Here is a 54,434-nt window from a genome sequence, read left to right as displayed (position 1 = left end):
CCGAACTCGGCCTTGATGTCCTCGGCGACGATCGTCGGCAGGGCACGGTCGTAGAAGTTCAACACATTGGCCACCGCGAGCAGGCCAACCAGACGCCAGGCATAGGGCGGGATGACGGGCGGCGCGTTCCCGTCGGCATTCGAGCTGCCGGTCGAGTCGTGCGGGGGAAACGTCCTGCTGATCGGCATGGCGTCCTTCGAGCTGCGTGACTGGCGTCACTTTAACTTTACAGCGCGTAACTATAAGTAGACACGATGTAACCGTCAAGGGTGCCATTCGGCGAATATGCGAGGAGAGTGATGGGACAAAGGTGCCGTTGCGGTGCTACGGTGATGGGACCAAAGTCCCATCACTATCGAAGGTAGCGATATGCGCGTCTTCATTACCGGTGGCACCGGCCTGATCGGCTCGACCGTCATCGCCGAACTACTCGACAATGGCCATTCCGTCCTCGCGCTCGCGCGCTCGGATTCCTCGGCCGCGGCGCTTATCGCCGCAGGTGCGGAACCGATTCGGGGCGATCTCGCCGACCTGTCCACGCTCCGCGCCGGTGCCGCCCGCGCCGACGGCGTGATTCACCTGGCTTTCGACCATGCCGCTTTCGGCAGCGCCGAGGCGGTCGGGGTGGCGGTCGCGCAGGAAGGCGCTGCGATGGCCGCGCTGGGGGAGGAGTTGATCGGCAGCGATCGCCCGCTGGTCACAGTGGCGGGTACACCGGCGGTCCCGGGACGGGCGTCCACCGAGGCCGATCCGTCCCCGATCGAAGGGCTGGTCGGTGGGCGCGGTCATTCGGTGAACGCGATTCTGGAGCTGTCCGCGCGTGGTGTGCGCAGTGCGGCGGTGCGGTTGCCGCGCACCGTGCACAACGAGGGCAAGGGTGGATTCGCGGGCATGCTCACCGATATCGCCCGGCGCACAGGGGTTTCCGGCTACCCGGGTGATGGCGCGCAGCGCTGGCCCGCGGTGCACGCGCTCGATGCGGCCGTGCTGTTCCGGCTGGTTCTGGAGGGCGCGCAGGCCGGAACCGTGTGGCATGCGGTCGCCGATGAGGGTGACGCCGTGCGCGATATCGCTGCGGTCATCGGCCGCAGGCTCGGGCTCGAGGCAAAGTCCTTGCCGGAGGAGACATTCGGACCGCTCGGGACGATCTTCGCCACCGATCAGCCGTCATCGAGCGCCCATACCCGGCAGGTGCTGGGGTGGGAGCCCAAACATCCCAGCCTGCTCGAGGACCTGGAGAACATTGAGCCGTGATCGGCTGAGGACGGAAACCTGGACTCGCCGCATTGCAGTCGACTCTGAAGAGTGAGACTGGTTGCAGCGCAACCATTCTCCTATTCGTTTGACGTGGCGGGCAGTAGCAGGCCATCGGTGACTGTCCAGGTCGATCCGTCGGGGTCAACGCCGGTCAGCCCTTCCAGGTATGCGGTCCCGACCAGTGCCAGTGCGGCGGGATCGGCGATGGTGGTGACGATCGTGTCGCGGGCGGACCAGGCGGTCGACCACAGGAGCCGCCGGGTCATCTGCGCCCACCCCAGGCGCGGTCCTGTCATGACCCACAAATCCGTTGGGGCGGTGGTGAATCGGCAAGCCTGGCGCAGCCATGACGCCGCGGTCTCGGGCCAGGTGATGTGGTCGGCGATCCGCCCGCCGCCACGTTCCCACTGGTCCGCGACCGCGGCCATCGTCGCTAGAGCGGCGGGTGTGCGTCCCGATCCCAAGGTCAAGGTTCGCGCACCCCGCGCGCGAGCCGCCGCGATGATGGCGGCGATCTCGCCATCGGTAGCGGTGTGGACGTCTTCACCCGCGTGGGATGGGTTGTGCAGCAATGGTGTTGAGGTCGCGGCAGTCATCGGTTGCCTTCCTTCCAGATGAGATAGCGGTCAGGGCAACAGATCGCGCACGGCCGATAGCCCGCCGCGACCGCCGTAGCCTCGTCCGCGAAGAACACCCGGTACTTCACGTAGTGTCCGGCCGCGATCGCCCGCACCGCCGAGCGGCAATCCAGCCGCCCGTAGATCCTGCTGCGCCGATGCCCACCCCACAGTCCCGGTGTCTCGGAGCGATAGGCATTCCCCATGGCATCGAGCAGCAGGTAGGTGCGGGACGGTTCAGGCGGCATCGCGGACTACCGGTTCGGTGGCGCTCATGCGGCGGTCTCCAGATCCAGCAGCAGATGCTTGGCCTCGGCCCCGCCGACATATCCGCCCAAGCTGCCATCGGCGCGCAGCACCCGATGACACGGCACCACCACAGGCAGCGGATTGGTCGCACATGCCGTGCCGACCGCCCGCACCGCCTTGGGGTTGCCGACCAATTGGGCGACCTCGCCGTAGCTGCGGGTCTGCCCGTACCCGATCTCGGGCAGATGCTGCTGCACAATCTGCCGGAATCCATGCGAGAGCGAAAGATCCAGTGGCAGATCGAAAGTCGTGCGCTGCCGGGCGAAGTACTCGTCGATCTCACGTACGGCCTCGTCGAGGCGTCCCGGTGCCCGCAAGATCCGCGGGCTCACCTTGTGGGCGAGGGTCTCGAGGACGCCGTCGTGGCCCTCCCTGGCATAGGCCACCCGAATCAGGCCCCGCGGAGTGGCGGCCAAGAGCAACTGCCCGACCGGGGTGTCCATGGTCGTGTAGGCGACGTCGATCAGCTCGGCCTGTTCGGCCTTGTGCTCGAGCAGTCGGTGCAGCCGACCCATCGTGTCCTCGTCCACGGTGGCGGACAGAGCGGCGAGCACGTCATCGTCGTGGTGCAGCTCGTTCATCGTGTCGCTCCTTTCAATGTCGCGTCCGGATAGGTTTTGCGCAGGTTCTTCACACCGTCGGCCGCGGCGCGGCGCGCGGCATCGGTGCTGCCGCCGAGGATCTGCGCGATCTCGGTGTAGGGCAGTCCGGCCACATAGTGGTAGGCGATGGCTTGGCGTTGTTTGTCCGGCAGTGCGGCCACGGCCGCCCAGACTCCGGCATCGTCGGCCCCGACGACGCCGTCGCCGATCGGTTCCTCAGGCATCTGCTCGACCGGCAGTGGGTTGCGTGTGGCAGCCCGGACCGCGTCGATCGCCTTGCGATGTGCGATGGTCACCAGCCACGCCTCGATATTCGCGGTCTCCGGAAGATCCGGGTACGCGCGCATCGCGGCCAGAAATGTTTCCGACCAGGCGTCCTCGGCATCGTGCGCACCGAGGACGACCCGGCAGACCCGCAGCACGGTGGGCCCGTATTCGGTCACTACCGCCTCGAACGGTGGCTTCACGCTCAGAACAGCCTTCCCGCGCTGACCGTCGCCGGCTCCTCGAGCTCGAGCAGCGCGCGCTTGCGCTTGAGCCCGCCCGCGTATCCGGTCAGCGATCCGTTCGCCCCGATCACCCGATGGCACGGGATGAAGATACACAGCGGATTGGCTCCCACGGCCTGTCCGACCAGGTACGCCGCGGATCGGTCACCGAGCTGTTCGGCGATCTGCCCGTAGGTGATGGTCGCACCGAACGGAATCGCGGCGACCTGCTCCCACACCTTCCGCTGGAAGTCGTTGCCGGAGGGGCTCATCGGCAGATCGAAGTCGCGCCGCTGCCCGAGCAGATACTCGAACAGCTGCCCGGCGGCTTCACCCAGGACAGGATCATCGGCGAAGGACACCTCCGGCCCGAACAGCTCCTGGGCCGGTCGCAGGATGTGATGCCGGAAATACACGCCGCTGACAGCCTCATCGGTCGCCACGATCGTGACGGGGCCGAGCATGGCGGTGTCGATCACCACGTGCCGAGTAGTCATCTGCATCCCCTTCTCTCGTTCTCACCCTGTAGACGTTGGGCGGGCACAGAACGTGAGATCAGAGTTTTCGACGGCCGACCGATGATGGTTGAGCGGCGATTCATTCCATGGCTGCGGCCAACTGTCTGCGCGAGGTCACATCGAGTTTGCGGAACACTTTTCGCAGGTGGTAGTCGACCGTGCTGGCGCTGAGGAACAGTTGGTCGGCGATTTCCTGATTGGTGGCACCGCGCCCGGCGAGATTGGCAATGGTTTCCTCCTGGGCGGTGAGGGCGGTCCGCTGGGTGCGGGGCGGAGCGGAAGCTATTCCCAGGGGCGCCAATTCGCGGGCTGTGCGCGCGGACCAGGATGTGGCGCCCTGGGCGGTGAAGATGGCAGCTGCCTGTTCGAGGTGGGTGGCGGCGTCGGTGCGGCGGCGCTGTCGGCGCAGCCATTCGCCCAGCCGCAGGTGCGCGCGGGCGGCATACATCGGTGTGTCCGCATGCGCTAGCCTCTCGATTGCCGTGCGGTACAGCGCTTCCGGCTCATTCGCCGCCGCTGCCCGGGCCAGGGCGCGCAGTCCGGCCCCGAGTGGAGTGTCCAGCACGCGGGAGCGGTGCTCGAGTCGGTCGCCGAGTTCGGTGGCGATCGCGAATTCCTCGGCGTGCACGGCGGCTTCGATCAGATCGATCGCCAGCCACGCATTGGGCTCGCCGATTACGGTCAGCAGGGCGCGGGCGGTATCCCACGCATCGGCCGGGCTGCCCGCCGCCAACTGCTCGAGAAGTTCCGCGCGCTGCCAGAGTTCGACTCCCGCGCCGAACGCGGTATCGCGGCATTCCTCGATCTCGGCGGCGGTCTGTTTCGAGTCGAGTGCCGGTGCCGCGGTCCAGCCCCGTATGCCTGCACGCAGCGCGCGCAGGGTGAGATGATCCTCGGGGTAGCCCGAAGCCCCCAGCAGCACAACGGTTTCCGCGACACGTGCCCGTGCCTGCGCTACCCTCCCGGCCTGTATGTCGAAATGGGCCCGGAACGAGACGATATTGGCGAGCAGGAAACCACTGCTGTCTCGCCGCGCGCACTGTTCGATCCCGGCGAGAATGCCGTCGCGGGACGCGTCATCGATCAGTGTGCCGGCGACGTCGACCACCCCGCTGTAGGAGTAGAGGTACGGCAGTGCGGCGGATGGATGCTCCAGAAAGTACTGCGCCGCAGCACGATAGGTGTCGGCCGCGCCGGGCCGGTTCAGGATGAACTCGCCGTATGCGCGCATCGAGAGCGCCGGGGCGTTCACCGCGTCGGCGTCGACCAGCCGCAGTGCGACCTCCGCGAGATCGCTCGTGGTGGTGCCGACGGTGAGATGCGCGGACAGCCAGGTCCCGCGAATGCCCATACCGACCGCGCCGACGGCGTCCGCGTGTCGCCCGGCGGTATCGAGCGCCTCGGCGAGTCGCACCAGCGCGGTGGCGCGAGCGCCGAACGCGCCGGGTTCGAGTGCGGGCAGTCGGCCCTCGGCCCGCAGGACGGTGAGTTCGGCGCGCCGATCCTCACCGAGGAAGCGCTCGTCGATCTCGTCCATGACGGCGCGTGCCTGCTGGATGGCGCCGGAGAACATCGCGGACTGCACCGCGGCGAGCAGTCGCCGCGCCCGTCGCTCGCCCGTGCACGCTTGGGCCGCGCGCAGCAGCAACCGGGTCCTGGTCGCGAAGTCACCGCGCTGACCCGATGCGGCAGCGGCGTTTTCGAGCAGATCGGCGAGTTCGTCGTCGATTCCGTCGGCGACCGCCGCACGGTGCAGCAGGGCACGCTGTTCCAGGTCCAGTTCCGTGGACGCGCGACTGAGGCGAAGATGGGTGTCGCGGCGCTGTTCGGCGGTGCCGCCCGCGTAGATCGCGGATCGAATCAGCGGGTGCCGGAACACGATTCGATCCGCGACGGTGACCAGTTCGGCGAGTTCGGCTGGGGTGGAGGCATCGCGCGGCAATCCCGCCAGTTCGGCTGCCGCGCTGACCGTGCGCAGATTGCCGTCGGCCTCCGCGGCGGCCAGCAGCAGCCAGCGTTGGCAGTGCTCCGGCAAACGCCGCACCAGACGCAGATAGTTCGCCTGCAGATGGGTTCCCAGCGGGACCGGTTCAGGCAGCAGCGCGACCCCTTCGAGTTGCCGCTGGGTGAGCTCATCGCCGAGATCCCTTAGGGCAAGCGGATTTCCACCGGTCGCGACCGCGATCTGCGCGGCTATCGCGCGCTCGATGCCGTGCTCGCCGCGCATCGAGCGCAGCAGCGTGATCGATGTCGCGACGTCCAATCCGGCCAGGGTGCGGGTCGGCAGTCCGGCCAGGTGATCACGCCCGGCGCCATCGGGCCGCCGGCAATAGATCATGACCACCGGGTCCGCGAGCAGGCGACGGCCGACGAACGCGAACACCCCGAGCGACTCCTCGTCGACCCATTGTGAGTCGTCGACCCAAAGGAACACCGGCCGCGCGGCCGAGAGCGTGGTCACCAGCGCCAGCAGCGCGACCCCGATCGCGAGGCGGTCCGCGATGACACCATCGGCCAGGCCGGAGGCGACAAGCAGTGCGGTGCGGTGTGTTTCGGAGAGCCGATCGAGCATGTCGCGATAGGCGAGCACCAGTCGTTGCAGGGCGGCGAACGGCAGTTCGAACTCGGCCTCCACCCCGGTGATCGCGATCGCCTCGAAGTTGTCGTGCTCGGCCAGCGCCGCCGCGATCAGCGCGGTTTTGCCCATGCCCGCGTCACCCTCGAGGACAGCGACCGCACTGCGTCCCGATGTGGCCGACGCGCACAGCGCGCCGGTCCAGGCGAGGTCCTCTGCTCGGCCGAGCAGTTGAGTGCGCGTCATGGGAAGCTCACTGCCCGAACGTTATCGATGGCTATTCGAGTTTCCTCGACTGGCATCAGGTGTGGCACGTGGTCCCCCTCGTGGTGTGAGCGCGTCCGGATCTCGAGGATGACCTCTCAGGTCCAGGCTGCGGACCACGCGTAGTGCGTAGTCCTCACTGCCGGTCGGCGGGCGGCATATGTTCGCGCAGCTGTCTGCGCGAGGAAATGCCGAGTTTGCGGAACACTTTTCGCAGGTGATAGTCGACCGTGCTCGGGCTAAGGAACAGTGTCGCCGCGATCTCGGCATTGGTAGCGCCCCCTGCGGCCAGGGTGGCGACCTGTGATTCCTGGACCGTAAGTCCGTCGTGAGCTGTTGGTTGCCGGGGTGATTCGGGCTGCTCGCCGAGGGCGGCGAGTTCGCGGCGAGCGCGTTCGGCGAATGCGATCACCCCGGCACGCTCGAATCCGTCACGGGCACGGCGTAATTGGATGCTCGCGGCCTTGCGGCGGCGGCGTCGGCGCAGCCATTCGCCGTAGAGCAGGTGGGCGCGGTCCAGGTCCCCGGGCGTATCGGTGGTCGCCAGAATCGCCAGGGCGGCATTGAAATGGTGCTCGGCAGAGGGGGTTTCGTCGATCAGGGCCAGGCAGCGCGCACCGATTCCGCGCGCCCAGGCTGTCCGGTTGGCCGCGGCCATCGCGACCAGCTGCCCGGTGACCTCCACGGCCTCGTCGAGATGTCCGCTGCGCACCGCCGCCTCGACGAATTCCGGTAGATAACGCAGGCCCGCTTGCAGAAACGCGTGCTGCCGCAGTGACGCCAGCTTGTCGTAGGCCACGTCGTACCGGCCGTCGGCGAGATCTCGCACCGCGAGGGCGTGCATGGTGGCGGAATACACCCCGCCGACCCCGGCCGCCAGGGTGGCCTCGGCCAGCTGTTCGATCAGCTCGTACGGCGCTCCCGTCCATGCCAGATAGGAGCTGTTGATGACGTTCTCGGCGGAAAAGCCCATGGCGCGGCGTGTTTCACGCACCCGCTCGATGGTCCGCCCGGCGGTGCTCATATCGCCGCGATCGACGTCCGAGAGCGACCGCATCCACAGATAGATGTCCAGGGCGCGCAACGCACCGTGTGCCACCGCGATGCGCTCGCCCTGTTCCAGATGCCGGTCTCGGGCGCGTTCATCCCACAGTGCGGTGGTCAGCGCCACGCCTGCGGTGCCGAATACCAGGATTCGCTCATCGTCGAGTTCGGCCATGGCCGCGACGGCGGCGCGGATCGGTTCGACCGCAGTGGCATAGGGATCCAGGATCAGTGCGGCCACACCCGCCAGGACGGTCGCGGTGACCCCCTCGCGGACCGCGGCGGCGCTGCGCATTCGTTCGCCGAGTTCGGCCAATGTTGATCCGCGCCTGAGCCTTTCGACCGGCAGGACGGCATCGAAGGCGCGCAGCAGTGCGAGCTGCTCACGCTGCGCGTCGCGCCCGTGAAACAGATCCGCCGCGGTCGCCAGCTGGGAGTGCGCCTCCGGCATTCGCTGTGGGTCGATGAGGAATATCGCGGCCGACGCGCGCAGCATGAGCTCTCGTCCGGTCGCCACCGGATCGGAGTCGGCGGTGTCCTCGATCCGGTCCAGCAGATCCAGGGCCCGTTGCGCGGCACCGGCTTCGGCCGCCGCCTCGGCCGCGTCGAGCAGATGCTCGCGGCGCAGGGCCGGGTCGGTGGTGAGTTCGGCCGCGCGGCGCAACAGGCTTGCGCGCGAGAGCAGGCCACCGCGCTGCCCCGCGCGTGCCGCCGCGGCCAGCAGCAGCGCGGCGACCCGGTCATCGGGGCGCGGCGCGGCTTCGGCGGCGTGCCAGGCGTGCACATCGGTACTCGCCGAATCGGCGGCGGCGCGCGCCAGCGCGGCATGCACCCGCCGCCGGTCCGCCCCGGGCGCCGCACCGTAGACCGCGGCCCGGATCAGCGGATGGCGGAATCGTACGCTGCGGTCGATGATCACCAATCCGGCCGAATCGGCTGCCTCCCCGGCATTTTCGTCGATGCCGAGATCTGCGGCGGCAGCGTCGAGGAGCCTCAGGTCGCCGGTGGATTCGGCGGCGGCGACCAGCAGCCACTGCTGGGTGGCGGGCGGCAGGTCGCGTACCTGTCGTTGATAGAGCCGCTCCAGCCGCTGCCCGGCACCCGGCGGATGGGGCGCGAATGTGGAGTCGGCAAGTTGCCGAGGATCGGTATCGTTGGCGAGATCCGTCAGCGCCAGCGGGTTTCCGCCGACCGCGTCCACAATGCCCGCCGCCACGCGCGGATCGAATCGCACGCCCAGCAGTGTGGTGAGCAATTCGATGGCGCCGGCTCGTTCGAGCTCGGGCACCGGCTGCGCGGTGATACCGCCCAGGTGTACGTCCACATCGGCGTCGGGGCGGGCGGCGAAGAGTACGAGCACCGCGTCCGCGTGCAGTCGCCGAGCGGCGAAACCCAAGGCGTCCAGCGATTCCCGGTCCATCCACTGGGCGTCGTCAATCGCGCACACCACCGGGCGACGGCGTGCGGTGAGAGCCAGCAGTCCCAGCAGCGCACGCCCGACCAGGAAGCGATCGGGGACGGGACCGGCATGGTGACCGGCCGCCACGGCGAGCGCCTCACGTTCGTGTTCGGGCAGTTCGTCCGGTTCGGCGTCGAACTGCGCGAGCAGACGCTGCACGCCCGCGTACGGCAGCGACTGCTCGATTTCGTAGCCGTTCAGGCGCAGCACCAGAAATCCGGTGGCGCGCGCGATCGCGGCGTCGAGCAACGCGGTCTTACCGATGCCGGGGTCTCCCATCAGGCACAGCGCCTGCCCGAGCCCATTCCGGGTGGAGGCGATCAACCCGGCGATTTCGTCGAGTTCGGCGCTGCGGCCGACCAACTGTCCCGTGTCGTCGCTCATGATCGGTGCATCGATCGCTCGTTATCGACCTCGAGGCCGGTGCAGCGGGGAACGCTCACCAGGCACCCCCTCCCTGTGGATCAACCCGGAGCGCGCAGCGTAGAACTCGGATCGACCGGTGAGTGCTCCCGGTGTGCACGGGTTTTCGACTGCGCGTGCACAGTTGGTCGACGGCGGGCTATTCCGTGGCGGCCGGGGTATCGAGAATGGGCCTCGATTCGCTCGCGATGCGCCGCCACTCACGCGGCGCGATGCCGTACGCGTGCCGGAACCGGCGGGTGAAGTGGGATTGGTTGCGAAAGCCCCACTGCGCCGCGATGGCGGCGATCGACCGGTGCTGCGCTTCGGGCCGCGCCAGCTCCGCTCGGATCCGTGCCAGCCGTTCGCCGATGATCCACTGGGCCAGGCTGTAATCAGCTGCGGCACAGACCTTGTACAGGTAGCGCACGGAGATATTGTGCGCATGCGCGATGCGCGCGGCGTCGAGATCAGGATCCCCGAGATGCCGGTCCACATAGGCGCGAATTCTGCTCAGCAGTACCTCGCCGGGAGCGATGGCGGCGTCGCAGTCGGGGCGGCTCGCCGAGATCAGCAGTCCGCGAACCAGTTCCACGCTGGCCGATCCGGTCGCGGTCGCGGCGGGACCGAGGCAGAGCGCGTCCGCACCGCTCGTCATGGCGACGATGTGATCGGCCACGAGCCGGTACAGCGCACTATCCCGGACCTGCCGCGCGGCCGCGCGAATCTGTGGTGCGGGCAGTTCGAGCCGATCCAATGGGACGTACAGGCAGGTCGAGGCCCCCGAACCGCTCCATCGGAAATCGTAGGGGGCGTTCAGATCCATCACATGCAGTTCGCCCACCGGCACCGTGCGCTGGTCATCGAGCTGTTCGTAGTGGCCGAGACCGGTCTGCTGTACGGCGATCGCGAGCATCGGCGCTTCGAACGCGCGCACCTGGCGCGGCGTGCGGCGCAGCCGGATTCCGGACATCTGCGCGCGGAAGATGCTGGCGGGACCGAATTCCCACATCTCGAAGATGCCGTGCACCGGGCCGCCGGGGTCCTCGTGCACGACGTGCGAGGGCACCGAGGCGGTCTGCATCGCATCGCGGATGGCCTCGGCGCGCTCATCGGCAGGGAACGCGCGGGTGTCGAAAACTACGGTCACGGGCGGACCGGCAGGTGGTGTCGTGCGGTCATGGTCGGCATAGTCTGACCGCCGGCCGGGTATCGGGTCGAGAGGGGCATACCCAGAATAAATCAGACATTTCAGGCGGTGCGGAGAACCGGGTCCGCCGATGACCCGGTCCGATTCGCGCCGCCGCGTGGTCAGCCGAGCCGCTCGATGATCATGGCATTGGCCAATCCGCCTGCCTCGCAAATGGTTTGCAATCCGAAGCGCCCGTCGATCTGATCGAGCACCGACAGCAGTGTGGCGGTGATCCGGGCTCCGCTCGCGCCGAGCGGGTGACCAAGGGCGGTGGCGCCGCCATTGATATTGACCTTCGCGGGATCGGCTCCGGTCTCGGCCTGCCAGGCCAGCACGACGCTGGTGAACGCCTCGTTGACCTCGAAGGCGTCGATATCGTCCAGCGTCAGCCCGGCACGCTCGAGTACGCGCGCGGTGGCGGGAATGATTCCGGTCAGCATGTAGAGCGGGTCATCGCCGACGACCGCGAGCGCGCGAATGCGGGCACGGGGTCGCAGTCCCAGGCGGGCGGCGGTATCGGCGCTGGTGATCAGCGCCGCGGCCGCGCCGTCGTTGATCGGTGAGGAATTGCCCGCGGTCACCTGCCAGCCGATCTGCGGGAACCGGGCGGCGTAGGCGTCGCTGTAGAAGGCGGGTTTCAATCCCGCCAGGACCTCGACGGTGGTTGCGGGACGGATGGTCTCATCGATGGTCAACTCGGTGCCGCTGCCGTCGGCCCGGGTGAACGCGGTGGGTGTGAGTTCGGCGTCGAAACGGCCCTCCTTCCAGGCCGTCGCCGCGCGCCGATGACTTTCGGCGGCGAAGGCGTCGAGCTGACCGCGGGGCAGACCCCAGCGCGCGGCGATGAGTTCGGCGCTGATGCCCTGGGGGACCAGCCCTTCCGGGTAGCGGCGGCCCACGCGCGGGCCGAGCGCGTCGCGGCCCAGGGTCTGACTGCCGATCGGGACGGTGCTCATGGACTCCGCGCCCGAGGCGATCACCAGATCGTAGTCACCGGCTCGCACGCCCTGGGCCGCGAAATGAATTGCCTGTTGGCCACTTCCGCATTGGCGATCGACGGTTACCGCGGGCACGGTCTCGGGCAGTCCCGCCGCCAGCGCCGCCCAGCGGGTGGTATTGATGCTCTGCTCGCCGATCTGGCCGACCACGCCGCCGATGACATCGCCGATCAGCGCCGGATCGACGCCGGTGCGGTCGAGCAGGCTGCGCAGGGCGTGCGCGTGCAGATCGACCGGGTGCACCCCGGCCAGCGCTCCGCTCGCTTTGCCCTTGCCGATCGGTGTGCGGACCGCGTCGATGATGACTGCGTCCATGGTTCCTCCTGAATGCTTGTGTCCCGCAAGGGGAGGGGCCGCCGCGGCAGGTCCGGACGGCCCCTCGGTATGTGATCGCGTACCGGTTCAGCGGGTGCCGTCGACCGCCGCCTGGATGGTGTCGGCCACGATCACCGGCTGCGAGACGAGCGAGGCGTGCGAGGCGGTGATCTCGGCGGTGTGTGACGGTGCGGCCCGCGAGGCCATGAACCGCTGGGAGGCGGGCGGAATCACGTTGTCCTGCTGAGAAATCAGGTACCAGCTGGGGGTGGTCGCCCAGGAGGGCGCGCCACTGGGTTCGAGATTGGCCCACAGCGCCGCCGAATGCTGGTGATCGAACATCGTCGCGGCGGTGGCGGCGCTGACATCCTGAGCGAAGATGTCGTGGAAGTAGGGCTCGGCGATATAGCCGTCCAGGCCCGCACCTACGGGGCGCACTTCCAGTGCGGGAGGCAGGATTCGGCTGCCCGGGAACTGGATCGGACTGAGCAGTCCCTGCACGAATTCGCCTTCGGCGGGTGCGAAGGCGGCGATGTAGACGTTGGCCTTCACCTTCGCGTTGTGTGTATTGGTGATGACCGCGCCGCCGTACGAATGTCCGACGAGCACGACCGGGCCCTGGATGCCGTCCAGCACCTGCTGTACGGCCTGTGCGTCACTGTGCGGTCCGCGCAGCGGATTGTCCACGGTGACAACGCGATAGCCGCGTCCGCGCAATTCGGCCGCGACGCCGTCCCAGCTGGTGGCGTCGGCGAACGCGCCGTGCACCAGCACGATGGTCGGATCGCCGGGGCTCGCGTTCGCGGCGGCGGGCAGGATCGGGCTCAAGGCCAGTACCGCGGCCGCGGCCAGGGTCAGCAGCGGGCCGCCGCGCCGCTTGCCGGAGATACGGCCAGGGGTTGTCGGTGACGACATATCGATCACCCTTTCGTTCGAGAATCAGTGCGTAAGTGGATTGGTGTGTTGCGGAAAAGCGACGGGCTCACCGCGCGGGAGCCATCGCACGCGATCCCGCACCGCCTCGGACTCCCGCAGGAACCGAGCTCGCGCGTGCTCGCCGTCTTCGCTGAAATGACTCCAGCCTTCGTAGTGCACCGGCAGCGCCACCCGTGGCCGGAGCCGCTCGATGAACTTCGCGGCCTGCCGAGCGTCCATGGTGTATTTCACCGGCCCGGTGAGTCCGAATCGGACGGCTCCGAGATGCAGTAGGGCGATATCCACCTCGAGCCGGCGCGCGACCTGCTCGAGTCCTCGGAAGTAGACCGAGTCGCCCGACATCCATACCGCGGCAACGGTTTCGGTCGTACGGCCGATCGCGAATCCGAGCGTGTCGCCGACCAGTAGGCGACTGAGCGGCGGACCGTGACGGCTGGGGGTGGCGGTCACCCGCAGTGGTTCGCTGCCCGGCTTGCGCAGCACGGTCTGCTCCCATGGGGCAAGGCCCCGTGCGGTTTTCAGTCCGAGACGGCGGCTGCCGCTGTTGGTGGTGACGATGGTCGGAGCCGACCGCAGCAGTTCACGCCCGGCGTCGTCGAGATTGTCCGCATGGTGATCGTGCGAGAGCAGAACGACATCCACCGGCGGCAGGTCGCGCGGGCGCAGCGCCGGTCCGGCCGTCTTCACCGAGCTGGTGCCGAGCCCGAAGTCGTAGCGCCGCCCCGGATCGTCGAACGTCGGATCGGTCAGGATGGTCCAGCCATCGAGTTCGATCAGCACGGTCGGGCCGCCGATATGGGTGATGGTGACGGGAGTCATCGCCCGGCGTGTTTCAGTGCCCAGTCGAGCGCGTAGTCCGCGATTTCCTCCCAGCCGTTCTGGCTGACCAATCGGTGTGTGCGGCCGGGGAATTCGATCTGCTCGACCAGTGCCGTGCCGCGCGCGTACTTGCCGAGTGTGGCTCGCTGAATGGCGGGCGGTGCCACATGGTCGATTTCACCGGAGATCAGCAGCAGCGGTGCCCGGTCGGGCTTGGTGAAGTCGACCGCGGTGATTCCGCTCTTCTGTTTGGGCAGTGACAGCACGCCCTCGAAGAACACCCGGTTCGAGGAGTTCACCGCGCTTGCCTCCCATTCGCGGTCGGAATCGGCTCGGCTGAGGTCGTTTCCGAACGTGTAATGGAAGTGGCCCTTGGAGATCGGGCTGGCGCCATTGCGCCCGAACGGATTCGACAGCACCGGCAGTCCGGTGCGCAGCGTCGAGAACGGCAGGGCGAGCACCCCCGCGGGCTGTCCCGGTGCGACGCCGACACCGGCGATGCCGAGACCGCGATCGAGCAGCATTTGAGCGAAGATGCCGCCGAACGAATGCCCCATGATGATGGGTTGTTCCGGCAGCGCTTCGATGAGATCGGTGTAGTGGTCCACGATTTGGTTGATGCCGACGCCTTTGAGCGGGCTCGGGTCCGCGCGGACCTCAGCTGGAGACCGATCGTCGATCCCGGGCCAGCCGGGCACGATGACCTGATGTCCGCGTTCGCGGTAGCGACCGGCCCAGGTGTCCCAGCTCGACGGGGTCATCCAGAGGCCGTGGATGAGAACGATGGGCGGATTGCCCTGGTGTGCAGGCTGATTCATGATGGTGTCCTCGTTCCGGCGTTCAGGAGCGGATGAAGTCGAGCAGATCCTGGGACAGGCGTTGCTTGGCGGTATCGGGAAGCCCGTGCGCCGCACCGGCATACACCTTCAGCTCGGCCCCGGGAATGAGCTTCGCCGAGCGCTGCCCGCCGACCTCGAAGGGCACGATCTGGTCCTCGTCGCCGTGAATGATCAACGCGGGCACATCGATCGCGGCGAGATCGTCGCGGAAGTCCGTGGCCGAGAACGCGGCAATGCATTCGTAGGCATTGCGGTGGCCCGAGGCCAGACCCTGCAGCCAGAAGGCGTCGCGCACACCCTGTGGGACATCGCCGGTGCGGTTGTGCCCGAAGAACGGCCCATCGGCCAGATCGCGATACAACTGCGACCGGGACTCGCGCTCACCGGTGCGAATGGCGTCGAATACCTCGATCGGCAGGCCCTCGGGATTGTCGTCGGTGCGCAGCATGAACGGCGGCACAGCCGAGACGAGCACCAGCTTCGCCACTCGCGCCGAACCGTGCCGGCCCACGTAGCGGGTGATCTCGCCACCGCCGGTGGAATGCCCGACCAGGGTCACCCCGGTCAGGTCGAGCACATTCAGCAGCGTCGCGAGATCGTCGGCGTAGGTGTCCATCTCATTGCCGGTCCAGGTCTGCGTAGAGCGCCCGTGCCCGCGCCGATCGTGGGCGATGACGCGGCAGCCGTGCTCGGCCAGGTACAGCGCCTGGCCCTCCCAGCCATCCGAATTCAGCGGCCAGCCGTGGCTCAGCAGCACCGGTATCCCATCCGCGGGCCCCCAGTCCTTGTAGAAGATCCGGGTCCCGTCCTCGGTGGTCACGTAACTCATGGGATTTGTCCTTCCGTCGATACCCGTCCAGGTACCTCTTGAAGGTCTCGCACACGCGCTGCCTACCGAATCCCGTGCCACGCGTAGTCCACGTGGCCTCCCACGCCGGCCGGACTACGAGAACGCGCGTCATCCCGCAGGCATGCGTAGTCACCTCCGTGGTCGCGGGAATACCTGATGGCGGGCAGGGGAACCGCGGGTGACGCGCAGGCGAAGAATCCCGCAAACGGTCAGCGATCACTCCCGTTTGCCTGTTGTTTTCTGGGCGCGGGTTATAGCTTCGAGGTCGTAGCGGGTCGGGGATCCGTCACATGGAGGATCGGCCATGGAACACTGTCCGGCACCCGTATCGAGGACCAATCGGCCTCGACTGGCACTCGGTGAACATGCGGGTACGCCCGCAAAAGTTCTTGTCGTCGAATGCAATCCGGCCGCGGCCGAGGTCGCGGTACTCATACTGGCCACGGCGGGCTACCACTCGGTGCAGGCGATGAGCGGTCAGCGCGCCCTGGGCGCCACGATGTTGTGGTCGCCCGATTTGGTGCTGGTGGATCCGTTGTTGCCGGATATGCCGGGCACTCGCCTGTGCCGCCAACTGCGACGCCGGACCACCGCGCCGATCCTCATGCTGAGCGACCGAAATGACTCCACAAGCCTGGCGCATGCCGCCGCGGCGGGAGTGTCCGAATGCGTGCCGATTCCGGTCGAGACGGGCTATCTCCTGGGCCGAATCCACGCTCATCTGCATCGATCCGGCGACCGAGGCGAAACGGATCGACGTCGCTGAGCCGGGGGATTCACTCAGCGACGCCGACCACATGGCGCTGCCGGGTGCGAAGGACTTCCCGGCGCAGCCGGAGCCACTGCCAATAGCGGCCCGCGATGAGTATCTCGCCGTCGGTGCGCGCCGGGAATCCGGTCATGAACTTCTCTCCAGAGGTTTTCCGGCCGGACATCTCGCAGTTACCTGACATCGGCGTGTCCGGGCCGGTTTCACGTGCTTAGCGCGTGACCGAAATGGGAACACTTCCCAGTGAGTCCCGACCCGGTGCTCGGTGTCATCGAATCCTGACTTGCGGAGGTTGCCGTGGTGTTTGCGGCATTGCCGTCAGCGTGCGGAGCGAATATGGCCGGATCGTTGAAGCGGCCGAAATCAGCGGAAGTCGCCACGGATCGCCGCCCGGTGCGGTTGCCGCGGTGGTGGTCTCGGGTGCGATTGGGGCAGTAGGCCTTTTCGTTCGCCGCCTCAGACAACACTCACACCGGATCTCCACATCCGGGCACTACATTGGCGGCTGTGAATCGAACGGGGCTGGTGTCGGCTGCCGAGGTGGCGCACTCGGTGATCCGAGTTGGGCTGTCGCTGGCCATGATTGGCTTCGGGATGGTGAAAGTCATTCCGACGCAGTTCATTGTCTTCACGCTGCCCGGGGAAATGCTGGTGTCACTGGGTGAATCCTCGCCCTCGGGGATGCTGTGGAAGTTCATGGCGACATCGACGCCCTATACGGTGATCGCGGGCACGGTGGAGGTGATCGGCGGGCTGCTGTTGATCTTCCGCCGCACCGTATTGCTCGGGGCGCTGGTGTGCATGGTTGCGCTGATCCAGGTGAGTACGTTCAATATCGCCTATCACGTACCCGTGCTCGCCCCGCCACTGATCATGCTGGGCATGGCGTTGGTGGTGTCGATGCCGTGGTGGTCACGGCTGATCGATGTGCTGTTCCGGAACCGGGACTCTGCGGCGCTACCGCGGCCCCGGGGCGATCGGCGAATTCGGCTGGCGGGCAACATCGCTCACACAGTGGCCGCGGTGCTCGTCATTGTGTTCATGGGGGCCAATGGCATTCGGACCTATCACAACTACACCGAACGCCTCTCGTCCCTCGATGGCGTCTGGGCGGTGGACGAGTTTCGTGGCGACGGCCTCCGCTGGGTACGGGTGGCGATCGATGACCGCCCTGCCTCGCGCCGCCTGGTCCTCATCCGCGAGAACGGTGAGCTGACCGCGCAGGATCTGACCGTCGCGGAAGCGGTGCTGCACGTTGGCGAATCGACGCTGCGCTACACGCAGCAGTCCGACGCACGGCTGCATCTCACCGGCGATTTCGACGGAACCTCGATGGATACGACCCTGCGCCGTATCCCGCTGCACACCGAATCGCGCGATTTCCGCTGAGTCGCAACGGACCGACGGCGCGGGCACAGCGCGTCTGTCGCCGAAGACAATGCCGAGCCCGGGATTTCTCCGTTCGGTACAGTGACTCAGACACCGGCGCTCATCGATACTGATGGCTCGGTCGAAGGGTTTCCGGTTTTCCGGCGTTGTAAGGGGATATCAAGGTGCGCAACATGTTTCGTGATCCGGGCATTGCCGATGGTGAACTGTCCCGATACGTGGTGACGGTGGGTGATGATCCGGCCGAGTATCAGGTGACCGCGCTGGTCGAGCATCAGGGCGAGACGGGTTACCGCACGGATCTGACCGTGGAGATGCCGGACGATTTCAGCATGCGGGTCGCGCAGGTCTTCGATCGCACCGGCGGCCGGTTGTCGACGGTCAGCTACTCCGCCGAAAGCAAGCTGGGGGAGACCGTGGTCAGCCGCGAGGAGGGCAATTTCGTCGGCACCTCGCATCTCCAGTTCGGCGGCAAGGTCGAGCCCTTCCCGAGCCCCCTCACCTCCCTGCTCGGCGGTGCGACAACCTTCCGAGGACTCGATTTCACCAAGGGCGCCAAAGCAACCATCAGCCTCTGGCTCGCCTACTCGATCCACTGGCCGGTCGAGATCAAGGTCGAAAAACGCACCACCATCGATATCGCCGCGGGAAGATTCGACGCCTGGCAGGTGAAAGCCAAACCCAGCTTCGCCCACATCAACGGCTTGCTGGACAAGGTGATTCACGGCATCCTCCCCGCCTTCACCCTCCACTTCGAAGCCGCCGCCCCCCATCGCATGCTCCGCTTCAGCTTCCCCACCGGCCCACTGCCCTGGGACCCCAAGGGCCTGGTCCAGCTCGCCGAGGCGTAGTCGATCCCGGATGTCGGTGACCCGCCGCTCAAGTCATTCACCGCGCTCCTGATCACCGATGCCGAGTTCGCGCGGCAGGGTCACCGTGAATTCGGTGCTGCCCGGAATGCTGTGCAGGGCAATGATTCCGCCGTGCGCCTTGACTATCGCTTCGGCGATTCCGAGGCCCAATCCGGTGCTACCGGCGCGCCTCGAGCGTGATGAGTCGCCGCGGCTGAAGCGTTGAAATACCTCGGGCTGCAACGTCACCGGAATGCCCGGACCGTTGTCGGCGACGCGCCAGATCGCGTTGCCGACCGGGTCGGTGGTCAATGACACCGCGACCGAAGTTCCCGGGGCGGTGTGGGTTCGGGCGTTGGCGAGCAAATTCGCCAGCACCTGGTGCAGTCGAATCGCGTCTCCGGTGACGATGACGGGCTCATCCGGCAGATCGAGATTCCAGTAATGCTCGGGACCGGTGACATGCGCGTCGCTGACCGCCTCCACCGTCATCGCGGACACATCGACCCGCTCTCGCTCGAGCGGTCGTCCCGAGTCCAGGCGCGCCAGCAGCAGCATGTCCTCGACCAGTCGTGACATCCGCTCGGCTTCGGAGGCGACGCGGCTCATCGCATGGGCGACATCGGCCGGCACGGCGGATCGATTGCGCTGTGCGAGTTCGGCATAGCCGCGGATTACCGTGAGCGGAGTGCGCAACTCGTGACTGGCGTCGGCCAGGAACCGGCGAGCACGGAGTTCGGAGTCGTGCCGGGCGGACAACGCGCCCGCGATATGGCTGAGCATTCGGTTCACCGCTGCGCCGAGTGCGCCGATTTCGGTGCGCGGATCGGTATCGGCCGGCGGAACCCGCACGGGCAGTGCGACTTCGCCTCGATCCAGGCGCAGGTCCGCGACCCCGGTGGCGATGGCCGCGACCCGGTCCAGCGGCGCCAGTGCCCTGCGGACGAGGTGAACTCCCGCGGTCGTGGCCGCGGCCAGCGCGACCGCGGCGAAGAGCGCGAACACCGTCAGCACGCGCAGCACCGTGGCGTGCGCCTCGGCGACCGGCATGCCGATCACGACGGTCTGCCCGTGCGCGGTGGCGCGGGCGATGACGCGATACCGTCCGAGCCCTCGAATGGTCTGGGTGGTGTGCACGCCGTCCACCGCCAGCCGGGTCATTTCCGCATCGGCCGTGGCGGGCAACGCTATTCGTGCATCGCTCGAGGTCACCATGCCGCCGCTGATGACCTGCCCGTCCTCGACGATCGCGCCGAAGGTGCCCAGCGGCTGTCCGGGAGCGCCGATGAAACCCGGTCCGGGCCCCGAAACCCCGGTCGCCCCAGGTATTTTCGCCGAATCGGCAGGATGGCCATCCGCGTCCGCCGGATCACCGCCGACGATCTGGACCGCGCGCTGTGCGGTGTAGGTGAGTTGGCTGTCGAGCCTGCCCATCAGGAATTGATGCAGTGCGAACCCGTTGGCTGCCCCGACCCCGAGGCATACCGCGGACACCACCAGCACCTGTCCGGCCAGCAGCCGCGATCGCAATGACCGGGGCCGTCGTCCCCGGCCTGGCGGGGTGTCAGCGCGCCGGTTTGAGGACATAGCCGACGCCCCGCATGGTGTGGATCATGGGTTCGCGTCCGCTGTCGACCTTCTTGCGCAGGTAGGAGATGTAGAGCTCCACCACCGAGGCGCGTCCGCCGAAGTCGTAGTGCCAGACACGGTCCAGGATCTGGGCCTTGCTCAGTACCCGCTGGGCGTTCTGCATCAGGAAGCGCAGGAGCTCGAATTCGGTGGCGGTCAACGTGATCGGCTCGCCGCCGCGCCAGACCTCATGCCTGTCCTCGTCCAGAATCAGATCACCCACCACGAGGTGTTCGCCTCGTAGATCCGCCGCGATGCCGGATCGGCGCAGCAGTGCGCGCACCCGCAGGATCACTTCCTCGAAGCTGAACGGTTTGGTGACGTAATCGTCTCCGCCCGCGGTGAATCCGGCGATCCGATCCTCGAGCGAGTCCTTGGCTGTCAGCAGCAGCACCGGCAGATGTGGATTCCGCTTGCGCAACTCGGTGAGTACGTCGAGGCCGGTCATATCCGGAAGCATGATGTCCAGCAGGACGATATCGGGTCGTGCGTGGTCGGCCTGTTGGATGGCGCTTCTGCCATCGGCGGCGGTGAGGGTCTGCCAGCCCTCGTAGCGCAGGGCCGTCGACATCATTTCGGCCAGCATCGGTTCGTCGTCCACCACCAGTGCGGTGATCGCCGTGCTGTTTCGACCGGTGTTCACAAGCTCTCCTCTCGATCGAGGCTGTTTGTGTACGAGACCGTATCGTATCAATCCGCGCCGGATTCCGCTGATGGCAAATTCACAGCATCGTGCTGAGTGGCTGATAGCTCGTGCGGGTTGTATGGGGTCCATCGGCGCAACACGGCGTCGGAATCGAATGAAAACCGTTGACATGACTCGCAATTGGTGGCCGTGCCGGGTTTGGCGGTCGCCGCGGGACGTGATCGCGGACAAGGAGGTTCAAACATGATCGAGACGAGAATGAATCGCAGATCACGCCGGTTGATCGCGCGACTGGCGGTGTCGGGGGCCGTGGTCGCCCTCCCGCTCGCCGTCGTGGTGAGTCAGGCATCGGCCGAGACGCCGGCCGTCGTGCAGGCGAGCGACCAATCAGGCATCACGCTCGACAACGTCGCAGGTCCGGGACCCGGTGGCCGAGGCGGTCCGGGACCGGGTGGTCAGAGCGGCCCGGGGCAGGGTGGTCCCGGTCCCGGTGGTCAAGGCCCGAGCCACCCGGGCGGCGGATCCCCGCAGGGCGGGAATCATTCCACCGGCTCGTTCGGCAGCAGCTAGAGCGCAGTGAGCTGAGGCGTTCATCAGCCGGACCGGTCCTCCGAAATCGAATCCGAGTATTCGAACGACCCATCCCGTCAACAGATCAATGGAGGTGTCACAGCAATGCGAACCGATGGAGATACGTGGGACATTGCCAGCGGAGTGGGTGCGACCGCCCTGGGTATGGCGGCGTTCCGAGCACTGATTTCGGAGGGACCGGATCCCGGGATCCGGGACGATTACGCGCGCCTGTTCGTGGAGGCATCGGATGACCCGATCTTCACCGGGATGCTCACGCGGGATACCGGGCGGAACTCACCGTTCGCCGGACTGCTGGGTGCCCGGACCAGGTTCTTCGACGACTTCTTCACCGAGGCCGCGAAATCCGGCGTGCGGCAGGCGGTGATTCTGGCGGCCGGGTTGGATGCCCGGGCGTACCGCCTGGACTGGCTCGGCGGCACAACGGTTTTCGAGATCGATCAACCGCAGGTGCTCGAGTTCAAGGACCGCGTGCTGGCCGCGCATCGTGCGGAACCCATGTGCGATCGCAGGTCTGTCGGGGTCGATCTGCGCGACGATTGGCATATCGCGCTCACGGCGGCCGGATTCGACCCGGCATTGCCGACGGCATGGGCGGCGGAGGGTTTGGTGGAGTATCTGCCCGCCGCCACGCAAGATCTGCTGTTTCACCGGATCGATGAACTGTCGGCTCCCGGTAGCTATTTCGCGGTGAACGGGTTCCCGGTCGATGCCGATAGCAGTCGGTTGGTCGGTGCCGAGTCCACGTTCTATGACGAATCCGGTGGCGACAATCCATTCGGCGGACTCGATATGTCCGAACTCTTCTACCGTGAGGTGCGCACCGAACCGGGGCAGTGGTTGACGAACCGGGGCTGGTCGGTACGCAGTACGGACTCCCTCGAACTCACGATCGCCTACGGCGGTGAGCTTCCGCAGCTGCCCGACGAGGTCGCCGAGGTGCTGAGGAAGTCCTTCTACCTCACCGCGTCGAAGTAGTCGGCGTCGAGACGGCACGTACGTGGGCAGTATTCTCGAGCGCCTGCTGCGACTGCGGCGCAGGGCCCGTGGCAACCGGGTAACGCTGGTGCTCTTCCGGATCGGGATCGTCCTCATCGGTCTCCCGATCTTCGTGTTCGGCGCCATCGTCTTCCGTCCACTGGCCCTGCTCGGCCTGATCATTCTCGGATCCGAATTCGAATGGGCCCGGCGCATGTCGGAAGTCGCCCTGGTCCGCATGCGCGCCGCCCGAGCGCGCATGCGGACCCTTCCCACCTGGGCAACCATCCTGATCCGAGCCTCCGCCGTCGCGGTGATGATCGTTCCCGTTGTCGTGGGTCTGATTCTGTTTCGGGCGGGGTAATAGCAAATTCGCATGTGGCACTCCACGTTTCAGTGCTTCAGGACCCTCCCCCAGTGGGGAATCCCACACTCGCGAGGGGATGGAAAGTGTGTCACCGTGAGTTCGACAGATGAGAGCGGCAGAGCTGCCGGGAGATCGACTCCGGAGGGAGTGCTCATGTCGATGGTAATGATGGTGACGCTCGGGATCCTGCTGCCGGTGATGGGTGTGGGTTCGGCGTATTTGACCGTGGCGGCCACCTACTGGTGGGAGACGCGTCGTGTCCGCACCACACCCGCGCGAGAGCGTGCACGCGCTGTACGTCTTGCGCCGTCGTGGCGAATTCGGTTGACGTAGCACGTATTTTCACGTGGTCGGCGCCGTACCGTTCACTGAGTACCACGCACGAGCCAGGTATCGGGCGTTGAATGAGCTGTATGGCAGCACGAGTGAATCGGCAGACCGTGGATTTGTCCGGCTATCCCGATCTGATCGTCATCTATCTGGGGATGCGGGTCAATCGGTTGTACGGGGTGCGGACGTTGCTGGGTTTCGGGCCCAAGATCGCGACGTCGGTGCAGGATCAGCCCGAGGGGCTGCTACTGCACGAAACCGTTGTCTACTCGATGTTTCCGGCGAATATCGGGATGCGCCAGTATTGGCGGGATATGGATTCGCTGCTGGCGTTCGCGCGATCGGAGCCGCATCGGGTGTGGTGGCGAGACTTCCTGCGCGACAGTGGGGGAACCGGGTTCTGGCACGAAACCTATTCCATGACAGGGGGTATGGAGGCGGTGTACGTCGATGTGCCCGAGGCGATCGGGTTCCTGCGCTTCGCGCCGAATGTGCCTGCGCGGGGGTCGATGTTCGGGTCCGCGGCGCGGATGGGACGTGCCGATGCCGCCGAGAGCGCCGTCTCGGAAACCGAACTGTATGGGTCGCCCACCGACGAATGAGAAAGACGCGCGTGAGACCGCTACGCGTTCGCTCCCAGCACGGTGGCGGCGAGATCGGCGATCACCGGGACCGCGTCGAACAGATCGTCGTCCGATCCGATCATGGTGTCGAATGTTTCGAAGCTGGTGAGGGCCAGCAGGATTCGAACCTGATGGTCGGTGGCTCCCGCGGTTTCGTCGGTGAAGCGTTTGGCCAGCACCGTCAAACCTTCGCGGCGGCGCTCGTCGCGGGCGCTGATGACCGCGTGGACATCGGCGTCGAGCGCGGCCAGGGCGCGTAGCCGGCGCATGGCGGGGCGATCGGCCTGCCAGAAGCGTGCGAAGCAGGCGATGAACTCGGTGAGCGCCGCGGGCGGTTCTGGATTGGTGAAGGCTTTGACCAGTTCGGACAGGCCCCCCTCGGCCGCGAGGTCGTCGCAGACCGCTTCCAGCAGACCGGTCTTGGATTTGAACTGGTAGTAGACGGTTGCGCGGGCCACATCCGCGCGCTTGGCAATCGCGTCCAGGGTGAATCCGGTGTAGTTATCGGCCCCGCCCAGCACTTCCCGAGCGGCGTCGAGAACCTGTCGGCGGCTCTGCTCGATCTGCGCGGTGCGCTTCCCCAGATTGTATTGACGCGGGCTCATGGCCTTGACAGTACCTGGTGAACCTGATTAATTCATACAGACCGTCTAATTAATTAAATGAGGGCGAAAGGACAGTGGCGTGACTACTTCAGGGGTTGTGGTGCTGGGCAACCACCCGGATCTGGCGGGCAAGACCGCCGTGGTGACCGGCGGCTCGCGGGGCATCGGCGCTGCTACCGCAATCGCGTTGGCCCGCAACGGAGTTGACGTTGCGGTGGTGGGCCGCGATCAAGCCGCGCTGGACGGCGTCGCGGCCGCGATCACCGACACGGGCGGCCGGGCGCTGGCGGCGGTGGCCGATTGCACCTCCGCAACGGACCTGGACCGGCTACATGCCCAGGTCCTGGCTCGATTCGGCAAGGTCGACATCGTGATCGCCTTCGCCGGTGGTTACGGCCAGCCGGTGCCCTCGGTCGAGGAGACGCCCGACCATTGGCGGCACGTGGTGGATTCCGATCTCACCGCGACCTTCCTGACCATCTCGGCCTTCCTGCCGGAGTTGACCGCGCACGGCGGCGCGATCGTCACGATGGCCTCCTCTGCGGGCCGGCAGGCCAGTCGCGCCGCGGCCGCCTACTCCGCGGCGAAGGCGGGAGTGGTGGGAATGACTCGCCATCTGGCCAATGAGCTTGCGCCGCAGGGGGTTCGAGTCAACTGCGTGGCGCCCGCCGCGGTCGAGAACGATCGCATGCGGAGCTTCATGTCCGAGGAACAGCGAGAGCAATTGGGGCGCGGCTACCCGTTGGGACGGCTCGGCACACCCGACGATATCGCCGCCGCGACGTTATTCCTGGTCTCGGCCGCATCGTCCTGGATCACCGGCATCACGCTCGATATCGCCGGTGGTTCGGTCATGCCGTGACCGCGTGCCCGAGCCCCTGAACACCCAAAAGAGTTGAACGAGAACGGTTGACGAGAATGCTGAACGACCACAGGCCGACAACGACCATCGATTTCTTCGGAATGTATCTGGCTCACGACGCGTGCATGCGCGATCTGATCCGCCTATCGGCCGCCGTCGCCGAGGACCGCCTCGGGCAGCGATCGGTGCGCGTCGGATGGGAGACCTTCCTGCGCCAGCTCGACCGGCATCACAGCACCGAGGATGCGGCGCTGTGGCCACTGGTGCGCGCCGCGGCCGATGATCCGGCGGATCTGGCGATCCTGGACGAGATGGAAGCCGAGCACGAGGGCATCGTGGACCTGCTGTCCAAGGTGGAATACGGTGTCGCCAATTCCGTTGGCGCCCAGCGCTTGCGAGCCGATGTGGACGCACTGGCCGCGGCGCTCGATACCCATTTCACGCATGAGGAACAGGTGGCCTTGCCGCTGATCGACCGCACCGTCGGCGGCCGCGGATGGGCCGCGTTCGGTGAGGAGATGCGCAAGCGCAACGGCACCCGCGCCATCACCGAATATCTGCCGTGGGCGCTGGACGACGCGCCCGCCGAATCCAGGGCCAAAATGCTCGGTTTCATGCCCGCCGCCGTGCGCGGGCTGTACCGCTATGTGCTCGAGCCGCGCTATGTCAGTCGGCGTCGCGGTTGGGTGTAACCGATTGGTGCGCGGTCATTCTCGCGCGGATGCGGTCACGGGGTGCGGGAGAACACCGCCACCAGGAAGTCCGAATCGTCGGTGAATGGACGCAGATCCCAGGTACCGAGCTGCAAATCCAGTGTGAGACCGGCCTTTTCGGCGTCGGCGCGGAATTCGGGGAAGTCGTAGCCGCGATCGGCGCCGAAACCGGTGACCACCCGGCCGGTCGGGGCGAGATGTCCAGCGAATCCGGAGAGCACCGCACCCCGCGTGGACGGCGCGAGGAAGGTCATCACGTTGCCCGCGCACACGATGACATCGAAGTCGGCGGCTACGTCGCGTCCCGGCAGGTCCAGTTCGGCGAGGTCGCCGACCAGCCAGGTCGGGCCGGGGTAGTCCTGTTCGGCGGCGGCGATGAGCACCGGGTCGATATCGACGCCGACCACGGTGTGCCCGGCGCCGTGCAGATATCCGCCCACGCGGCCTGGACCGCACCCTGCGTCCAGGACCCGGCTGCCTCGGTCGAGCATGGCATCGACCATGCGCGCTTCCCCGGCGATATCGGTGCCCTCGGCCGCCAATGTCCGGAACCGCTCCACGTACCAGGTCGAATGCGCGGGATCGGCAGCGATGAGCTCCTCCCAATGGCTGGGGGTACGACCGCTCATCGGCTGCTCCTCGTGGTTCGGACGGTGTCGGGTCCACTGTGCCACCACCGGCTTGCAGGGTTCGCGCCCGGTGGGAGGTGGGCAGGGTTCGGCATCAGGACACAGCCTGTTCGAAAGCCGGATCCAGCCCGGCGGCCGATCCGGTGGAGCGGAACCGCTGCTGATACTTGCGTGGCGAAATACCCAGGCGCGCAATGAAAGCCCGGCGCAATGCCTCGCTGGTGCCGAATCCGGCCGCCATGGCGGCCTCGGTCACGCTCTGCCCGGCGTGCAACATGTCCCGCGCCAGGCAGAAGCGGATATAGGCAACGTATTCGGCGGGGGAGCGCTCCACCTCGGTGCGGAACAGGCGGGTGAGATGGCGGACGCTGACCTGACCGTGCGCGGCCAGGGTCTGCACGGTGTGCGGATACGCCGGATCCGCACAGATCAGGTCGATCACCTTGCGCACCAGCGGACTTCGGGCGGCAGGCCCGCTCAGTGATGCCGAGAATTGCGATTGCCCGCCCGCGCGCTGCATGTAGACCACCAGTGATTGCGCCACGCGCCGCGCGACGTCGGCACCGTGATCCTCCTCCACCAGCGCCAGCGCCAGATCGACCCCGGCCACCACTCCCGCTGAGCTGTACAGGTTTCCGTCGCGCACGAAGATCGCGTCGGGATCCACCGCGATCTTGGGAAAGCGAGCCGCGAGATCCCTGGTGAACTTCCAATGCGTGGTGGCATTGCGGCCATCGAGCATGCCGAGATCGGCGAGTACGAAAGTGCCGCTGCACACCGAGGCCAGTCGGCGGGTATTCCAGGACAGATACCTGGTCGCGGCCAGCACTTCGGGTGTCACGAATTTGGATGGATGCTGTTCACTGCCCGGAATCACCACCGTGTCGAACGATCCGGAGTCCGCCGCCGCGCCGCTGACCTGGATTCGCGCCCCGATCGAAGTCTGCACATCGGACCCGTCGGGCGAGACCAGCACCACCTCGTACCCGTCGACCGATTGGTTGGCCTCGACGAATACCTCCGCAGGACCGGCGAAGTCGAGCATTTTGACACCGTCGAAAACCAGGATGCCGATCCTGCGGCGTAGCGAAGCGGCGTGATTGGAGGACATGACAACCATTATTCTGGAGTCATGCCTCCAGAACAAGGCGCGAGCGCGGCCCGGACGAACCGATTGGTACGGTGAGGCATGGCACGGCCGCGGCAATTCAATGAATCGGACCTGCTCGACGCCGCGACGGAGCTGTTCTGGGCCAAGGGCTTCGATGCCACGTCTGTGGAAGATGTCTCACTCGCGACCGGTGTCGGCAACGGCAGCATCTACTCCGCCTACGGCAGCAAACGCGGGCTGTTCCTGGCGGCCTTCGAACGCTACTGCGCTCGCCGCGCCCGGTTCATTCGCGATGTCATCGTTACCGCGCCCGGCACGCCCCGCGCGGCGGTACGCGCGCTGCTGGAGGCTGTGGTGAATGATTGCGCCGCGCACCCGGATCGCCGCGGCTGCCTGATGATCAATTCCATCGCCTTGTTCGGTGATCGTTTTCCGGAGGTCGCCGCCATCGGCACCCGCACGACCACAGCGATGGAACACGGTGTCGCCGAACGTCTTCGCCCCGCCATCGCAACGGCAGGCGAGGTCGACGAAGCGACCCTGTCCGCGCTCAGCGCGCATATCGTCATGGTCGCGCAGGGCCTGATTCAGTTGAGCCGCTTGGGAACTCCCACACCTCGGCTACGCGAGATAGCCGAGGTCTCGTGTGCCGCGCTGCCGCGCGACTGGGCCGATCGACTCGTGCCCGCGGCCCCAGATCACTGATTGTCCTGACGACCGCCTCAGCGGACGTATTGGAAAACCTGCGGATTCGGCATGGGGGAGGGCTGGCCCGGCGAGGGGGGCTCCGGGAATGGTGCGGGCTCGCCGGGGGCCGGCGGTTCCGGGAAGGGGCGCGACGGTTCGGGCACGGGCGGAACCGGGGCCGGTGACGGCGGTGTGGGCACGGGCGACGGTGGTGCGGGCACCGGCTCGACGGGCGGCTCCGCCGGGATGGGCTCGGGGGGATCCACGGGCGGGTTCGGGAGCGTGTCCGCGTGCCAATTCAGGTCTTTCATGACCGCGTTGAGGCGCAGCAGCGCGGAGTGTGCGCTCGGGGTCTCATCGGTGAACTGCGTGCTCGGTGTCTCACCGTAGGATTCGTCAAAATGCATCACAGGCTCCTCGAAGAATTGCAGGACATCGCGGGATAGCCACCGGGTGCGCGGTTATCGAATATCGCGATGCCGGGTAGGTGGGGTGCGCTACTTACCGAGCGCCGTGGCGAGCTGGGCCTTCGTCATGGCGGAGCGGCCCTTGATATTTCGCTGGCGAGCCTCGTTGTAGAGCTGGTCACGGGTCAGACCTTTGGGGCCCTTGCGTCCCGACCGCTGCCCACCGCGCTGCTGCGGTGATTTGCCCTCCAATGAGGTTCGGCTGGCGGTTTTCGTCTGCCCGGCCCGGGCACGGTTCTTGTTGACCGTGCGCGCAGCGATTTCCTCGGCGCGTTTCTCACTCTGACCGCGATCCTCGGCCGAATCCCGGATGTGTTCGTATTGCCGTTCCTGCTTGTCGGTCCATTCCTTCGGCATGGCGTCCTCCTGATCGGTGACACCATCGCCGTTCCCGGAACGCCCGCGCCCAAACGTGCGGGACGGAATTGCCCTATCGCGAATCGTGCTTTCAGCTGTCGTGCTCAGGTGCGCGCTGCGCGGTGTGACTCGGTACGCGCGTGTGCATCGTCAGCAGAATGTGGTCGAACGCGGCGATTGTGGCGGGTGGCGCCTGCGGTACCTGCGGCAGTTCGAACAGGAGCTGCGCGGCCAGCACTCGCAGTTTGGTGTTGGTCTCCTGCGAACGCCAGGTCAAGACCTTGAATGCCTGTTCGGCGTTAATGCGGTACATGCGCATGAGCACACCCTTGGCCTGTTCGATCTCCGCGCGGGCTTCGATCACTTCGGGCAGGGTGGCGTGCAGTGTTTCGTGTTCGATCTCCGCCAGCATCTCGCCGAGGTCGATATAGAAGCCCGCGGTGCCGACCGGTGTTCCCTCGTCGTCGACGATGCGGTCGGCGACCACCATCACGGTGTGCTCGGCCCCGGTGACATCGATGAAGCGGTGGCGACTCGAGAACGGCGTGCCCTGATCGATCGACCGCGCGATGGCTTCGGCGACATGTTCGCGATCCTCGGGATGCTTGTGCGCCAACAGCAGATCGGTGGTCGGTTCGATCTCGCCCGGGGTATAGCCGTGCATCCGATACACCTCGGGGGACCACTCCCACCGCTGCGTCGCGAACCAGAACCGGAAACTGCCCGCACCGGGACGGCTCACGCGCGCGTCACCACCCGCGAGGGCTGCGGCAACGGTCTGGTCCAGTGGTTCGTTCACCGTCCAATTATCGCCCCCACCAGCCCTTTCATCCGGTAAGTCGGCTGTCCGGTCTTGATTGAGATCGCATCGTCACAGTCATGGCCGGTCGGGCGCGCCCGGGCATGTGTCCTCCTGCGAAATCCGCAGTCCGCCTTCGACGATCGCGTGGGCTACCGCGCGCAGGTGCAACTGATTCGTGCGGGCGTACCGGCGGATGAGCTGGAACGCCTCGTCCAAGGGGATGTCATTGCGGGTGGCGATCATGCCCTTGGCCTGTTCGATGACCACCCGGGAATCGAGCGCGTGTTGCAGCTGGGCGCTGAGCTGATGGAGCTGAGTGAGCTTGTCGGCGTTGACCAGGTACCCGGTCGCCATATCCGCCAGCACGCAGGCGGCCTCGAGTTCGGTTCGATGCCAGGCGCGGACCTTGCTGTCATAGAGGTTGACCGCGCCGATGCTGTTCTCGCCCAATCGCATCGGGATACCTGCGGCCGCGCGAAGTCCGTGCCGGGCGGCGACGGCGGTGTACTCGGGCCACTGTGGCACCCGCTCGGCCAGATCGGTGATCGGCGCCGGCCTGCCGCTGCGGAACGCGGCCACGCACGGCCCCTGCTGGGTCGTTTCCTGACACTGTTCGATCGCGGCGATCGCGGGGTTCGGCGCTGTCACGAACCGCAATGATCCCGCTGATTCGAGGGATACCCCGGCCCCCGCGAGCTCGAGCACATTCATCACCGCGTCGACGAGTTCATCGAGCGCCGTGGCCATGTCGTAGTCGGTCGGCAGCAGACGTACGAAGCGGGACAGCGCCCGCAGGAACGCTTCACTGTCGTAGGGCATACGCACCTCCGTTCGTTATTCGCAATAACGGGTACCCCGGTCCGCCCGATCGACACTCATTTCAGGTTCACCCTGTTGGACAGCAAAACCGCTGCCTCGGTGCTTATTCCGGCGTTATCATCGGAACAGCCGAACTGAAATTCCCACCCCAGCCCCCGGTGGAATCGATCGATTCATTCAGTCCTGACCAACTCAGAGATCGCGTTTCGGGCCCGACCAATGTCACAACCTCCCGGCCCCGGCAGCCGCCGCGAACCAATCCCCCTGTCAACCATCGAAGTTCGGTGGTCCGACAGCGCCTCCGCGTTCATCGCCCACTCTTACCGATATCCCAGCGTAACCCATGCCGATCCGGGGTCGGCCTTGGCCGCGATGGACGGACTCATCGACCGGTGCTGGCGGATCACGTGAGTTCTCGGACGCATGTGTGAAGCATCGGAGTGGGGTGCGTCGGTCCTCGCGAAAGCGTTTGCGGAACAGTTTGTTTCATGCTGTGAGGGTTCGTCGAGTTCCGGTCCAGACCTTCTGCGATGGGGACTTGGTGACTAATATTGGCAAGGCGGGACTTCACGTCGAATGTGACGGTCTCGCAGCGGTGGTGGCGTCGCCTCTGGCCCCCGGTCGACCTGCTGCCTTCCTCGAGTTTCGACCGTGCGCGCGCTCGGTGATGGACCGATGTAGCGAATTCCGATGTTGGAGGCGGTCTCGTTCGGTGGGAACCGGGCTACGCGCGACGGCTGCACAGTGGACGGTGCGTGACGATGATGTGGACTGGTTTCGGGTGGGCAGAATTGAGCGGGGCGTTGACACAACGCTTTCGCGTCAGGTCGGCGACGGCGATCGATGCCGACGATCTCGCCGCGGCGATGTGGCGGAAACGGTGAGTGGGGCGGAGGTGATCGGCGCCCAGTTCATGAAGGCCGTTCGGCGGGCCGAGGATGATCCCGCCGGGCCGCGCGGTGCGAGCCTGTTGTGCACGGTGTGCACGGAACTGCTGCCGGTGGACAGAGCGGCGATCATCGTGTGTGCAGCGGACCAGAACTGGGAGATGCTCGGCGCCTCGGACGCGATCGCGACCGGCTTCGCGCAGGCGCAGCTCGCCGCGGGCGAAGGTCCGGGGCTACACGCATATCAGTCCGACGCACCGGCGCTGATATCCGATTTCGGCGCCGCGCTCGCGGGCGGCCGATGGCCGCTGCTCGCCGCGTCCGGGGGTGGCGCGCGCGATGGCGGAGTGTTTTCGTTCCCGCTGCACCGGGGCGCGATCAGGGTTGGCAGTCTGGACCTTTACACCGATGTGCCCACCATGCTGGACGTTCCCGGTTTCGCCGCGGCGGTGCGCATCGCCGATCTGGTCACCGTGGTGCTGCTCGCGGCAGTGCGCGCGTCCGCCCCGGGCTGGCTGGGTACGAATGGATCGCCATATGGCCGAGACAGATTGGGGCCGTGGTGGGAGGTCTCGGCTTCCACCCGGGAGATTCATCAGGCCACCGGAATGATCGCGGCGCAGTTGGGCGTCGATATCGCCACGGCATACGCCCGGCTGGTCGCGACCGCGTTGACCACAGATCGCCCGATCGCGCGGTTCGCCGCCGATATCGTCGCGCGCCGGATCCGATTCGACCCCGACGACCCCGGTGAACCCGGCCGACCGCGGCCCTGAAATCACGACGCCAGGAGGGCGATCGAACCATGGCAACGCGCGAACGCGTATTGATCGCGGCACTTGTGCGAATGGCCGACTCGATGGTGGCGGACTACGACCCGATCGAGCTGGCCCAGGAGTTGGTGGAGGTCGTCGTGGAGCTGCTGCCGGTGGATGCCGCCGGTGTGATGCTCGCCGACCATCTGGACCAGCTGCAAGTACTCGCGTCCAGCAGCGAGGCGGTGCGCCTGCTGGAGTTGCTACAGGTCGAATCCGGAGCGGGACCATGCCTGGGCGCCTTCGAGAGTGGGCAGCCGATTCTGGTGCCCGAGTTGGCCATTGATCATGAACGCTGGCCCGTGTTCGACGATCGTGCCCGTGCCGACGGCTGGGCGTCGGTGTACGCGCTGCCGCTGCGGCTGCGCAGCGACCGCATCGGCGCGCTCAATATGTTCGCCCGCGCCCGCCCGGAACCGTTGGGCGAGGACGATATCGCCGTCGCGCAGGCACTGGCGGATGTGACGACCATCGGCATCCTGCACGCACGGGTGCTGGCCGATTCGGTATTGGTCTCGGCGCAGCTGCAAGCCGCGCTCAATAGCCGAGTGGTCATCGAACAGGCCAAGGGCATGCTCGCCGAACAGGGCGGTTTCGGTATGGACGGCGCATTCGCCGCGTTGCGCGCGTACTCCCGCGCGAGCAATACCCGCATGCTCGACCTCGCCCGTGCGGTCATCGACCGCACCGCTGACACCGCGGCTATCCTTGCCGGCCATTCGGTCGAATAGGTGGGTCGACAGGTGCTTTCAGCGCGGACCTGCCTGGCTCCGATCGTGCGGGGCGATGCCGAGTTCGGTGAGCAGATCGCGGATGTGGGTGGCGATGTGGTCGCGGATGGCGCGGACCTGGTCGATGCCCTGACCGGCGGGATCGTCGAGTTTCCAGTCGCGGTAGGAGACGCCGGGGAAGTAGGGGCAGGTGTCGCCGCAGCCCATGGTGATCACGATCGTGGAGGTTTCGACGGTGTCGGGGGTGAGGATTCGCGGGGTTTGATCGGTGATGTCTATGCCCAGTTCGGCCATGGCCGCGACGGCTACGGGGTTGAGGGTGTCGGCGGGTGCTGTTCCGGCGGAACGGACTTCGATGCTCTCGCCCGCGAGGTGGGTGAGCAGGCCCTGGGCCATTTGTGAGCGGCCGGCGTTGTGGACGCATACGAACAGCACACTTGGTTTGGTGGATGTCATTGCGAGATAGTGCCTTTCACTTCACGGTGCCGGAAGGGACGACGACATCGTCGGCAGCCGTGGATGGTGCGGGGTAGAAGTAGGCGATCGCACCGAGTCCCACCAGCGCGCCCAGCAATTGGGCGGTGATGAACGCCGGGGCTGAGGTGGGGGCGATTCCGGCGAAAGTGTCGGTGAAGATCCGGCCGATGGTGACCGCGGGGTTGGCGAAGCTGGTGGAGCTGGTGAACCAGTAGGCCGCCCCGATCCAGGCGGCGACTGCCGCCGGGGCCAGCGCGGAGCGGCCGGTACGGGCGAGGGCGAAGATGAGCGCGATAAGTCCCGCGGTGGCGACGATTTCGCCGATGAAGTGGCCGGTGTCGGCGCGAGAGTGTGTCGAGATCTGGGCGGCGGACTGGTTGAACATAACGTTCGCCAGCACCGCGCCGGTGATCGCGCCGCCGGTTTGCGCGAGGCAATACGCGCCCGCCTGCGCTGCTGTCAGACCGCTGCCGGTGCGGCGGCCCGCGAGCCAATCAGCCAGGGAGACGGCGGGATTGAAGTGCGCTCCCGAGACCGGACCGAAGAGCAGGATCAACACCGCGAGACCGAAGACCGTCGCGGTGGAGTTCTCCAGCAACTGCAATCCGACCTGATTCGGTGAAAGTTGCTGTGCGGCAATGCCGGAGCCGACGACGACGGCGACCAAGGCGGCGGTGCCGATGGCCTCGGCAGCCAGCCGTCGCGCCAACGGCGTGGCGCCGGAGTCGCTCATGCGGGCGAGAGGGTGGAAGCGGCGGGCGCGAGGATGTCGGAAAGACGTTGCAGCGCTTGCGGAACAACCCGGTAGTACACCCAGGTGCCGCGCCGCTGCGAGGTCAGCAGGCCCGCCTCGCGCAGCACCTTGAGGTGATGGGAGATGGTGGGCTGGGACAGCTCGAACGCGGGAGTCAGCTCGCACACGCAGACTTCCTCGCCGCCCGCGGCGGCGATCAGCGACAGCAGGCGCAGCCGGATCGGATCGCCGAGCGCCTTGAATGCGCCCGCCAGGTCCACCGCGGTCTCGGGTTCCAGCGGCGAAGACAGCGTGGTGGTGCAGCAGTCCGCCGAGGCGATCAACGGAAGTTCTTGTTTCGACACTCGTCAATATTGACAGATATCGATACAGCGCGCCACACTTGCATCGACAGATATCAATACAACCCGGTGGACGCGGTGATTGACCTGTTTCCGGGTGCGTCGAAAGGACGTGAGTCCCATGTCGGAACACACCGATCAGCTGCGTGAGACCGTGCGCGAGCGCTATGCGGCAGCCGCCCTCGCGGTCGGTCACGGCGAGACTGCCCAGGACTGTTGCGGTAGCGAATGTTGTGCGACCGGGGCGATCGACCTCGATGAGAACTTCGGTGCCAGTCTGTACGCGGCGGGCGACCGCGATCAGCTGCCGATCGCCGCCGTGGCCGCCTCGCTCGGATGCGGGAATCCGACCGCTGTCGCCGAACTGCGTGCGGGGGAGACGGTGCTGGACCTCGGGTCCGGCGGCGGGATCGACGTGCTGCTCTCCGCGCGTCGAGTCGGGCCGACGGGTAAGGCATATGGCCTGGATATGACCACCGAGATGCTGGCCCTGGCACGGGACAACGCGGCCAAGGCCGGAGCGAGCAACGTCGAGTTCCTCTACGGCACGATGGAGTCGATCCCCTTGCCGGACAACGCCATCGACGTGGTGATCTCCAACTGCGTGATCAACCTCTCGACCGACAAACCGGCGGTATTCGCCGAAATGGCGCGAGTCCTGGTCCCGGGCGGCCGGATCGGGATCAGTGACGTCGTAGCCGAAGACACGCTGAGCCCCGCTCACCGCGCCGAGCGCGGAGACTACGTCGGCTGCATCGCGGGCGCGCTGTCGTTCACCGAATACCGAGATAACCTCGCCGCGGCCGGATTCGGCGAAATCGAAATCACCCCAACCCATTCCGTGGCGGACGGCATGGTCTCGGCGATCGTCAAAGCCGTGAAGCCCGCGCCCGAAACCCCTTGCTGCGGGCCGAGTTGCTGCGAGTGATACCCACTATTGGTGGGTGGGGTCCGGCCAGGATCCGATCGAGCGGGAGCGGACCGGTTCGATGAAACGTGGTGCGAGGGTTTGCTCATAGCCAGGGCCCCAGTTCGTGGGTGTACCGGACATGGTGACGGTGGCATCGTCGGTGTACCAGTCGACCAGGTCCGAGTCGGAGCGGACCAGCCACGTGCAGCCCTGGACGGCATCGGCGGTGAAATCGCCGTGCCGAATGAGCGCGGGACGCCAGAAGTACGTGCCGGGCCACATCTTGCCGAAGTTGTAGTCGAACCCGCCGTCGAGGCAGTACGCCTCCTCCGAACAGGGGTGGTGCGCCAGGGGCGCTTCACGCCAACCCGGTTTGGCTTTGATGAGACGGCTGTAGAAGCCGGTCTGTTCGTCGCGGTGCAACATTTTGATGTACAGGCCGGGGACTGGAGTGCCACCCAGGTCGAAACGCATTGGGCTGCCGTCTTTTACGTCGATCCACGGCATGTCGGCGGAGTTCAACACGACGAGTTTCTGGTCGGGGCGGACGAATTCGCGATCGCCGTCGGCGAGATCGAAGTGCCAGTCACCGTATTCGCGGAACAGCAGGATCTCGGTGCCCGCGGTCACCGAGATCGGCGGGGTGAGTACGCCGGTGGGGGCCATCCAGAACCCTTCGGGGCCGAGCACGGTATCGCCGATGGTGACCTGACCGGACAGGACGTACCACTCGGTCTCCGCGTGGTGCACGCCCGCCGGGCGTGACCAGTCGGTGTCGAAACGCACCTTGAGAGAAGCAGATCCGTCTTCCTCGTCATAGCTGAGGTGGCGTTGGGTGGCGCTGCCGGTGGCGTGTTCGAACTCGGCGAAGTGGTCGATGAGGTCGCGGTCGTCGATGAGCTCTACGTGTGGACGCATCGGTCCTCCTGGGTGGAGCGGTATTTACGATACAAAATGTAGTTGTTATCAATAACCAAAACAAGATGTATCGTAAATTTCATGACCGGACCCGGACGCCCCTCGGGACCAGCCGCCGATACCGAGGCCCTGGTGCTGACCGCCGCGCTGGAACTGCTGCTGAGTGAGGGCGCGACAGCGCTGACTCCGCAACGGCTGCACACGATTACGGGTGTGGCCCGCACAACGATCTACCGGCACTGGCCGACCCCGCTCGAGGTGCTGGCGGCATTGATCGCGGTGGCTCCGCATCAGCCGTCCGCGCCCAGCGGGGATCTGGCGGCGGATCTGCACGCCGAGGTCGACCTGCTGTGTGATCGCCTGCGGGACAAGCCCGTGGCCGCGTTCCTGCGCGCGCTGATGACGGCCTCGTCCGCAGACTCCGGCTACGGCGAATTGCGGCGGCGCTATGTCATGGATCTGCTCGAACCGTTTCGGGCGGCCGTGCGCGCGCTGGACGCGGGTGATGAGACCTACGCCGAGGATGCCGCCGCGTCGATCGCCTCCCCGCTGCTGGTGGATGTGCTGCTGCTCGATCGCCCCGTGGCGCGCGAGCGCGCGCACCGCGCGGTGGACGATCTGCTGGCCAAGACCACCGCGCCCTGACCCTTCGCCGAAACCACAGCGCCGCAAGGACTTCACCATGACCAATGCCGTCGGGCACCGTGCCGTATTCGGTGTCATCGTTCCCAGTACGAACACCGTTGTGGAGCACGATTATTGGCGTGCCGCCATACCGGGTATCGCCTATCGCGCGGGGTCGATGTACATCCCGAACCCGGTCATGGGCGACGACAAGGATTTTCAGGGACTGCTCGGGCAGATCCGCGCATCCATCGATACGGCCGTGCGAGACGCGCTGACCGCCGAACCCGATCGCATGGTGATGGGGATGTCCGCCGAAACCTTCTGGGGCGGAGTGCAAGGCAACGCCGCCTTCGAACAACGATTGCACGATCGCACCGGACTGCCCGTCACCACCGGTGCGAGCTCCTGCCGTGCCGCCCTGCGGGAACTCGGCTGCCGGCGCATCGCGGTCTTCTCGCCCTATCAGCCGATCGCGGACAGGGAGGTCGGCCGCTACTTCACCGAGGCCGGTTTCGAGGTCACCGCCATTACCGGCCTGCGCTGTCCGACCGCGATGGATATCGCTCGGGTACCCGATGATCGGCTGCGCGCGATGGTCGCCGAAATCGACAGCGCCGACGCGGAAGCCATCGTCCAGGTCGGCACCAATCTGTCCTTCGTGGCGCTCGCGGATCGGCTCGAGGCCGAACTCGGCAAACCCGTCATCGCGATCAACAGCGCCACCCTGTGGCATGCGTTGCGCGAGCACGGAATCCACGATCGGATCGAGGGAGCCGGGCAGCTCCTCCGCGAGCACTGACCATCGCCGACGGCCCTACGACCCGGGCAGCAGATCGGCGGCGAGCCCGTTTGAAACCAGGTCGCGGGCCTGGAGTTCGGCGGAACCCGCTGTCCCGGTGACGAAGTCATCCGACCAGCCGAGTGCCAGCGTGCGCAGCGCGGCGGAATTGACCGGTGCCGGTGTACCGCAGAACAGGGTGCCGAGCAGATCGCTGCTGTCACCTTCGGCATCGGTGTGCGCACCGCCGTGCAGTCGGACGCCGACGAATGGCCGGTGCAGCTGGGATTGGACGGCGGCGGTCCCCAAACCGAAGCTGTTGCACAGCGCGGGCGGCGCGGAGATCGTGAGGATCGGCAGGCCGGTGGGATCGAGCCCGGACAGTGCGCGGGCAATATTGTCACCGACGAAGGATTTGACCGGATCGAGTAGAATTACCCCGCGCAGACCGCTCCAGGCGTCCGGATAGGTGCTGCGGATGCGATCGGCCACGAAGGTGACGGCTTCACCGCCTGCGGAATGCCCGAGGAAGATCAGATCGCGGGGCAATGCCGGGGCTGGCAGCCCCGCCCGGCTCGCCGCGGTCGCCAAACTGGCCGCCAGTGCGCCACCGGGATCGTGTGCGGTGCCGAACAATTCGGCGACATGGTTCAGGAATCCGGAGTTGTCGCCGAGGTTCTGTAGCGTGCATCCGGAGATCTGGACGAACGGCAGGCTGGGCGTGAAGACCAGATAGCCCGCATCCGCGAAACTCCGGGCCAGTGCGCCGACCTGGGCGTCACTGCGGGCAAAACCGTGCTGAACCCATACCAGCGCACGCGGCGTTCCGGTGGGCAGATACCAGTCGGCGGTCTGGTGCAGTGTGTCTGCGGCACAGCCGATATCGACGCTGCCGGGCAGCTGGGTCGCGGCGGTGGCGGGTGCCGCGGCGGCGACGGCGAGGAGGACGGTGGCGACGGTGGTCAAGACCGGGCGTCGAAGAATCATGGTGACTCCCGCGGAGCGTGCCGTTTCCTGTGGCGAAATGGCGTTTCGATGATGCGAGATCATTAGCACTCACCGGAAGAGCGCTGTCAAGCGGTGCGCTGAAGTGTGGACACCTTCGTGATTGATCGCTATGTTTCCATGTGTGAAACGCCGTTTCATTTTTGAACGGGGGTGGTGATGAGATCCGCGCTGTACGTACCGGGTAATCGTCCGGAACTCTTCGAGAAGGCGCTGACCGGACCGGCGGATGTCATCCTGCTGGACCTCGAGGACGCGGTTCCGCTGTGCGACAAGGACTTCGCGCGAGCCGAGGTCGCGGCCTGGCTGCGCACGCTCATGGATGTCCGGCGGCGGATCTGGGTGCGGGTCAATACCGGTGACATCGGTGCGGCCGATCTGCGCGCGGTGGCGCAACCCGCTGTCGCCGCGATCTGTCTGGCGAAAACCGAATCGGCGCAGCAGGTCAGGGACGTCGACGTGGCATTGGGTGCACTCGAGGTCCGTCCCGGTTCGATCGCGATCTGTGCCCTGCTCGAAACCGCCGCCGCGATCCTGGCCGCACCCGAGATCGCCGCCGCTCCACGGGTGTCCCGGCTCCAGATCGGCGAAGCGGATCTGCGCGCCCAACTCGGAATCACTCCCGGTGCCGACGACCGTGAGCTGCTCGCCCTGCGAACCCAGGTGGTACTGGCCAGCGCCGCCGCCGATATCGCGCCGCCGCTGGCACCGGTGAGCACCGACTTCCGGAACCTGGACGCGTTCCGCGAGTCCACACGAGCGCTGTGGCGCTTGGGATTTCGCGGCCGAGCCTGCATTCACCCCGCGCAACTGCCGATCGCCAACGAGATCTTCACACCGAGTCCCGATGCCGTCGAGCGCGCCCGCGCCCTGATCCTCCGCTTCGAAAACGCTTCCGGCGGAGTAGTTCTGGACGATGCGGGCCGCATGGTCGATCGGGCCGTCATCCGCCAAGCGCGACGCGTACTCGACGACGCCGGGTGATCGGAAACCCTGCCGGATGCGCTCAGCTCCGCAGTTCGTGCTTGGGTGAATTCCCGTAGGTCTGTTTGTAGAGCTGCGCGAAACGGCCGGGATTGGTGAATCCCCAGCGGGCGGCGATGAGCGCCACGGTATATCCGTCGCTGGGCTCGGCCGCGATCAAATCCCCGCGTGCGCGTTCCAATCGGACACGTCGCAGATACTCCAGGGGAGTCATATCGTGCTGTACCCGAAACGCGTTCTGCAACGCCCGGACGCTGGTGCCGGCCTGCGTGGCCAAGTCGGCAACGGTGATCGGGCGGGCGGGATTGGCATGGATATAGTCCACCGCCCGCTGTACCGCCGAACTCGGCACCGCGCCCGGACCCGGTTGCAGGTGCAGGTCCATCGTGGTGTTGGGAAAGACCGCCAGGGCCGCCGCCGCCAGCGTGCGGGTGAGGTTCTGCACCACCAATTCGGTCAGTACCGGAGAGCCCGGATCGGTGAGTTCATGGTGGGTGAGATCGAACAACCGGCCCCAGAATCGTTCACTGCGTGCGTCTCTGGGCTCGAGCGAGGTGAATTGGAAAGCGGTGGGCTCGATTCCCGACTGCGCCGCCAATTCGGTGAGCAGGGCATGGGGGATATGCAGCAGATTCACATCGTGGCTGTCGCAGTCCGCGATGATCGGCACCCCGAACGGAAAGACCACGAGATCATTGCGATGTTGCTGAAAGTCGCTGCCGCCGCCGCGTAATCGGGCCCGTCCACGCAGTGACCGTTCGAAGTAGACGTGGTCCTGCAGCGGCGCGATATGGCAGCTGTAGCCGATGGTGCTGCGAATCTCGGTCGCGATGACCTCACCCCAGATCATCGCGCTGGTGCGGACGCGGCATTGCGGCGGGGCATTCCAAAAGCGCAGTGCGTTATCGGAGTACATCTGGGTCACGAAGGCGACGGTCTCCTCCGCATCGCGCGACAGAAGCTCCTCCCGACGCGCCTCGATCATCCGATGCATGGTCATTGCTGAACCTCATTCCGGTGGAAGCTCGCGACTCGCAAGCAGTATCCGCCGGGTTGCTCGTCCGGGTGCGGGATTCGGTCCTGTCCGGAAAACGATGCGCGATTCGAGTAGTTCTGGCCAGTTCGCGCACAACGGTTGAGCGCACCGAATTCGGTTCCTATCGTCAACCTCATGCATCCGGTTGGCGATGACGGTTTCCCCTGCGAGCAGGGATTTCGACGATGACCACCATCAACGAGGGGCGGGTGCTCGCATCCCTGAACGCTGGAACCACACCATTGAGTCTGCGCGGCCTCGAGGCCGAAACGCAGCTCAGTACGCCGGTGATCCGCAGATCGCTTGCCACGCTGATTCGTTCGGGCCTGGTCGAACAGGCCGACGGCCCACCGCAGCGAAGTTGGCAGCTCAGCGCCCGCGCCCGCCGCTGGCTGGACACCGCGATAGGCCGTGCGGCGCTGGATGTTCCGGCTATCTCGCCATAGTGCGTCAACACCTTCGGACTGTGAACCGAGCGGTGTCGCAGATTACTGATCTTGCTGGACCCCAAGGGAATTCGCCAGGAGCATGGCCATTGCCTCCGCATCTTGATGGGAAAGTGCTGGTAGAGAGTGCGAGTTGAGATATGGGCGGCGACCGCCGGTTCGGCGACGCCAGGTGTGTTATTGCCCTTACGGCGACAGGGTGCACACCCTCGACGTTCGTGGAATGCCAGGCCCGACTACTCGACCCGATCGGATTCGCCGCAGTGCAAAGAACCAGACGTGATCGTGACGTGGAAGCCAGCCGGATCCTGGATGCGATCGACACGCTGATCAGCGGTTCATCACAGAGCGCACGTTCGGCGCGATTGACGGTGGCGGAACTCATCGCCGAGTCCGGCCTGCGCCGCGATGTCGTGTACGAGCACGCTCCGCTCCTCGAATACTTCCGCGTACAGGCGCGTGCCCGGGAGGACGGTCCGTCGGTCGCGCGGGAACTGCTCGATCGACACCGGGCCCTGGCGCGGGAGTACGCGGCACTCGAAGCGGAGCTGGACGCCGAGCGCAGAGCCAACGCGCGACTGCGAACCTTGTTGGCGGAGATGGTGGTTGAACTTCGGGCCAACGTATGACGGGGCCGCGCTCAATGGTCTCGTAGCAGCGCACCCGCGTTCTCGATACGGTCGTTGATGTTGTTGTCGCGCAGTGCCATCCACCAGGTGGCGGCGTTGATGGCGATGACCGGTTTGCCGAGCCAGCGTTCGGCCTCGTCGGCCAGGCTGACCATCGACAGGTTGGTGCCACATTGGATGAGGGCGTCGATATCGTCGGAGTCGACTTCCCGCAGCGCAGTGCGCAACTCGTGCTCGGTGACGTGGGCTATGGAAACAGCTGTGGGGCAGCGTAATCCCTTGATGGCCGCTACTTCGAAGCCGAGTTCGCCGAAGAAGCGGATGACGTTTTCGTCGCCGATGGGCTGATAGGGGGTCACGACGCCGATTCGTTTGGCGCCGAACAGTTCCAGGGCTCGGCGGCAGGCTTCGGCGCCGGTGGCCACCTCGAGGCCGGTGACGTCGTGGATCTGTTTCACGAATTGGCGGTTGCCTTCGATTCCGCCCCAGAAGGTTTCGGCGGACATGCCCATGACCATGTAGTCGGGTTCGCAGGTGAGAACGCGTTCGCAGGCGGACACGATCTCGGTGCGGATCTGCTCCAGCAGGCGATCCATGCCGGCGTCATCGCTCATGTTCTGATCGCGGATGTGGATGCGGGCGAAATGCGACGTCACGCCGGGCACGGTCATGCCGTAGAAATCGGGCTCGACGATGGTGTTGGTGGAGGGGGCGATGACGCCGAATTTGCGTCTCCAGCCCAGGGCGTCGGTCAATGGATCATCTCCTGGCCTTTGGGTGCGGCGTGCGTGGCCGAGAGTCGCCAGGCGGCGGCCAGGAACGCCACTTGCGCGGCGGTATTGCAGAGCTGTTCGATCCACTGCAATGCCACCGTCTGATCGGGGCGTGAGGCGAGCGGGCCGAGCAGGAAGAACACCAGTAGCTGGATGCCGAGCAGGGCGGCCGAGACCGTATCGCCGCGCGCGCGGGCCAGGCCGATGAGGTGAATGCTGGCGATGGTGGCGAAGACGGTGGTGCTCACCAGCATGGGCAGGGTGTCGCGCGCCAGGATCGCGCCGAGCGCGCACGCGGCGATCAGACTCGGGACCAGAATCGCCAGCCAGCGCGGAACACGGCCCGACCCGTCCCGCAGCAATGCCACTGCCAGCAGGCCGAATCCGAGGGTCAGGAATGGGAAGAGCATGCCGCGCAACCAGATCAGCTCCGGACCACCGGCCGCCGCGATGAGTTTCGCAGTGGCCTTGGCGATTCCGCCCACTCCGAGCAGTGCTGCCGCAACGCGGACGGTCGGACCGTTCGGTGCTATCCGATGCAGCAGCAATACGCCGTACGCGGTGCACAGGACCGGTACGTAGTCCTCGATCGCCAGGGAGATCGGATAGTCCACCGTGCTCATGCGTCGAACAGTTCGCGTCGGCGTATCGGAGCCAGGGCGAACCGGCCGATCACCTTCGAGGTGGTCAGCCAGCGCACGTGAGCGCCGTTGCGGGTTTGCGTGACCGCCTGCTCGGCCAGCCAGGGTGCGACGGTGTCGACCGTATCGGCGAGGATATTGAAGACCTTGCGCGCCTTGGCCAGTTCGGCCGGAGCGTCGTACCCGTGGGTGAGTAGATCGGTGACGACCATGCCGGGGCTGAGCAGTCCGACCGAGACGCCCGGAGGAGTTTCCGCCGCGAGGGCTTTGGTCAGATAGGTGACCGCGCGTTTTGTGGCACCGTAGGCGGTCAGGCCGGGGACGGTGCGCCCGTCGCTGCCGAGCCCTTCCATATTCCAGACGTGACCCCCACCCGCGGCGGCCATACCGTTCATCGCCACCGCCGAACCGTGCAGCACGCCCAGCAGATTGGTGTCGACCACCGCACGCGCTGTCTCGACCGGTAACTGCCACAGCGGTTTTCGCTCGTGCGAGATTCCGGCGTTGTTCACCCACACGTCGACTCGGCCGAACTCGCAGACCGCCGCGTCCCAGAACCGTTGCAGCTGTTCATGATCGGTGACATCGGCGACGGTCGCGAGCACATCGCCGCCGAGTTCCGCCCGGACCTTGTCCACTCGTTCGGGATCGACGCCGCACAGTGCAACCCGATGTCCGTTGCGCAGCAGCGCCTTTGCCATGCCCAGCCCGATACCGCGGGTGCCGCCGGTGATCGCGACGGTACTCATGAGCGCTCCAGTACGCCGTGCAGGATCGCGGTCAGGATGTTGTGCTCGAACACCTGGTACACCACCGCGAGCGTATTGCCCGAACCCATTCCGGGTTCGGCGTCGATCATGAATTCCCGTCCGCTCACACGGCGTCCGTCGGAGGTGTGCCAGCGCACGAAATTGGCTCGGCCGTAGGAGTTTCCATTGCCCCATAGGTCGGGGCCTTCGTGGAACGAGCGCACGCCGTCCCTGCGCACGGTGGCACGCCAGTTCGCGTCCATTGCGCCCGAGGTGATCACCCGATGGTCGGCCGCGAGCAGATTGGTCGGCTCGATCTCGAGTGCCATGCGCACCGTGCCGAGGGACTGTTGCGCCGCGCTCCAGAGCTCGAGCTCACCCGCGTATCGGCTCTTATCCTTGGTAGGAACGGTGAACACGACCGGACCGCAGCGGGTTTCGGACTCCAGACGCTGATCGGTCAGATCCGGATCACGGGTGTAGACGCCGTTGAACACCCCCACCATCGCCGGACCCTGATACAGCACCGACGAATACACCTGGGTGTCGCCGAGCGTGTGGTTCCAGGTGTTGAGCGATACCTGCCAACCCGGCCCGTAATAGTTGGCGTCCACGAATCCGCCATAGGGTTGCCCGGATCCGAAGAAATCGGGTCCGGTGTAGAGACGATCCTGGTCCGAGTCCCGCACCCCGAACGCGAACGGTGCGCCGAGCGCGAATCTGCCCGCCAGCTCACCGCCGCCGGTGAGTCCGCCATCCATGTAGTAGGTGGTGTTCCCGTTCTCGAAGACCGAGGAGCGTCGAATATCCTCGAACCCGCGCCAGCTGCCCTGCGCGTCGAAAAGTGAAGGGCGGCCGACCCATTCGCCCTCGATCCGCTTCTGGAACTCGCTGGGCGACAGCGTGGCCGACTCGTTCATGAGACCAGCTCCCCGCGCACCCGCTCGGCCTGTTCCGCGCCGAGCAGGGCGCTCACGCGCGCCCACACCGGATCGACCTCGGGACTGAACAGATTGGCGCGATTCGCCAGATCTCGGGCCGCGAGTTCCGCGACCACGTCGGGAACTCCCTTGTGCACCAAGCTGAGCCAATGATCCAGGTAGCGTTCCACGGTGCCGTCCAGTGCTCGGAACGCGTCCTCGGACGCGCGGCACACCACCATCCACGGCGACATCATGGCCCGCTGCCGGGGGCCGATGGCGGCCTGGGACATCCCGTCGATATCCCACGCCTGGTCCAGCAGTGGACTCAATGGTGCGAAAACCTCATCGAGATACTCCAGGTTGACCGCCAGATCGACCCGCGGGATCAAATCCAGGTGCATGGCGAAGTATTCGCCGCCGTGCACCGAGTCGAGCGTGAAATGCGGCACCGCACTGTCACTTTCGGTGAAGGCGAAAATCATGTGGCTGTCCAGGCCGAGCTGCGGTACTACCAGATCGACCGTCACCACCTTGTCGATCGGTCCGCCGCGCAGCACACGCAGCCGTCCGACGGGGTCGGGGGATATGGGACTGGTCAGCGCCAGATCCTCGCTCTCGCGCAGCTCGAAAGAGGAGATCAGGGTGTCCAGGGTGCGCTCGCTGAGCGCGGCGGGCAGACTCATTGCGGATTACCTCCGGTGCGGGCCTTGTGCACCCAGGCACTGGCCAGTTCGGGATTGTCGCGGCGGGCGGGCGAGGCGATCACCGTCGCGGTGCGGCGCGGGGAGTCGCCGGTGATGATGTCGTCACCACCGACCCACCACCCCTGTTTGATCAGCTCCAGCCGCCGACGCCGGTAGGCGACCTGGAGACTGTCGCTGCGCACATGCAGCTCATCGGACAGGTCGAACGGCAGCAGCTCCGGGCGCTGCGATTCCACCACGGGCCGATCCTGGAGCAGAATCTTCTCGATTCGTTTGCGCGCGTTGGCATCCGCCCACGCGCCGGTGAAGAAGTTGCGATAGCCCAGGATCTTGATGAGCGTGCGGTCCTGCGAGAGCGGGATATTGAAGTCGTACAGCAGCAGATCCCCGATCGGCAGCCGCACGTGCAGTTTCACGATGTTCGGCAGATACCAGGCATTGGTGACGGTGACGTACTCCGCGCGCTCGCGCCGCCGGGCCAGTAGCCCCCACAATCCCTTGGGCAGCGGCGGACTCAACTGGATGTCGGCCTCGGCGGACCAATCCGTCTGCTGGATACGGAAATCCGGGATCTGCGGCTTATCCGGATTCCCGAATGAGGTGCCGTGCACGAACGGGGTGTGCGCCGCGTCGACGACATTCTCGAAGGCCCGTTCGTAATTGGCGTCGATCTCCATCTCGAACTGGACCATGCGGAACGAGGGGTCCTCGTGCTCGGGAATGACCGGGATGGGAGGCCGCTCGTCCTCGGGGAGATCGCCCAGGAACGCCCACACCATCCCATACCGTTCGGTGGTGGGGTAGGCGTCCACCCGGGCCTTGCGCGGAATCTTGCGCTCCTCGGCATTGGCCGGGATCTTCACGCACACGCCGTCGGAGTCGTACTGCCACCCGTGATACGGGCACGCGATACAGTCCCCGGTCACCGTGCCCATCGACAGCGCGCCGCCGCGATGCACACACAGATCCGAAAGACACACCGCCGCACCGGATTCGGTGCGATACAGCACGAAATCCTGGCCCAGGCAGGTCACCTTCCGGGGCGTTCTGCTCACCCTGTCCGCGAATTCCAGTGCGTACCAGAAGTTCTTCAGCATCGTCTCGCTCCTATCGCCGCGTCAGGCGCACGACGTCGTCGCCGAATTCGGCCAGCTCGGCCGCGGCATCCTCGCCGCGCAGATGTGTCCGCAAGAAGGCCGAGGTCAGGCGCGCGAACGGGTCGAGCGCCTCGGTGTCGGCCGGGCCGTCCAGAAACGCGCGCGCCGCGGTGGGATCGGCATCGGCGATACCGAAATGATTGGCCCCCGGTATGACCGCCAGCAGGTGATCGCCCGGCGGCAGGGCCTCGGTGAAGGTGCGCCGCACCGGATCCGGCCGATCCGCGCCGTCTTCGCCGTAGCGGTCGGCACTGCCCTGGATGACGCCGTCATTGCTCCCCACGCCCAACAGGACCGGGCAGTTCACCTGTGCGGGCAGGACCGTACCCGGGTCCCAGCCCAGCATCGTCGCCACCATGGTGTGCGCGCCCCAGGCGAAAACCGCTGCCACGGAAGGGAAGTAGCGTGCGGACTGCAAGACCACGGTGCCACCGGCGGAGTGTCCGCCCAGTGCGATCCGATCCAGGTCGAGCGCTCCGCGCAGCGGGGGCAGATCGTTCAGTTCGGCCAGTGCGCCCAGAATCTCGCCTATGGCCGGGCAGGTGGGCCGGGTGCCGTAGGCGTCGGGCCGGGCGGCGTCCAGGTCCACGCCGGGGGTCAATCCCATCTGGCCGCCGAACAATTCGGCGACGCGATCCATGGTGACCACCACGAATCCGCTCTCGGCGACGGCGGTGGCGAACCGCCGATAGGAGTCCTGACCGACATTGACCCCGGACAGGAACACCACCACCGGATACGGGGCGGCGGCCGGATCGGGTCCGAAGACGCCGGTGAGCCGTTCGGCGTCATCGCCCGAGGCGATGGCCGGGTAGTAGACCTTGAGATGCGCGGTATCGAACGGCGCTTTGCCATCGGTCCGTACGGACCACCAGAGTGAACGAATCATGCTGTGGGCCTCGGTAGTTCGCGGTCGCCGCCCCAGAGCGCGCGCACCAGTCGCCGGGTCAGATCCGGGCCGAACATGCGCTCGCCCATCACATTGGCCGGATCGCGCTCGGCGATATTGCGACGCACGGTCAGATCCCGTTCCGCCAGCGCCGCGCGGTCACCGACGGGCACGGATTCGGCCTCATCGACCCATCCCATCCACTGCTCGACCCGCGCGGTCAGCAGATCGCGTACCAGATCGAGGTTGGGCCGGGTCGGCGGGAAGGAGTAGCAGTAGGCGGTGGGGGAGAGGCTGGCGCGAATGAACCCGGTCCGGCTGGTGAACCAGGTGAAGTCCGGATGCTCCTGTTTGAAGGCCAGCCACGGCGCGTCCGCGTCCGCGTAGTAACGGTCGAAATAGGCACCGTCCCCGACCAGATCGCCGCGCGGAATGGCATCGACGTAGAACCAGCCCTCGGGCCACAGCAGCAGCGCCGAACCCAGGTGCGGTACCCGCACCTGCGGCCCGAGCCAGGCGGTGAGATGCAGATTGACGAAACCCGTGCGCGGATCGCCGATCCACGAATGCACCAGCCAGTCGATCTCGGGACCTGAATAAGCCGCGAGGCTGCCCGCGGGACCGGTCGCCGCGTCACCGTAGGACTCCAGCGATTCGGTGGACGGATCGCGGGTCAGGGTGAAGCGCTCGGCGAGACGGGATTTCAGATCGGTGGTGAGGTCGCGCCACTCCCGGAAGGTTTCGGTCACATCGACCCGGGGAGTCTCATCGACCATTTGCTCGACGTGCCGCAGGGTTTCACTCATGGCTGCTCCGATGGTGTTCTCATATGGCTGCTTTCGTCAGTGCGTGCGGGAGGTCAGGGTGTCCAGCGGCCGGAGCGGGCGGCCCGCGACCAGATCGGTGCCCCGGGAGACGGTGCGATTCACGGCCTGCGCCGGTCGAATGGTGGCTCGGACCGCGAGCGCGCCCGGGGGCAGGGCCGTGACCTCGGGATGGCTGATGACGCCGGTGAACGGGCCGCTCCAGGCGGTCCACAGTGTGAAATCCGCACTCAGTGCATAGATTTCGCCGGTCAGGCCGTGCGGTGCGGATCCGGCGGCCACGATATTGAGCCGGTTCTCCGCGGCGCGCTCGGGCAGGCCCAGGCGCAGTTCCCAGGATTCGGCCGGTGTGAATGGAACGGCGACCACGTCGACGTCGGCGACGGCCGCCAGGCGGAAGGTCTCCGGGAAGATCGAGTCGTCACCGATCACCAGGGCTACTCGGCCCCAAGGTAATTCGAAGACGGTGAGTTCATCGCCCAGCAGCGTCAACCACGGGTGCCGGGCGGTGCGATGCAGCTGCCGCTGGCGACCGACGATGCCGGAGGCGTGAAGTAACAGACCTTCGTGCGCCGCGCCATCGCGCACGGTCGTGACGACATAGCCGCTCGTGCCCGCGAGCGCGCGCAACACCTCGGGAATCGGGATATCGGCCAGCTCGGGCAACACGATGAGATCGACACCGGCGGTGGCCAATTCGCGAATCTCACGGCCGGACGCGGTGGCAATGGCGGCGGAGATGGCCGGCGCACCGGGTCCGGCCAGCCGCTCGCGGGGGCCGGTGTCGAGCTTTTCGTAGAGCTCGGGCCGACGCGCGGCGATGATATCGGTGCCGTCCTCGCGGAATTTGTCATCGGCACTGCTGATATCGATATCGGCGATGACGATCGCCTCCCCCGTTGCCGGAGCCATCGCCACGCAGGTGCCGTCCGGTGCGACGATCTGACTCTCGCCCGCCCCGTGCAATCGGTCCGGAGGCACCCCCAAGCGTTCGGCGATGGCCGGAAGCTGTGCGCCCGGGAGCAGTGGCCCGACCTTATTGGCGGCAACCACCCACACCCTGTTCTCCGCTGCCCGGACCGGAATGTGCAGGCTCGCTTCGTCTGTGGCGAACGAATTGAGGCTGTTGAGCAGCAGTTGCGCGCCGCGCAGCGTCAGGGATCGGGTGACCTCGTTGATGACGCCCTCCATGCAGGCGTACATGCCGATCCGGCCCAGCGGCGTATCGATGACGGGTGAATCGTCGACCCCGCGATCGAGATGGTCGTTCTCCGCACCCATCAGGATCTGCTTATCGGACTCACCGAGCAGGTCCCCGTCGGGACCGAAGAGCAGGCTGGTGGCGGTGGTGCGCCCGTCCTCGCGGGCCAGGGTGACACCGATCTTGACATAGATCTCGTGCGCGGCGGCCCGCTCGGCGACGGTGGTGAGAAAGGAATCGCTGGGCGTGCAGGCCATTCGCCGCGCATGAGCCCGATCGTCGTACCAGGATAGGTGATTACAGAACTCCGGTAGGACCACGAGTTCTGCGCCCGCCTCGGCGGCGGTGTCGATCATGCGCAGGCAGGCGTCGAGATTTTCGGCGACGTCGGTCCCGGCGGCGAGCTGTGCGGCCGCGACTCGTGTCATGCGTCGCACCCTTCTACTCGGTGCTGTGTTTCGGACATCGAAACACCGTTTCCAATGTTCCTGATTCTGTACCGGCACCGATGATCTGTCCAGGGGTGGTTCCGGATTTCACGACCCGGTAATTCGGCGCAACCGAATCGTCTTGTTTCCCTCAGGGTTACGCCGTTGCTCGCCTTGACACCCGCTCCCACCACGGGTTCAATATGGCAATTCCGAAACTGCGTTTCCCTCAGAGAAACGGACGCAGGAGGGTAGGTATGGCGACCTGCGGTTCATCCTCGAAAAGTGTTGCGGCGCTGGTACTCGGCGGCACGCTGGCCGGTCCGGTCGCGGGCGGGCAGCTGGTGTTGCTGGCCAAACCGCTGGGCGGCGTACTCGGCATCCCGGGCACGGTGGTGGGCTACATCGCGCTCACGGTGCTCACCGTGGGTGGTGCGGCGGCGCTGCTCACCGTGCGGCGGCGCCTGTCGTTTCCGGTAGCCGGTGTGTGCGCGATGGTCACGGGCGCGGGGTTCGCGGTGGCCGGATCGGTATCCGCGCCATGGCTGTTCGTCCCGGCCGCGGTGGTCGCCGGTGTGGCGGCGGGGCCGTTGGTCGTGACGGGCCGGGCGATGGCATTCGAATCGAACGGTGCGCTGACCGGATGGCAGGTCGCGATGACAACAGGGGTCGCCGTGACGGCGGGCATGGCGTCGCTGTGTTACGAAAGGCCCGGGCTCGGGCTCATTCTCGCGGGCGCGGGCCTGATTGTGCTGGGGCTGGGCTTCGCTCTTGTGAACCGGAACGCATCGCAACCCGGTTCGCTGATCGTCGCGTGTGGGGCGCTCCCACATCGGTACCTGCTCGGATACGCCGTCGCCGGTTGGATCGTGGGCGGCACCGTACTGCCTTCGCTGCACCTGCTGCTGTTCCGGTGGAATGCGCTCGGAGCCGAACAGACGAATCTGCTCGTGCTCGCGTCGATTCCGGCGATTGCCGCGCTGGTGCTGCCCGCACCTCGACTCGGTGCCGTTGTCCCGCTGCTGATTCTGGCCGCCGGGGGATCGGTGCTGGTGGCTACCGCGCCCGGTCGGGCGACCCTGACCATCGGGATCGGGGTGGCGCTGACCGCCGCCGCCCGGGCCGCGCGGGCGCTGGATGTCGCGGTTCGGGTCGAAACGTCGGGTTCGCATCGCGCGGCGGCGCTCACCACGTTGGTGGTGGTCGGCGCTGGTTCGGCGGGACTCGCCACGGTCACCGCGCTGGGCGAATTGTTCGGCACCGGTTCGGGTTTGACCGTGCTGGCGTTGCCGGCGCTGGCTCTCGCGCCGCTGTGCGTTCCGCGTGCGCCGGTGCGGGCGTCCCGATCGCCCCTGATCGCCCAGGTCCTCGAAGGAGAAGCGCCGTGATCCGCACCATCGCCCCCTGTCTGCTCATAGTCGCGGCGACTCTGCCCCTCGGGATCGTTCCGGGGCACGCCGTACCCGATGCCGGAGCCGCGATCGAAGTCAGTGCCTCTGCCGATCTGACGGAAGGTCAGCGAATCACCGTGAACGGCAGTGGATTCCGGGCCGGGCTCGCCGCCGTCGCGGTCGGGCTGTGCAAACAGGGCTTCACCAATGGGTTGAAGGATTGCGATCTCGAGGGCGGCGCGACCTTCGTCAATATCTTCGGCGATGGAACGTTTCCCACCGTCACCCTCACCGCGCGCCCGCGTTTCCACGATATCGATTGCACCCGTAGGCAGTGCGTGATCGCCGCCGCGCCGCTACCCGGCACCGAACCGCAGGCTGTGATCGACGCGAATTCGGCTGAAGTCGCAATAGGTTTCGCCGGATCGCCCTCTCCCGTCCCCACCTCGGTCCCCAAGGTTGCGGCGGTCCGTACCGAGTCCGACACCAACGGCCCGTCGACGCTGCTCTGGGGCGTCACCGCCGCGCTATTGCTCATCGTCGCCGTCCTGGCCCTCGCCGACCGGCGACGGCTCTGAACCCTCCTGGAGGAATCATGAAATCCGTTCGAGCCCGAATTGCGCTGGTCGCACTGGGATCCACCGCCGCGATATTGTGCGCGGGCGGCCCGGCGGCCACCGCCGACCCCGCCCTGAAACTCAGCGTGAACTCGGGTCTCGCGGCGGGGCAGGTGATTACGGTATCGCTGGCCGGGCTGCCTGCGAATCTGCCCACCGTGGCGGTGGGACAGTGCAAGCCGGCGGTGGTCAGTCCGGCGGATTGCAACCTCGGCGGATCGCTGATGGGCCGTGCCGACGCACAGGGGGAGTGGCAGCCCAACGGCGGCAATCGGTCGATCACATTGGTCGGCGCGGTCGGCGGAACCGATTGCACCGCAACGGCGGGAGCCTGCACCGTCGCGGTGACGAGCCTGACCGACCCCACGCACATCCTGGCGTCGGTGCCCCTCACCTTCGGGGCCGAGCGGACCCCGGCTCCCACCACATCGGCGGCCGCAGCCGCGGATTCGGACGATGACAGCGGCAATACCGGTGTGGTGGTGGGCATCGCCGCTGCCGTTGTCGTGGTAGTCGCCGCGGTGGGATTCATCGTGGTGCGTCGGCGCGGCCGGACTTCCCACTGACCCGGAGTGATGCGCCGACGGCGTGCGCGGCAACCCTGCCCGGCACCGTCGGCGCTTCGCCATGTCCGTGGGGCAGATGGGCTGTGGCACAAAGAAGTCCGTCACGATGGCAGGGTCACCCGAGACCACCCCTCGATCGAGCTCAAGGCCGGGGATAGGCGCGGGCGGAGAGCCCGGAACCACCGGCGCGGAAAGCGGCCGGTGCATGCCGCACCGTGGTCTGAACGTATTCGCGTAGACCCTCGTCGGCGTATTCGCGCCCGAAGCCACTCTGTTTGGTGCCGCCGAAGGGGGCGCGCAGTGACATACCGGTCCGGTTGTGCGTGTTGATGAAGGTGAACCCGGCTTCGATTCGCGCGGCGAAGGCGAATGCGCGGTCCTCATCGGCGGACCACACCGAGGCTCCCAGTCCGAGTTCGCAATCGTTGGCGCGGGCCAGCACCTCGCGCTCGTCGGTGTAGGTCAGCACCGGGACCGCCGGGCCGAACTGCTCGCGCCGGACCAGCCAGGCCGCATCGGGCAGATCCAGGGCCAGGGTGGGCGCGACGTAGTAACCGTCGGCGTCGGAGGGGATTTCGGCGAGAGGCACCAGCCAGCCGCCACGGCTCCAGGCATCGGCCAGCAGGTCGGTCATGCGCTGGGTGGCGGCGCGGCTCACGACCGGTCCCATGCTCACCAGCTCGTCCAGCGGGTCGCCCACGATCAGAATCCGATGTGCCGCAGCCAGATACGACTCCAGGAATTCGTCCAAGCGCTGCGCGGGCACATACAGCCGTTTGGCGGCCATGCACACCTGCCCCGCGGTGGCGAAGGATGCGAGCACGAGGCGCTCGTAATCGGCGGGGGAGAGGGCGAAGTCGTCGAGGAATACCGCCGGATCATTGCCGCCGAGTTCGAGCACCACCGGTGTGAGGGCTTGACCGGCGGCCGCGGCGATACTGCGCCCGGCCTCTTCGCCGCCCGTGAAGGCCACCTTGCGAATCAGCGGATGGGCGATGAGCGCTCGCACCGTATCCGGTCCGCCGTGGATGACCCGGACACCGGGCAGGAGCGCGGCCACCTCGGTGACCGCGAGCGGCGCGAGCGGAGAAGGTTTGAGCACCACGGTATTTCCGGCCGCCAGCGCGGGACCGAGCTTGAGTACCGACAGGATGATTGGCGCGTTCCACGGCGTGATCGCCGCGACCACTCCGAACGGTGCGGGGGTGAGCGCCAGTCGCCCGTGCGCGTCATCGATCACCGATGCGCTGAGCGCGGCGGCGGCATTGTCCCGCACCCAGCGCAGATACGTTGCGGCGAAACCGATTTCACCCCGACAGTCGGCGATGGGTTTACCGCTCTCGCGGGCCAGCAATTCGGCCAGATCGCCCGCGCGGGCATCGAGTGACTCCGCCGCCGCGCCGAGTGCGGCCAGGCGCTGCTCTATGGGCTGTGCCCGCCGGTCCAGGAACTCCCGGTATGACTGCCGCACAACGGATTCAACAGCCTCGGGCGGTGTCATCGGCACCGATCCGACAAGCTCGT

Annotated in this window: 63 protein-coding genes (2 of these 63 cut by a window edge); 23 read left to right on the top strand and 40 right to left on the bottom strand. The window is 66.5% G+C overall.

All coding sequences use genetic code 11. The annotated features are described in order from the left end of the window. Nucleotides 1–188, bottom strand: the 5' portion of a protein-coding gene (locus ACFC0O_RS20180; RefSeq protein WP_375959930.1) for a spinster family MFS transporter. 1,180 nt of this gene lie to the left of the window's left edge; only the first 188 of its 1,368 coding nucleotides appear in the window; its start codon is at nt 186–188; its stop codon lies off the left edge, out of view. Nucleotides 189–369: 181 nt separating this feature from the next. Here ACFC0O_RS20180 and ACFC0O_RS20175 point away from each other — a divergent pair, with 181 nt between their 5' ends. Beyond that, nucleotides 370–1,254 carry an SDR family oxidoreductase gene (locus tag ACFC0O_RS20175; protein ID WP_375959928.1) on the top strand — a complete coding sequence of 295 codons (885 nt, stop codon included), beginning with the start codon at nt 370–372 and terminating at the stop codon, nt 1,252–1,254. Nucleotides 1,255–1,334: 80 nt separating this feature from the next. Here ACFC0O_RS20175 and ACFC0O_RS20170 read toward each other — a convergent pair whose 3' ends face one another. The 13 genes from ACFC0O_RS20170 to ACFC0O_RS20110 form a co-directional block, all read right to left on the bottom strand. Further along, nucleotides 1,335–1,853: a hypothetical protein gene (locus ACFC0O_RS20170; RefSeq protein ID WP_375959926.1), complete on the bottom strand. Its 519-nt coding sequence runs from the start codon at nt 1,851–1,853 to the stop codon at nt 1,335–1,337. After that, on the bottom strand, nt 1,850–2,122 hold the full coding sequence (locus tag ACFC0O_RS20165) for an Ada metal-binding domain-containing protein (RefSeq protein WP_375959924.1): 273 nt from the start codon (nt 2,120–2,122) through the stop codon (nt 1,850–1,852). The genes ACFC0O_RS20170 and ACFC0O_RS20165 overlap by 4 nt, the downstream gene beginning before the upstream one ends. Nucleotides 2,123–2,146: 24 nt before the next feature. Continuing rightward, entirely contained in the window at nt 2,147–2,764 is a 618-nt protein-coding gene (locus tag ACFC0O_RS20160) for a methylated-DNA--[protein]-cysteine S-methyltransferase (protein WP_375959922.1), read from the bottom strand. Beyond that, nucleotides 2,761–3,252 (bottom strand): RNA polymerase sigma factor, encoded by a 492-nt coding sequence (locus ACFC0O_RS20155; protein WP_375959920.1) that lies wholly within the window; start codon nt 3,250–3,252, stop codon nt 2,761–2,763. The genes ACFC0O_RS20160 and ACFC0O_RS20155 overlap by 4 nt, the downstream gene beginning before the upstream one ends. 2 nt (nt 3,253–3,254) lie before the next feature. Continuing rightward, nucleotides 3,255–3,770 (bottom strand): methylated-DNA--[protein]-cysteine S-methyltransferase, encoded by a 516-nt coding sequence (locus ACFC0O_RS20150; RefSeq protein WP_375959918.1) that lies wholly within the window; start codon nt 3,768–3,770, stop codon nt 3,255–3,257. Nucleotides 3,771–3,870: 100 nt separating this feature from the next. Beyond that, complete coding sequence (locus tag ACFC0O_RS20145) at nt 3,871–6,612, bottom strand: LuxR C-terminal-related transcriptional regulator (RefSeq protein ID WP_375959916.1); 2,742 nt, start codon at nt 6,610–6,612, stop codon at nt 3,871–3,873. 154 nt (nt 6,613–6,766) lie between these two features. Beyond that, on the bottom strand, nt 6,767–9,517 hold the full coding sequence (locus tag ACFC0O_RS20140) for an AAA family ATPase (protein WP_375959914.1): 2,751 nt from the start codon (nt 9,515–9,517) through the stop codon (nt 6,767–6,769). A 178-nt stretch (nt 9,518–9,695) separates the two neighbouring features. Then, entirely contained in the window at nt 9,696–10,685 is a 990-nt protein-coding gene (locus ACFC0O_RS20135) for a helix-turn-helix domain-containing protein (RefSeq protein WP_375959912.1), read from the bottom strand. A gap of 161 nt (nt 10,686–10,846) precedes the next feature. Then, nucleotides 10,847–12,040: a thiolase family protein gene (locus ACFC0O_RS20130; protein WP_375959910.1), complete on the bottom strand. Its 1,194-nt coding sequence runs from the start codon at nt 12,038–12,040 to the stop codon at nt 10,847–10,849. An 87-nt stretch (nt 12,041–12,127) separates the two neighbouring features. Next, nucleotides 12,128–12,955 carry an alpha/beta fold hydrolase gene (locus ACFC0O_RS20125; protein ID WP_375959908.1) on the bottom strand — a complete coding sequence of 276 codons (828 nt, stop codon included), beginning with the start codon at nt 12,953–12,955 and terminating at the stop codon, nt 12,128–12,130. Between the two features lie 24 nt (nt 12,956–12,979). Then, on the bottom strand, nt 12,980–13,795 hold the full coding sequence (locus ACFC0O_RS20120) for an MBL fold metallo-hydrolase (protein WP_375959906.1): 816 nt from the start codon (nt 13,793–13,795) through the stop codon (nt 12,980–12,982). Then, a complete protein-coding gene (locus ACFC0O_RS20115; RefSeq protein WP_375959904.1) occupies nt 13,792–14,613 on the bottom strand; it encodes an alpha/beta hydrolase in 822 nt (273 codons plus the stop codon). Before ACFC0O_RS20115 ends, ACFC0O_RS20120 begins: the two co-directional genes overlap by 4 nt. 22 nt (nt 14,614–14,635) lie before the next feature. Beyond that, the gene (locus tag ACFC0O_RS20110; RefSeq protein ID WP_375959902.1) at nt 14,636–15,463 is read right to left on the bottom strand and encodes an alpha/beta fold hydrolase; all 828 of its coding nucleotides are present in this window, start codon (nt 15,461–15,463) and stop codon (nt 14,636–14,638) included. A gap of 325 nt (nt 15,464–15,788) precedes the next feature. Here ACFC0O_RS20110 and ACFC0O_RS20105 point away from each other — a divergent pair, with 325 nt between their 5' ends. Then, nucleotides 15,789–16,250: a PleD family two-component system response regulator gene (locus tag ACFC0O_RS20105; RefSeq protein WP_375959900.1), complete on the top strand. Its 462-nt coding sequence runs from the start codon at nt 15,789–15,791 to the stop codon at nt 16,248–16,250. A 10-nt stretch (nt 16,251–16,260) separates the two neighbouring features. On the opposite strand, the gene ACFC0O_RS20100 is transcribed toward ACFC0O_RS20105, so the two are convergent. After that, nucleotides 16,261–16,386 (bottom strand): hypothetical protein, encoded by a 126-nt coding sequence (locus ACFC0O_RS20100; RefSeq protein WP_375959898.1) that lies wholly within the window; start codon nt 16,384–16,386, stop codon nt 16,261–16,263. Nucleotides 16,387–16,760: 374 nt separating this feature from the next. On the opposite strand from ACFC0O_RS20100, the gene ACFC0O_RS20095 reads away from it, so the two are divergent. Next, a complete protein-coding gene (locus ACFC0O_RS20095; RefSeq protein WP_375959896.1) occupies nt 16,761–17,642 on the top strand; it encodes a hypothetical protein in 882 nt (293 codons plus the stop codon). 173 nt (nt 17,643–17,815) lie between these two features. Beyond that, nucleotides 17,816–18,493 carry a hypothetical protein gene (locus ACFC0O_RS20090; protein ID WP_375959894.1) on the top strand — a complete coding sequence of 226 codons (678 nt, stop codon included), beginning with the start codon at nt 17,816–17,818 and terminating at the stop codon, nt 18,491–18,493. A 33-nt stretch (nt 18,494–18,526) separates the two neighbouring features. Here the strand turns inward: ACFC0O_RS20090 and ACFC0O_RS20085 are convergent, their stop codons facing one another. Together ACFC0O_RS20085 and ACFC0O_RS20080 are read right to left on the bottom strand one after the other, a co-directional pair. After that, nucleotides 18,527–20,080 (bottom strand): sensor histidine kinase, encoded by a 1,554-nt coding sequence (locus ACFC0O_RS20085; RefSeq protein ID WP_375959892.1) that lies wholly within the window; start codon nt 20,078–20,080, stop codon nt 18,527–18,529. Beyond that, complete coding sequence (locus tag ACFC0O_RS20080) at nt 20,058–20,765, bottom strand: response regulator transcription factor (RefSeq protein WP_375959890.1); 708 nt, start codon at nt 20,763–20,765, stop codon at nt 20,058–20,060. Before ACFC0O_RS20080 ends, ACFC0O_RS20085 begins: the two co-directional genes overlap by 23 nt. Before the next feature lie 246 nt (nt 20,766–21,011). Between ACFC0O_RS20080 and ACFC0O_RS20075 the strand changes: the two genes are divergently transcribed. The 5 genes from ACFC0O_RS20075 to ACFC0O_RS20055 all read left to right on the top strand — a co-directional run bounded on the left by ACFC0O_RS20075 (nt 21,012) and on the right by ACFC0O_RS20055 (nt 23,636). Then, entirely contained in the window at nt 21,012–21,338 is a 327-nt protein-coding gene (locus ACFC0O_RS20075) for a hypothetical protein (protein ID WP_375959888.1), read from the top strand. A gap of 105 nt (nt 21,339–21,443) precedes the next feature. Further along, nucleotides 21,444–22,337, top strand: coding sequence for a class I SAM-dependent methyltransferase (locus tag ACFC0O_RS20070; protein WP_375959886.1), 894 nt, complete (start codon nt 21,444–21,446; stop codon nt 22,335–22,337). A 22-nt stretch (nt 22,338–22,359) separates the two neighbouring features. Then, on the top strand, nt 22,360–22,701 hold the full coding sequence (locus ACFC0O_RS20065; RefSeq protein WP_375959885.1) for a hypothetical protein: 342 nt from the start codon (nt 22,360–22,362) through the stop codon (nt 22,699–22,701). 156 nt (nt 22,702–22,857) lie between these two features. Next, nucleotides 22,858–23,037, top strand: a complete 180-nt coding sequence (locus tag ACFC0O_RS20060; RefSeq protein WP_375959883.1) for a hypothetical protein — start codon at nt 22,858–22,860, stop codon at nt 23,035–23,037. An 80-nt stretch (nt 23,038–23,117) separates the two neighbouring features. Then, complete coding sequence (locus tag ACFC0O_RS20055; RefSeq protein WP_375959881.1) at nt 23,118–23,636, top strand: monooxygenase family protein; 519 nt, start codon at nt 23,118–23,120, stop codon at nt 23,634–23,636. Between the two features lie 20 nt (nt 23,637–23,656). Here the strand turns inward: ACFC0O_RS20055 and ACFC0O_RS20050 are convergent, their stop codons facing one another. Next, the gene (locus ACFC0O_RS20050) at nt 23,657–24,262 is read right to left on the bottom strand and encodes a TetR/AcrR family transcriptional regulator (protein ID WP_364648409.1); all 606 of its coding nucleotides are present in this window, start codon (nt 24,260–24,262) and stop codon (nt 23,657–23,659) included. Between the two features lie 79 nt (nt 24,263–24,341). Between ACFC0O_RS20050 and ACFC0O_RS20045 the strand changes: the two genes are divergently transcribed. Next, entirely contained in the window at nt 24,342–25,124 is a 783-nt protein-coding gene (locus tag ACFC0O_RS20045; RefSeq protein ID WP_375959879.1) for an SDR family NAD(P)-dependent oxidoreductase, read from the top strand. A gap of 56 nt (nt 25,125–25,180) precedes the next feature. After that, nucleotides 25,181–25,816, top strand: coding sequence for a hemerythrin domain-containing protein (locus ACFC0O_RS20040; protein ID WP_375959877.1), 636 nt, complete (start codon nt 25,181–25,183; stop codon nt 25,814–25,816). A gap of 35 nt (nt 25,817–25,851) precedes the next feature. Here ACFC0O_RS20040 and ACFC0O_RS20035 read toward each other — a convergent pair whose 3' ends face one another. Next, entirely contained in the window at nt 25,852–26,466 is a 615-nt protein-coding gene (locus ACFC0O_RS20035) for a class I SAM-dependent methyltransferase (protein ID WP_375959875.1), read from the bottom strand. Nucleotides 26,467–26,560: 94 nt separating this feature from the next. Continuing rightward, nucleotides 26,561–27,577: a GlxA family transcriptional regulator gene (locus ACFC0O_RS20030; protein ID WP_375959873.1), complete on the bottom strand. Its 1,017-nt coding sequence runs from the start codon at nt 27,575–27,577 to the stop codon at nt 26,561–26,563. A 78-nt stretch (nt 27,578–27,655) separates the two neighbouring features. Here ACFC0O_RS20030 and ACFC0O_RS20025 point away from each other — a divergent pair, with 78 nt between their 5' ends. Next, on the top strand, nt 27,656–28,282 hold the full coding sequence (locus tag ACFC0O_RS20025; RefSeq protein WP_375959871.1) for a TetR/AcrR family transcriptional regulator: 627 nt from the start codon (nt 27,656–27,658) through the stop codon (nt 28,280–28,282). Between the two features lie 17 nt (nt 28,283–28,299). Here the strand turns inward: ACFC0O_RS20025 and ACFC0O_RS20020 are convergent, their stop codons facing one another. From ACFC0O_RS20020 to ACFC0O_RS20005, 4 genes are all read right to left on the bottom strand, one after another. Next, a complete protein-coding gene (locus ACFC0O_RS20020; RefSeq protein WP_375959869.1) occupies nt 28,300–28,671 on the bottom strand; it encodes a hypothetical protein in 372 nt (123 codons plus the stop codon). 90 nt (nt 28,672–28,761) lie between these two features. Continuing rightward, entirely contained in the window at nt 28,762–29,088 is a 327-nt protein-coding gene (locus ACFC0O_RS20015) for a plasmid stabilization protein (RefSeq protein WP_375959867.1), read from the bottom strand. Nucleotides 29,089–29,179: 91 nt separating this feature from the next. Then, a complete protein-coding gene (locus ACFC0O_RS20010) occupies nt 29,180–29,887 on the bottom strand; it encodes a PAS and ANTAR domain-containing protein (RefSeq protein WP_375959865.1) in 708 nt (235 codons plus the stop codon). 78 nt (nt 29,888–29,965) lie between these two features. Continuing rightward, nucleotides 29,966–30,709 (bottom strand): GAF and ANTAR domain-containing protein, encoded by a 744-nt coding sequence (locus ACFC0O_RS20005; protein ID WP_375959863.1) that lies wholly within the window; start codon nt 30,707–30,709, stop codon nt 29,966–29,968. Nucleotides 30,710–31,589: 880 nt separating this feature from the next. Between ACFC0O_RS20005 and ACFC0O_RS20000 the strand changes: the two genes are divergently transcribed. Then, nucleotides 31,590–32,372: an ANTAR domain-containing protein gene (locus ACFC0O_RS20000; RefSeq protein ID WP_375959861.1), complete on the top strand. Its 783-nt coding sequence runs from the start codon at nt 31,590–31,592 to the stop codon at nt 32,370–32,372. Between the two features lie 29 nt (nt 32,373–32,401). Then, entirely contained in the window at nt 32,402–33,142 is a 741-nt protein-coding gene (locus ACFC0O_RS19995) for an ANTAR domain-containing protein (protein WP_375959859.1), read from the top strand. Between the two features lie 18 nt (nt 33,143–33,160). Here the strand turns inward: ACFC0O_RS19995 and ACFC0O_RS19990 are convergent, their stop codons facing one another. Genes ACFC0O_RS19990 through ACFC0O_RS19980 form a run of 3 tightly spaced genes read right to left on the bottom strand, consistent with a single transcriptional unit; the run spans nt 33,161 to nt 34,717 of the window. Next, nucleotides 33,161–33,598: an arsenate reductase ArsC gene (locus tag ACFC0O_RS19990; protein WP_375959857.1), complete on the bottom strand. Its 438-nt coding sequence runs from the start codon at nt 33,596–33,598 to the stop codon at nt 33,161–33,163. Nucleotides 33,599–33,614: 16 nt separating this feature from the next. After that, complete coding sequence (locus tag ACFC0O_RS19985; RefSeq protein ID WP_375959855.1) at nt 33,615–34,352, bottom strand: aquaporin; 738 nt, start codon at nt 34,350–34,352, stop codon at nt 33,615–33,617. Continuing rightward, nucleotides 34,349–34,717: an ArsR/SmtB family transcription factor gene (locus tag ACFC0O_RS19980; protein ID WP_375959853.1), complete on the bottom strand. Its 369-nt coding sequence runs from the start codon at nt 34,715–34,717 to the stop codon at nt 34,349–34,351. The genes ACFC0O_RS19985 and ACFC0O_RS19980 overlap by 4 nt, the downstream gene beginning before the upstream one ends. Nucleotides 34,718–34,835: 118 nt before the next feature. Between ACFC0O_RS19980 and arsM the strand changes: the two genes are divergently transcribed. Then, nucleotides 34,836–35,642, top strand: coding sequence for an arsenite methyltransferase (gene arsM, locus ACFC0O_RS19975; protein WP_375959851.1), 807 nt, complete (start codon nt 34,836–34,838; stop codon nt 35,640–35,642). 6 nt (nt 35,643–35,648) lie between these two features. Here the strand turns inward: arsM and ACFC0O_RS19970 are convergent, their stop codons facing one another. Beyond that, entirely contained in the window at nt 35,649–36,542 is an 894-nt protein-coding gene (locus ACFC0O_RS19970) for a DUF4437 domain-containing protein (RefSeq protein WP_375959849.1), read from the bottom strand. An 81-nt stretch (nt 36,543–36,623) separates the two neighbouring features. Between ACFC0O_RS19970 and ACFC0O_RS19965 the strand changes: the two genes are divergently transcribed. Next, the gene (locus tag ACFC0O_RS19965) at nt 36,624–37,187 is read left to right on the top strand and encodes a TetR/AcrR family transcriptional regulator (protein ID WP_375959847.1); all 564 of its coding nucleotides are present in this window, start codon (nt 36,624–36,626) and stop codon (nt 37,185–37,187) included. 37 nt (nt 37,188–37,224) lie between these two features. Beyond that, the gene (locus tag ACFC0O_RS19960; RefSeq protein WP_375959845.1) at nt 37,225–37,968 is read left to right on the top strand and encodes an arylmalonate decarboxylase; all 744 of its coding nucleotides are present in this window, start codon (nt 37,225–37,227) and stop codon (nt 37,966–37,968) included. A gap of 15 nt (nt 37,969–37,983) precedes the next feature. Here the strand turns inward: ACFC0O_RS19960 and ACFC0O_RS19955 are convergent, their stop codons facing one another. Continuing rightward, entirely contained in the window at nt 37,984–38,934 is a 951-nt protein-coding gene (locus tag ACFC0O_RS19955) for an alpha/beta hydrolase (protein ID WP_375959843.1), read from the bottom strand. A gap of 177 nt (nt 38,935–39,111) precedes the next feature. On the opposite strand from ACFC0O_RS19955, the gene ACFC0O_RS19950 reads away from it, so the two are divergent. Next, a complete protein-coding gene (locus ACFC0O_RS19950) occupies nt 39,112–39,936 on the top strand; it encodes an HpcH/HpaI aldolase/citrate lyase family protein (protein ID WP_375959841.1) in 825 nt (274 codons plus the stop codon). Nucleotides 39,937–39,958: 22 nt separating this feature from the next. Here ACFC0O_RS19950 and ACFC0O_RS19945 read toward each other — a convergent pair whose 3' ends face one another. Beyond that, nucleotides 39,959–40,936 carry a helix-turn-helix domain-containing protein gene (locus ACFC0O_RS19945; protein WP_375959839.1) on the bottom strand — a complete coding sequence of 326 codons (978 nt, stop codon included), beginning with the start codon at nt 40,934–40,936 and terminating at the stop codon, nt 39,959–39,961. Nucleotides 40,937–41,157: 221 nt separating this feature from the next. Between ACFC0O_RS19945 and ACFC0O_RS19940 the strand changes: the two genes are divergently transcribed. Continuing rightward, nucleotides 41,158–41,418 carry a helix-turn-helix domain-containing protein gene (locus ACFC0O_RS19940; protein WP_375959837.1) on the top strand — a complete coding sequence of 87 codons (261 nt, stop codon included), beginning with the start codon at nt 41,158–41,160 and terminating at the stop codon, nt 41,416–41,418. Between the two features lie 290 nt (nt 41,419–41,708). Then, nucleotides 41,709–42,047 (top strand): hypothetical protein, encoded by a 339-nt coding sequence (locus tag ACFC0O_RS19935; RefSeq protein ID WP_375959835.1) that lies wholly within the window; start codon nt 41,709–41,711, stop codon nt 42,045–42,047. 11 nt (nt 42,048–42,058) lie between these two features. Here ACFC0O_RS19935 and ACFC0O_RS19930 read toward each other — a convergent pair whose 3' ends face one another. Genes ACFC0O_RS19930 through ACFC0O_RS19890 form a run of 9 tightly spaced genes read right to left on the bottom strand, consistent with a single transcriptional unit; the run spans nt 42,059 to nt 50,336 of the window. Then, complete coding sequence (locus ACFC0O_RS19930; protein ID WP_375959833.1) at nt 42,059–42,802, bottom strand: arylmalonate decarboxylase; 744 nt, start codon at nt 42,800–42,802, stop codon at nt 42,059–42,061. Then, nucleotides 42,799–43,443: a hypothetical protein gene (locus ACFC0O_RS19925; protein ID WP_375959832.1), complete on the bottom strand. Its 645-nt coding sequence runs from the start codon at nt 43,441–43,443 to the stop codon at nt 42,799–42,801. Before ACFC0O_RS19925 ends, ACFC0O_RS19930 begins: the two co-directional genes overlap by 4 nt. Then, nucleotides 43,440–44,210 carry an SDR family oxidoreductase gene (locus ACFC0O_RS19920; RefSeq protein WP_375959830.1) on the bottom strand — a complete coding sequence of 257 codons (771 nt, stop codon included), beginning with the start codon at nt 44,208–44,210 and terminating at the stop codon, nt 43,440–43,442. Before ACFC0O_RS19920 ends, ACFC0O_RS19925 begins: the two co-directional genes overlap by 4 nt. Next, nucleotides 44,207–45,130, bottom strand: coding sequence for a hypothetical protein (locus ACFC0O_RS19915; protein ID WP_375959828.1), 924 nt, complete (start codon nt 45,128–45,130; stop codon nt 44,207–44,209). Before ACFC0O_RS19915 ends, ACFC0O_RS19920 begins: the two co-directional genes overlap by 4 nt. Continuing rightward, nucleotides 45,127–45,816, bottom strand: a complete 690-nt coding sequence (locus tag ACFC0O_RS19910; protein WP_375959826.1) for a hypothetical protein — start codon at nt 45,814–45,816, stop codon at nt 45,127–45,129. The genes ACFC0O_RS19915 and ACFC0O_RS19910 overlap by 4 nt, the downstream gene beginning before the upstream one ends. Beyond that, complete coding sequence (locus ACFC0O_RS19905) at nt 45,813–46,934, bottom strand: Rieske 2Fe-2S domain-containing protein (protein ID WP_375959824.1); 1,122 nt, start codon at nt 46,932–46,934, stop codon at nt 45,813–45,815. The genes ACFC0O_RS19910 and ACFC0O_RS19905 overlap by 4 nt, the downstream gene beginning before the upstream one ends. Nucleotides 46,935–46,944: 10 nt before the next feature. Next, nucleotides 46,945–47,883, bottom strand: a complete 939-nt coding sequence (locus tag ACFC0O_RS19900) for an alpha/beta hydrolase family protein (RefSeq protein ID WP_375959822.1) — start codon at nt 47,881–47,883, stop codon at nt 46,945–46,947. Next, a complete protein-coding gene (locus tag ACFC0O_RS19895) occupies nt 47,880–48,689 on the bottom strand; it encodes an oxidoreductase (protein ID WP_375959820.1) in 810 nt (269 codons plus the stop codon). Before ACFC0O_RS19895 ends, ACFC0O_RS19900 begins: the two co-directional genes overlap by 4 nt. Nucleotides 48,690–48,725: 36 nt before the next feature. Next, nucleotides 48,726–50,336: a nitrilase-related carbon-nitrogen hydrolase gene (locus ACFC0O_RS19890; RefSeq protein WP_375959818.1), complete on the bottom strand. Its 1,611-nt coding sequence runs from the start codon at nt 50,334–50,336 to the stop codon at nt 48,726–48,728. A 257-nt stretch (nt 50,337–50,593) separates the two neighbouring features. Between ACFC0O_RS19890 and ACFC0O_RS19885 the strand changes: the two genes are divergently transcribed. The 3 genes from ACFC0O_RS19885 to ACFC0O_RS19875 are packed head-to-tail and all read left to right on the top strand — an operon-like array spanning nt 50,594 to nt 52,910. Continuing rightward, nucleotides 50,594–51,724 (top strand): hypothetical protein, encoded by a 1,131-nt coding sequence (locus ACFC0O_RS19885; RefSeq protein ID WP_375959816.1) that lies wholly within the window; start codon nt 50,594–50,596, stop codon nt 51,722–51,724. Beyond that, nucleotides 51,721–52,305, top strand: a complete 585-nt coding sequence (locus tag ACFC0O_RS19880; RefSeq protein ID WP_375959814.1) for a neocarzinostatin apoprotein domain-containing protein — start codon at nt 51,721–51,723, stop codon at nt 52,303–52,305. The genes ACFC0O_RS19885 and ACFC0O_RS19880 overlap by 4 nt, the downstream gene beginning before the upstream one ends. 17 nt (nt 52,306–52,322) lie before the next feature. Then, nucleotides 52,323–52,910 (top strand): neocarzinostatin apoprotein domain-containing protein, encoded by a 588-nt coding sequence (locus ACFC0O_RS19875; RefSeq protein ID WP_375959812.1) that lies wholly within the window; start codon nt 52,323–52,325, stop codon nt 52,908–52,910. A 142-nt stretch (nt 52,911–53,052) separates the two neighbouring features. Here the strand turns inward: ACFC0O_RS19875 and ACFC0O_RS19870 are convergent, their stop codons facing one another. Then, on the bottom strand, nt 53,053–54,434 hold the 3' portion of the coding sequence (locus ACFC0O_RS19870) for an aldehyde dehydrogenase family protein (protein ID WP_375959810.1). It continues 34 nt past the right edge of the window; 1,382 of the gene's 1,416 nt are visible here — the last part of the coding sequence; its start codon lies off the right edge, out of view; its stop codon occupies nt 53,053–53,055.

It is taken from the genome of Nocardia sp. NPDC056100 (assembly GCF_042266325.1).
Taxonomy (GTDB): Bacteria; Actinomycetota; Actinomycetes; order Mycobacteriales; family Mycobacteriaceae; genus Nocardia.
Note: the sequence above shows the minus strand (reverse complement) of the source record. Positions and strands in the feature narration are given on the sequence as shown.

Coding starts and splice junctions, on each gene's coding strand:
- ACFC0O_RS20175 (WP_375959928.1), top strand. CDS start 370: ATGCGCGTCTTCATTACCGGTGGCACCGGCCTGATCGGCTCGACCGTC.
- ACFC0O_RS20170 (WP_375959926.1), bottom strand. CDS start 1,853: ATGACTGCCGCGACCTCAACACCATTGCTGCACAACCCATCCCACGCG.
- ACFC0O_RS20165 (WP_375959924.1), bottom strand. CDS start 2,122: ATGCCGCCTGAACCGTCCCGCACCTACCTGCTGCTCGATGCCATGGGG.
- ACFC0O_RS20160 (WP_375959922.1), bottom strand. CDS start 2,764: ATGAACGAGCTGCACCACGACGATGACGTGCTCGCCGCTCTGTCCGCC.
- ACFC0O_RS20150 (WP_375959918.1), bottom strand. CDS start 3,770: ATGACTACTCGGCACGTGGTGATCGACACCGCCATGCTCGGCCCCGTC.
- ACFC0O_RS20145 (WP_375959916.1), bottom strand. CDS start 6,612: ATGACGCGCACTCAACTGCTCGGCCGAGCAGAGGACCTCGCCTGGACC.
- ACFC0O_RS20140 (WP_375959914.1), bottom strand. CDS start 9,517: ATGAGCGACGACACGGGACAGTTGGTCGGCCGCAGCGCCGAACTCGAC.
- ACFC0O_RS20130 (WP_375959910.1), bottom strand. CDS start 12,040: ATGGACGCAGTCATCATCGACGCGGTCCGCACACCGATCGGCAAGGGC.
- ACFC0O_RS20125 (WP_375959908.1), bottom strand. CDS start 12,955: ATGTCGTCACCGACAACCCCTGGCCGTATCTCCGGCAAGCGGCGCGGC.
- ACFC0O_RS20120 (WP_375959906.1), bottom strand. CDS start 13,795: ATGACTCCCGTCACCATCACCCATATCGGCGGCCCGACCGTGCTGATC.
- ACFC0O_RS20115 (WP_375959904.1), bottom strand. CDS start 14,613: ATGAATCAGCCTGCACACCAGGGCAATCCGCCCATCGTTCTCATCCAC.
- ACFC0O_RS20110 (WP_375959902.1), bottom strand. CDS start 15,463: ATGAGTTACGTGACCACCGAGGACGGGACCCGGATCTTCTACAAGGAC.
- ACFC0O_RS20105 (WP_375959900.1), top strand. CDS start 15,789: ATGGAACACTGTCCGGCACCCGTATCGAGGACCAATCGGCCTCGACTG.
- ACFC0O_RS20100 (WP_375959898.1), bottom strand. CDS start 16,386: ATGACCGGATTCCCGGCGCGCACCGACGGCGAGATACTCATCGCGGGC.
- ACFC0O_RS20090 (WP_375959894.1), top strand. CDS start 17,816: ATGTTTCGTGATCCGGGCATTGCCGATGGTGAACTGTCCCGATACGTG.
- ACFC0O_RS20085 (WP_375959892.1), bottom strand. CDS start 20,080: ATGTCCTCAAACCGGCGCGCTGACACCCCGCCAGGCCGGGGACGACGG.
- ACFC0O_RS20075 (WP_375959888.1), top strand. CDS start 21,012: ATGATCGAGACGAGAATGAATCGCAGATCACGCCGGTTGATCGCGCGA.
- ACFC0O_RS20070 (WP_375959886.1), top strand. CDS start 21,444: ATGCGAACCGATGGAGATACGTGGGACATTGCCAGCGGAGTGGGTGCG.
- ACFC0O_RS20060 (WP_375959883.1), top strand. CDS start 22,858: ATGTCGATGGTAATGATGGTGACGCTCGGGATCCTGCTGCCGGTGATG.
- ACFC0O_RS20055 (WP_375959881.1), top strand. CDS start 23,118: ATGGCAGCACGAGTGAATCGGCAGACCGTGGATTTGTCCGGCTATCCC.
- ACFC0O_RS20050 (WP_364648409.1), bottom strand. CDS start 24,262: ATGAGCCCGCGTCAATACAATCTGGGGAAGCGCACCGCGCAGATCGAG.
- ACFC0O_RS20040 (WP_375959877.1), top strand. CDS start 25,181: ATGCTGAACGACCACAGGCCGACAACGACCATCGATTTCTTCGGAATG.
- ACFC0O_RS20035 (WP_375959875.1), bottom strand. CDS start 26,466: ATGAGCGGTCGTACCCCCAGCCATTGGGAGGAGCTCATCGCTGCCGAT.
- ACFC0O_RS20030 (WP_375959873.1), bottom strand. CDS start 27,577: ATGTCCTCCAATCACGCCGCTTCGCTACGCCGCAGGATCGGCATCCTG.
- ACFC0O_RS20025 (WP_375959871.1), top strand. CDS start 27,656: ATGGCACGGCCGCGGCAATTCAATGAATCGGACCTGCTCGACGCCGCG.
- ACFC0O_RS20020 (WP_375959869.1), bottom strand. CDS start 28,671: ATGCATTTTGACGAATCCTACGGTGAGACACCGAGCACGCAGTTCACC.
- ACFC0O_RS20015 (WP_375959867.1), bottom strand. CDS start 29,088: ATGCCGAAGGAATGGACCGACAAGCAGGAACGGCAATACGAACACATC.
- ACFC0O_RS20005 (WP_375959863.1), bottom strand. CDS start 30,709: ATGCCCTACGACAGTGAAGCGTTCCTGCGGGCGCTGTCCCGCTTCGTA.
- ACFC0O_RS19995 (WP_375959859.1), top strand. CDS start 32,402: ATGGCAACGCGCGAACGCGTATTGATCGCGGCACTTGTGCGAATGGCC.
- ACFC0O_RS19990 (WP_375959857.1), bottom strand. CDS start 33,598: ATGACATCCACCAAACCAAGTGTGCTGTTCGTATGCGTCCACAACGCC.
- ACFC0O_RS19985 (WP_375959855.1), bottom strand. CDS start 34,352: ATGAGCGACTCCGGCGCCACGCCGTTGGCGCGACGGCTGGCTGCCGAG.
- arsM (WP_375959851.1), top strand. CDS start 34,836: ATGTCGGAACACACCGATCAGCTGCGTGAGACCGTGCGCGAGCGCTAT.
- ACFC0O_RS19970 (WP_375959849.1), bottom strand. CDS start 36,542: ATGCGTCCACACGTAGAGCTCATCGACGACCGCGACCTCATCGACCAC.
- ACFC0O_RS19965 (WP_375959847.1), top strand. CDS start 36,624: ATGACCGGACCCGGACGCCCCTCGGGACCAGCCGCCGATACCGAGGCC.
- ACFC0O_RS19960 (WP_375959845.1), top strand. CDS start 37,225: ATGACCAATGCCGTCGGGCACCGTGCCGTATTCGGTGTCATCGTTCCC.
- ACFC0O_RS19955 (WP_375959843.1), bottom strand. CDS start 38,934: ATGATTCTTCGACGCCCGGTCTTGACCACCGTCGCCACCGTCCTCCTC.
- ACFC0O_RS19950 (WP_375959841.1), top strand. CDS start 39,112: ATGAGATCCGCGCTGTACGTACCGGGTAATCGTCCGGAACTCTTCGAG.
- ACFC0O_RS19945 (WP_375959839.1), bottom strand. CDS start 40,936: ATGACCATGCATCGGATGATCGAGGCGCGTCGGGAGGAGCTTCTGTCG.
- ACFC0O_RS19940 (WP_375959837.1), top strand. CDS start 41,158: ATGACCACCATCAACGAGGGGCGGGTGCTCGCATCCCTGAACGCTGGA.
- ACFC0O_RS19925 (WP_375959832.1), bottom strand. CDS start 43,443: ATGAGCACGGTGGACTATCCGATCTCCCTGGCGATCGAGGACTACGTA.
- ACFC0O_RS19920 (WP_375959830.1), bottom strand. CDS start 44,210: ATGAGTACCGTCGCGATCACCGGCGGCACCCGCGGTATCGGGCTGGGC.
- ACFC0O_RS19915 (WP_375959828.1), bottom strand. CDS start 45,130: ATGAACGAGTCGGCCACGCTGTCGCCCAGCGAGTTCCAGAAGCGGATC.
- ACFC0O_RS19910 (WP_375959826.1), bottom strand. CDS start 45,816: ATGAGTCTGCCCGCCGCGCTCAGCGAGCGCACCCTGGACACCCTGATC.
- ACFC0O_RS19905 (WP_375959824.1), bottom strand. CDS start 46,934: ATGCTGAAGAACTTCTGGTACGCACTGGAATTCGCGGACAGGGTGAGC.
- ACFC0O_RS19900 (WP_375959822.1), bottom strand. CDS start 47,883: ATGATTCGTTCACTCTGGTGGTCCGTACGGACCGATGGCAAAGCGCCG.
- ACFC0O_RS19895 (WP_375959820.1), bottom strand. CDS start 48,689: ATGAGTGAAACCCTGCGGCACGTCGAGCAAATGGTCGATGAGACTCCC.
- ACFC0O_RS19890 (WP_375959818.1), bottom strand. CDS start 50,336: ATGACACGAGTCGCGGCCGCACAGCTCGCCGCCGGGACCGACGTCGCC.
- ACFC0O_RS19885 (WP_375959816.1), top strand. CDS start 50,594: ATGGCGACCTGCGGTTCATCCTCGAAAAGTGTTGCGGCGCTGGTACTC.
- ACFC0O_RS19875 (WP_375959812.1), top strand. CDS start 52,323: ATGAAATCCGTTCGAGCCCGAATTGCGCTGGTCGCACTGGGATCCACC.